The sequence below is a fragment of the Streptomyces sp. NPDC102274 genome (genome assembly GCF_044766385.1).
Classification (GTDB): domain Bacteria; phylum Actinomycetota; class Actinomycetes; order Streptomycetales; family Streptomycetaceae; genus Streptomyces.
The window spans coordinates 1-56,081 of sequence record NZ_JBIWLW010000004.1 but is presented as its reverse complement, the minus strand read 5'-3'; the positions used below and the strand labels follow the sequence as shown (position 1 = coordinate 56,081).

Below are 56,081 nucleotides of genomic sequence, written 5' to 3'. Positions count from 1 at the left end.
GGACCCCGAGCTGACGGCCCGGGTCGTCGCGTACGGCGTCCACTCCCTGGTCACGGCCCCGCTGCGCGCGCGGGGCGTGCTCCTCGGGCTCGTCATTTTCTGGCGTTCGGAGCGGCCGGAGCCCTTCGAGGAGGAGGACGTTTCGCTCGCCGAGGAGCTGGCCAACCACGCGGCGGTGTGCATCGACAACGCCCGCCGCTACACCCGCGAGCACACCATGGCGGAGACACTCCAGCGCAGTCTGCTCCCCCAGGTGCTCCCCGAGCAGAACGCCCTCGATGTCGCCTACCGGTATCTGCCCGCGGAGTCGGGGGTGGGCGGCGACTGGTTCGACGTCATCCCGCTGCCCGGTGCCCGAGTGGCCCTGGTCGTGGGGGATGTCGTCGGACACGGTCTGCTCGCGGCGGCGACGATGGGCCGGCTGCGTACGGCGGTCCACAACTTCTCGACGCTCGACCTGCCGCCCGACGAGATCCTCTCCCATCTGGACGATCTGATCACCCGCATCGACCACGACGAGGGCATCGCGGGCGGCGGCGCCGTGATCACGGGCGCGACCTGTCTCTACGCGATCTACGATCCGGTGACCCGGCTCTGTTCCATGGCCCGCGCCGGCCATCCCCCGCCCGCGCTGGTCGGCATCGACGGCAGCGTGGAGTTCCTCGATCTGCCGGCCGGGACTCCGCTGGGGCTGGGCGGGCTGCCATTCGAGACAGTGGAACTGCGGCTGCCCGAGTCCAGCCATCTGGTGCTGTACACCGACGGGCTCATCGAGGACCGCGACCGGGAGATCGACGTAGGGCTCCGTATGCTGCGCGCCGCGCTGTCCCACCCGGACCGGGACCCGGAGGAGACCTGCTCCGCGGTGCTCGACGCGCTGCTGCCCGACCGCCCGAGCGATGACATCGCGCTCATCGTCGCCCGTACCCGCGTGCTCGACCCCGACCGGATCGCGGAGTGGGAGGTGCCTTCCCATCCCTCGGAGGTGGCCCGGGTGCGCGCCTCCGTGGCCCGGCAACTGGAGGACTGGGGACTGGACGAGGTGGCGTACTCCACCGAGCTGATCCTCAGCGAACTGATCACCAACTCCATCCGCTACGCCCTCGGCCCGATCAAAGTGCGGCTCCTCCGCGACCGCACCCTGATCTGCGAGGTCTCGGACTTCAGCAGCACCTCGCCGCATCTGCGATACGCGAAGGCCACCGACGAGGGAGGCCGGGGTCTGTTCCTCGTCGCGCAGTTCACCGAACGCTGGGGCACCCGCTACACCGCCGAGGGCAAGGTCATCTGGGCCGAGCAGGCACTGCCGGACGCCGAACCCGTCGCGGACAGCTGACGCCACGGACGCGCCACGGACGGGCCACGCTGCCGACGGGGCCACGGACGGGCCACGCACGCACTGCCGACGCGCTACGGACGGGCCCCGGACACGGCTGCCGACACGCTACGGGCGGCTCCAGCCCGGGTCCCGTCCCGTCGCTGCCAGCAGCGCCTCGAACGGACCCGCGTCCTCGGCCACCGGCACGGGCTCCCCGAACACGCCCATCTTCCGCGCCGTCGGGGCCAGCGCCCCGAACTCCGCCCCGAGCATCCCGACGAGCGCCGCGTCCGGCTCGTACGGCTGCCCCGTGGCCCGCGCCAGATCCCACCCGTGGACGGCGAGATCGCCGACCACCATCGCGCCCACCGTTCTGGCCGGCATGCCCATCGCCCCCGAGGTGCCCTCCTCGGCGCCCGGCGCGTCCCAGGCCGCGATGAGCCGTACGGTCTCGTCGGCGAACCGGTCGCGCCACGCACCCGTCAGATGCTCGGGGGCGGCGCCGAAATCGGAGTCCTTCTTGGCGGCCAGCGCCTGGAAGTTCACGATGACCTGGAAGAGATGATCGACGAGGGCCTGTACGTCGTACTGCGCGCACGGCGTCGGGGCGGTGAGCTGTTCGTCGGTGATGTTCCGGACAACGGTGACGGTGCGGTCGGCCGCCACTTCGAGCAGTTTGCTGATGGTGTCGTTCATGGCCGTGACCGTAGGAAACGGCGCTCCCCGGCGTCTTGAAGAAACGCGACATAGGATCCGGACATGGCAGGACCACGGCGTGACACCCGGGGCATCGTCGACGCCCCCGGCCTCTTCGCGCGGGTACGGTTCCGGCGCCGCGAGCCCGCTCCGGCCCTGCGGCCGTATCTGGAGCACTACTGGCTGATCGACTGGGATCTCGAACAGCCCTACGCCTCCCATGTCGTGCCGCACCCCTCGGTCAATGTCGTGTTCCAGCGGTTCGGCCCCGGACCGGACAGCCCGGCCTTCGCCGAGGTCGCGGGCATCGGCCTGGAGCTGTTCACTCAGAAGCTGGAAGGGCGCGGCCGGGTGTGCGGGGTGCAGTTCAGACCCGGCGGCTTCCGGCCGTTCGCACCGCGGTGGCCCGTATCGGAGTGGACGGGGCGGCGCGTGCCGATCGCCGAGGTCGTGCCGGCGACGACGGACGCGGACATCGCGACGGTCCTCGGCCCGCCCGACGCCCCGGAGGACGCGCGGGTGGCCGCGCTCGACGCGTATCTGCTGGGCATCGGCCCGCGGCCCGACCCACAGGCGGCGCGCGCCATGGCGCTGGCCGACCGGATCCGTACCGACCGCACCATCCGGCGCGTGGCCCCGCTCGCCGAGGCGGAAGGGGTGTCGGTGCGCTCGCTGCAACGGCTCTTCGCCACGTATGTAGGGGTCGGTCCGAAGTGGGTGATCCTGCGCTACCGCATCCACGAGGCGCTGGAGCGCGCGGAGTCGGATGCGAGTACGGGCCCCGGCGCGGACCGGGAGGTGGACTGGGCGGAGCTGGCCGCCGAGCTCGGCTACAGCGATCAGGCCCATCTCGTACGGGCCTTCACGGCGACGGTCGGAGTGCCGCCGACGGTGTTCGCCAGACCCCCATCGGCCAGACCTTCAGCGGCCGGACCCTCAGCAGCCGGATCCCCAGCGGACAGGCCTCCAGCGGCCGGACCTCCGCAAGCCGGACCGCCGGCGGTCGGCCCCCGGGAGCCGGACCGCCAGAAGCCGGACGCCCCGATGTCAGACCCCCGCCCTACAGTGCCCGGCATGGAGAGCGAAGCACCGCGGGTACGGCTGGATCCATGGTCCGAGGGCGATCTCGGCCTGCTCCGCGCCATGAACGCGCCGGAGCTGATGAGCCATCTGGGCGGCCCCGAGACCGAGAAGCAGCTGCTCACGCGGCACAGACGGTACGTCGACCTGAGCGCGGACCGGACGGGCCGGGGCCGCATGTTCCGGATCGTACTGCTGCCGGCCGACGAGGCCGTCGGCACGATCGGGTTCTGGGAGCAGACCTGGCAGGGACAGCGGGTGTACGAGACGGGCTGGGGGGTGCTCACCGCTCATCAGGGGCGCGGCATCGCGGCGGCGGCAGCGGCGGCCGTCGTGGAGAAGGCGCGCGCCGAGCACGCGTACCGCTATGTGCACGCCTTCCCGTCCGTCGACAACCGCTCGTCGAACGCGCTGTGCCGCCGGGTGGGGTTCTCGCTCCGCGGCGAGTGCGAGGTCGAGTTCCCGAAGGGGCGTCTGATGCGCGCCAACGACTGGCGGCTGGATCTGACACCCGGCGCGGACGGCCAGGAATGTCCTGGCCCGGCCCCCGCGTCCGGTGGCATCCTGACGACGTGAACGGACCGGAGATCCAGATCGTTTTCGCCGCTGAGCTGCGCCTTTTCGTCCCCGCCGAGCGGCGTCAGGGACGTACGTCCCTTCTCACCGACGGTGCGTCCACGCTCGGTCACACCGTCGAATCGCTCGGTGTCCCGCTCACCGAGGCCGGTCCGCTGCTCGTGGACGGCCGCGAGGTGCCCGTCTCACACATCCCCGCCGCGGGCGAATCCGTCGAGGTACGGGCCGTGAGCCGCCCCCAGCGGGTGCCGGGTGCTCCCCTGCGCTTCCTGCTCGACGTCCATCTCGGCACGCTCGCGCGACGGCTGCGGCTGCTCGGCATCGACGCGGCGTACGAGAACGAGGACCTCGGGGACCCGGCCCTGGCCACCCTCTCCGCCGCCGAGCGCCGGGTGATGCTGTCCCGGGATCGCGGGCTGCTGCGGCGCCGCGAGATCTGGGCCGGGGCGTATATCTACAGCGACCGCCCGGAGGACCAGCTCCGGGACGTCCTGGAACGCTTCGCGCCCGCCCTCGCTCCCTGGACCCGCTGTACCGCCTGCAACGGCGGCCTGGGCCCCGCGGACAAGGAGTCCGTCCAGGAGCGGCTGGAGCACGGCACCCAACGTTCGTACGACGTGTTCGCCCAGTGCACGGCCTGCGGCCGGGTGTACTGGCGCGGCGCGCACCACGCGAGGCTGGCGGCGATCGTCGAGGACGCGGTACGGGAATTCGGCGACGCCGCCGCGTAGGGCCTTTCCGGCAGCTCGTCGCGCGCGGTGGGCCGGTCAGAAGACGTACGGGTCCCCGGTGGCCGGGGCCAGCACCCGGTGCCGGTGATTCCCGGGGTTCGGGTCGCTCGCCCCGCCGTTCCACGCGGTGTCGATCTGTACGACCGCCTCGACGGGCCGCCCCACCGTCTTCAGGTCGAGCACGGTCTCCTGGCTCCGCCCGACCGCCCGGAGCGGACCCGTATGGCACAGCACCACCCGGTCATCGCCCCGCAGACAGTTGGACGGCAGGCTCTGACCGGCCGCGAGAGCGACCGAGAAGGTCAGCTGTACGGTCGCGTCCGCCAGCCCGGACGGGCCGTGGTTCTCGGACTCGAGGCGGACCGTCAGCTGCTCGCTCCACAGCGACACATACCCGTGGTGCGAGAGATCGGCCTCCGGCACGACAGCCCCCCGAACACCGTCGGCACGGGCCCCCGCACCGGCACCGGAACCGGCACCGACGCCCGTTCCCGCGCCCATCACCACCGCGGTGACGGCCGACACCGCCACCAGCAACGCCTTGCGCTTGACACCCATGCCGGGAACATACCGATCATCACACCGCGAATCGGGCCACCCGGACGCCCGGCGCGCCCCCGGTCACCCACATGACACGCTGTCCCCACGCCTCGCACACCCTGCCTATGCTGGCAGTGTCGACATCGATCACCGATCGCACGCGCGAGGAGTACGTCATGACCGCCCCGGGGACCCCCATCGCCGTCATCACCGGAGCGAGCGGCGGCATCGGCGCCGCCACCGCACGCCAACTCGCGTCCGCCGGATACCACGTCGTCGTCACGGCCCGCCGCAAGGACCGTATCGAGGCGCTCGCCGCCGAACTGACCGCCGCCGGGCAGCGCGCCACCGCGTACGCCCTCGACGTCACCGACCGCGTCGCCGTCGACGCCTTCGCCGCCGAGCTGGGCCGCTTCCCCTCCGTGAACGTCCTGATCAACAACGCCGGGGGCGCCCTGGGCGCCGACCCGGTGGCCACCGGCGACCCCATGGACTGGCGCCGGATGTACGAGACGAACGTCCTCGGCACACTCAACGTCACCCAGGCGCTGCTCCCCGCCCTCACCGCGAGCGGCGACGGCACGGTCCTGGTCGTCTCCTCCACGGCCGGCCACGGCACGTACGAGGGCGGCGCGGGCTATGTCGCGGCCAAGCACGGCTCCCATGTCCTCGCCGAGACCCTCCGCCTGGAGATCGTCGGCACACCGGTCCGGGTGATCGAGATCGCCCCCGGCATGGTCAAGACCGAAGAGTTCTCCACCACCCGCTTCCACGGCGACACCGAGAAGGCGGCGAAGGTCTACGCGGGCGTCGCCGAACCGCTCACGGCCGACGATGTCGCCGACACGATCACCTGGGCGGTCACCCGCCCGAGCCATGTCAACATCGACCTCCTGGTGGTACGCCCCCGCGCCCAGGCGTCCAACGCCAAGGTCCACCGCGAGCTGTGACGTCGCGGCCCTGGCCCGCTCAGCCCTTCACGCAGACGACCTGCCTCAGCTTCGCCACCACCTGCACCAGATCCCGCTGCTGCTCGATGACCTGCTCGATCGGTTTGTAAGCGGCCGGGATCTCGTCGACCACGCCGGCGTCCTTACGGCACTCCACGCCCCGCGTCTGCTCCTCCAGGTCCCGTGTCGAGAACCTGCGCTTGGCGGCGTTACGGCTCATCTTCCGGCCCGCGCCGTGCGAGGCCGAGTTGAACGACGCCTCGTTCCCCAGGCCCTTCACGATGTACGAACCCGTGCCCATGGAGCCCGGAATGATGCCGAAGTCGCCGCTGCCCGCACGGATCGCGCCCTTACGCGTGACCAGCAGGTCCATGCCCTCGTACCGCTCCTCCGCCACATAGTTGTGGTGGCAGGAGATGACCTGGTCGAAAGTCACCCGGGCTTTCTTGAACTCCTTGCGGACCACGTCCTGGAAGAGCCCCATCATGATCGCGCGGTTGTACTTCGCGTACCCCTGCGCCCAGAAGAGATCGTTCCGGTACGCCGCCATCTGCGGAGTGTCCGCGATGAAGACGGCCAGGTCCCGATCGATCAGCCCCTGGTTGTGCGGCAGCTTCTGGGCCTCGCCGATGTGGTGGTCGGCCAGTTCCTTGCCGATGTTCCGTGATCCGGAGTGGAGCATCAGCCAGACCGAATCCGACTCATCCAGACAGAATTCGATGAAGTGGTTGCCCGATCCGAGCGTTCCCATCTGCTTTATGGCACGTTCCTGACGGAATTTGACCGAATCGGCGACTCCGTCGAACCGCTCCCAGAAATCCGCCCACCCCGCCGTCGCGAATCCGTGTATCCGCCCCGGATCCACCGCCTCGTCGTGCATGCCACGCCCCACCGGGATCGCCTGCTCGATCTTGGAGCGCAGCCGGGACAGATCGCCGGGCAGATCGTTCGCCGTCAGGGACGTCTTCACCGCCGACATCCCGCACCCGATGTCCACCCCCACCGCCGCCGGGCAGACCGCACCGTGCATCGCGATCACCGAACCGACCGTCGCGCCCTTGCCGTAATGCACGTCCGGCATCACGGCGAGGCCCTTGATCCAAGGCAGGGTGGCAACATTCCGGAGCTGCTGCATGGCGCCCTCGTCGACGGCCGCGGGATCCGCCCACATCCGGATCGGCACCTTCGCGCCCGGCATCTCTACATACGACATAACTCCTCGATTCCCCCGAAAGTCTCATAACGCAAAAGCCGGAACCAGGGCCGTCAAAAGAGACAGCCGACCAGCATCGACGGCGTTGCGTGCGATAGACATTGTGTCCATCGACCGTCATCCGGCGGCAAGCAGTTTTCGCGCGGAGCCCCGCGCGGAACCCCGTACAGAAGGGAGCCCGGGACCGTGCAGCCAAAGGCGCGCAAGGCGTACGTACCCGGCCTGGCGGCGCTCCTCGTGGTGGTGGTCGCCGGCTGCTCGGGGGGCAGCGGCGCGGACGGCGCCGTCGCCGACGCCAAGCCGGGCGGCCCCACCACCGCCACCGCCGCTCAGCCCGGCAAGTACCGCACGCTCCGTGAGCCCTGCGGCTCCGTGCCGCGCTCCATGCTCAAGGATCTGCTGCCCGGCGCCGCCTCGCTCCCCGAGGACCAGCAGGCGAAGGTGTACGAGGGCACGGCCGCCGTGACGTACGACACCGACCGCCGCGTCGGGTGCAGCTGGAAGGCCGTCTCCCCCGAGGCGTCGAACCAACTGATGATCGACCTCGAACGCGTCGTGTCGTACGACCCCGCCGTGAGCGACGCCGACCGGGCGCAGGAGGTCTACGCGAAGAAGGAGACGGCCGCGGACCTGCCCGCGTCCACGCCTTCCGGGACGCCGGGCGGTCTGCCCTCCGCCACGGGTTCGGGCGCGGGTACGGGGATGGACACGGCCTCCGGTACGAACACACAGACCGGCTCCCCCTCCGGCTCCCCGACGGGCGCTCCCTCCGGTTCCGGGGCGCCCTCCGACGGCACGACCCCCGACGGGCTCGAACCGCGCGTCCTGGAGAGCCTCGGTGACGCCGCCTTCCTCGACGATGTCCTCGCCCGCCCCGGCGCGGCCGCTCAGCAGCGCACGGTGAGCGTGGTGTTCCGCACATCGAATGTGATCGTGACCGTCCGGTACACCGAGCAGCCCGCCCACCCCACCGTGGTCCCCGACAGCAAAGAACTGCAGGACAGGGCGCGGGAACTGGCCCGGACGCTCAACGAGCAGCTCAACGAGTAGCCGTCCCCGTACCCGCCGCCCGCCCCGGGCGCGCGGGGCACGGACTCCCGCTCCGGGAGCCCGCGGACCCGGCTCGGCGGTTACCGTGGCCGATCGGACCGTACGACAACCGACCGACTGAAGGAACCATGCACCGTTCAGCCTCGCGACTCACCCGCATACTCGCCTGCGCAGCCGTTCCGGTGATGCTCGTCGTCGCCGGCTGCTCGTCCGACTCCGGCGGCAAGAGCGACGCCGACGGCTCCTCGTCGAGCCCGAGCACCTCGCCGACCCCGACCGTCGTGCCGGCCAAGTACAGCGGGCTCCCCGACGCCTGCGACACGATCGGCGCGAAGACGGTCGAGTCGCTCGTTCCCAAGGTCAAGACCAAGGGCGGTACGTCCGGCAAGTCCAGCGACATCGACACCCGCGGCAGCTGCTCCTGGAACGGTCTGGACGACAACGGCGTCAAGGGCTCGCAGTACCGCTGGCTCGATGTCTCCCTCATGCGGTACGACTCCGACGCCACGCTCGGCAGCGGCGCCGAGCGCGCCGGCGAGTACTACGCGAAGGAGGTCGCCGGGGCCCAGGGCACGGCGGGCGCCAAGAGCGTCAAGTCGGTCGCCACGGCCGGCGTCGGCGACCAGGCGACGCTGGTCACGTACACCCTCCAGCAGACCGACGAGGACTTCGCGTACGCCGCGGTCGTGGCCCGCACGGAGAATGTCGTCATCACCCTCACCTACAACGGCGCGGGTTACGCGGGCGCCAAGTCGCCCGGCTCCGCCGATCTGACGAAGAACGCGGAGAAGGCGGCCAAGGAGGCCGTGGCGGCGATCGCCGCCGGCCCCGGGGACGCGCCGGGCACCGGGGAGAGCCCGAAGGCCGAGTCCAAGGCCCCGTCGGCGTCGGCGTCGACCAAGGCCGGCTGAGAGGGCTCGCACCGGGCAGGGCGGGGCGGGGCGAGCCGGTCCCGGCCGCCCGGAAACGCCCGCCGGGCCCGCGTCTTCACTCCCCGCGCCACGCCGTCCGCACGCATGTGCCAGGCTGTGCCCGCCGGGTGTCGGGGCGTCGAATGGTTGTTGTCGAGTACCTGACGCCCCATACAGGCCGAATACGGGAGGAGATCGCGGGTGGCCGCGATGCAGCTGACACGCACGCACCGGATTCTCATCGGGATCGTGGTGTTCGGAGCGGTGATCATCGCCGCGATCGGATTCGCGGGGTCCTACGCCGCCGTGCGCGAACTCGCCGAGGCCAAGGGCTTCGGGCGGTTCTCCCTGGTCTTCCCGATCGGTATCGACGCGGGCATCTGCGTCCTGCTGGCGCTGGACCTCCTCCTGACCTGGATGCGGATCCCGTTCCCGCTGCTGCGCCAGTCGGCGTGGCTGCTGACGGCCGCGACGATCGCCTTCAACGGCGCCGCCGCCTGGCCGGACCCGCTGGGCGTCGGGATGCACGCGGTGATCCCGCTCCTCTTCATCGTCTCCGTCGAGGCGGCGCGCCACGCGGTCGGCCGGATCGCGGACATCACCGCCGACAAGCACATGGAGGGCGTACGGCTCACCCGCTGGCTGCTCTCGCCCGTGCCCACCTTCAAGCTGTGGCGCCGGATGAAGCTGTGGGAGCTGCGCTCGTACGAGCAGGTCATCAAGCTCGAACAGGACCGGCTCATCTACCAGTCGCGCCTTCAGGCGCGGTTCGGCCGCAACTGGCGCCGCAAGGCGCCCATCGACGCGCTGATGCCGCTCCGGCTCGCGAAGTACGGCGTACCGCTCGCCGACACCGCGCCGTCGGGGCTGGCCGCCGCCGGTATCGAGCCGGTGCTGCTGCCGCCCGCGCCTCCGGTGGCCGAACTCCCGCAGGGCCGGGGCGAGATATCCGCCGCGGGCTCGTCCCCGTCGCCGTCGCCGTCCACGTCCCCGGAGCAGACGGAACACCAGCAGCAACCCCAGCCCCAGCAGCAGCCGATACCACCGCAGCCGCAGATGCAGGAGCCACAGCCCGAGCCCGAGCAGCAACACCAGCAGCCCCAGCCCGAGACCAGCCCCTGGTTCGCGGCCCCGCATGTGCAGGAGGCAGCGTACGAGGGCGCGTACAACCCCGCGTACGCCGAGAGGCCGTACGCCGAGGGCCCGGACCCCGCGCCGGTGATGATCCCCGCCGGTCCCGGCCGCAGCCGTCCGCTCGGCGGCGTGCCCGGTCAGCGCGTGGAAGGCTCGTACCCGTCCCCCGAGCCGGAACAGATCCCCGAACAGGCCCAGGAGCAGCGGCAGTACCCCGAGCCGGTCCCCGGCCAGGACCAGCCCGAGGAACTGCCCGTCCCCGCCCTCCCCGACGATCTCTCCCGCGAGGAGGCGTACTTCAGCGCCTTCCGTAAGTACATCAGCGAGCACGGCGACTTCCCCAACGGCCGGCAGTTCGGGCTGTACTTGGTCGATCTGTACGGGATCACCGGCCGTACCGGCGGCCCGCTGAGCGAGAGTTCGCTCCGCCCGTACCTGAAGGACTTCCGCTTCCGCTATCAGTCGGAGCTGGACGAGCACATCGCGTAGCCGGACCGCGTACGTCAACCGCCGGGAGTGCCCCGACGGCCAGGACGCGGACATGACGAAGGGCCCTCACCCACCCACCGGGCGAGGGCCCTCCCGCGTCTTCGGCCGTAACCGGGCCTCAGCCGACGCCGAGCAGCTTCCTCACCCGGTCCGCGCCCACCGCCAGCAGCAGCGTGGGCAGCCTCGGCCCGGTGTCCCGGCCGACCAGCAGCCGGTAGAGCAGCGCGAAGAACGACCGCTGGGCGGTCTTCAGTTCGGCGGTGGGCTTGGCGTCGGGGGCCAGCCCCTCCAGGACCTTGGGCACGCCGTAGACGAGCGTGGTCAGCCCGTCCAGCGACCAGTGGCTGTCCAGGCCCTCCAGCAGCAGCCGCAGCGACTCCTGACCCCGCGCGTCGAGCGAGTCCAGCAGTTCCCGGTCCGGGTCGGAGCGCACGATCGTCCGCGCCTCGGCCGGCACCTGGCTGGTGATCCAGTTCTGTGCGCGGTCCAGCCGGGGACGCGCCTCGTCCAGCGAGGCCAGCGGACGGGCCGGGTCCAGCTCGCTGAGGATCCGCAGGGTCTGCTCCTCGGCGCCGGCCGTGATGTCCACGACCGAGGCCAGCGTGCGGTACGGCAGCGGACGCGGCGTACGCGGCAGCTCACCGGACGCGGTGCTCGTGGCGCGGGAGTACGCGGCGGCGTCGGCCGGCAGGACGGAGCCGTCGGCGACCTTACGCTCCAGCGCGTCCCACTCGTCGTAGAGCCGCTGGATCTCCTGGTCGAAGGCGATCTTGAACGACTGGTTGGGCCTGCGCCGCGCGTAGAGCCAGCGCAGCAGCGGCGCCTCCATGATCTTCAGCGCGTCGGCCGGGGTCGGTACGCCGCCCTTGCTGGACGACATCTTCGCCATCCCGGAGATCCCGACGAAGGCGTACATCGGGCCGATCGGCTGGACGCCGTCGAAGATCTCGCGCACGATCTGCCCGCCGACGACGAACGAGGACCCCGGCGAGGAGTGGTCGACCCCGGACGGCTCGAAGATCACGCCCTCGTACGCCCAGCGCATCGGCCAGTCGACCTTCCAGACCAGCTTGCCGCGGTTGAACTCGCTCAGCAGGACGGTCTCGGAGAAGCCGCACTCCGTGCAGGTGTACGTGAGCGCGGTCGTCTCGTCGTCGTACGCGGTGACGGTGGTCAGGTCCTTGCCGCAGCCGCCGCAGAAGGGCTTGTACGGGAAGTAGCCGGCGGCCCCGCCGCTGCCGTCGTCCTCGGCCGCCGCGCCCGAGCCCTCGGCGGCCTCCAACTCGGCGTCCTCGGGCTGCTTCTGCCCCTGCTTCTGGCCCTGCTTCTGGCCTTGAGGAGCCTTCTGAGGAGAATCCTTGGCCTTGTCCTTCGTCCGGTAACGGTCGAGGATCGCGTCGATCTCCGCGCGGTGCTTCATCGCGTGCAGGATCTGCGCGCGGTACGCCCCGGCGGTGTACCGCTCGGTCTGGCTGATGCCGTCGTACTCGACGCCCAGCTCGGCCAGCGCCTCGGTCATCGCCGCCTTGAAGTGCTCGGCCCAGTTCGGGTACGCCGACCCCGCCGGGGCGGGCACGGACGTCAGCGGCTTGCCGATGTGCTCGGCCCAGGACGGGTCCGTACCGGGAACGCCGGCCGGAACCTTGCGATAGCGGTCGTAGTCGTCCCAGGAGATCAGATGCCTGACCTCGTAGCCGCGCCTGCGGATCTCGTCCGCGACCAGGTGCGGGGTCATGACCTCGCGGAGGTTCCCCAGGTGGATGGGGCCGGAAGGGGAGAGTCCGGACGCGATGACGATCCCCGGAGCGGTAGCGAGAGAATGTTTCGTGCCAGGCGCACGTCGCTCCGACTCGGCGATGACATCGTCCGCGAAACGGGAGACCCAGTCGGTCTCGGTGCTCTGAGCCACGATCGGCACGTCCTTCTTCTTTCTCGTATCGCCCAAACATTCCGGCGGCTGCCATTCTCCCAGGTCCCTCCGGGAGAGCGAAAACGGCTTGTTACACCATGGGATACTGGGCAGGACTTCCCTCCGCACCCAACAGGAACGGCACCCGCCCATGGCCTCGGTCACTTCCCTCGCTTCGACAGTCGATCAGCGCATCGCGGACGCCCTCTCGTCAGCCCTGCCGGAGGCCGGTCCCGCGAGCCCGCTGCTGCGACGAAGCGACCGGGCCGATTTCCAGGCCAATGGGCTCCTGGCGCTCGCCAAGCAGCTCAAGGGCAACCCGCGCGAGCTGGCGACGCGGGTCGTGGCGTCGCTCCCCGCCGAGGGCGTGATCAAGGACATCGAGGTCTCCGGCCCCGGCTTCCTCAACATCACGGTCACGGACCGGGCGATCATCGAGACCCTCGGGGCCCGCGCGGCGGACACCCGGCTCGGCGTTCCGTACGGGTCGGCCCCCGGCACGACCGTCATCGACTACGCGCAGCCGAACGTGGCCAAGGAGATGCACGTCGGGCATCTGCGCTCCGCCGTGATCGGCGCGGCGATGGTGGAGATCCTGGAGTTCACCGGCGAGAAGGTGGTCCGGCGCCATCACATCGGCGACTGGGGCACCCAGTTCGGCATGCTCATCCAGTATCTGATCGAGCACCCGCACGAGCTGGACCACAAGGGCGCCGCCACCTCCGGCGAGGAGGCGATGTCCTCCCTCAACCGGCTCTACAAGGCGTCGCGGACGCTCTTCGACTCCGACGAGGAGTTCAAGGCGCGCGCGCGGGACCGGGTGGTGGACCTCCAGGCCGGTGACAAGGAGACGCTGGCCCTGTGGCAGCGGTTCGTGGACGAGTCGAAGATCTACTTCTACTCGGTCTTCAACCAGCTGGACATGGAGATCCGCGACCCCGACATCGTCGGCGAGTCCGGCTACAACGACATGCTGGAGGAGACCTGCCGGATCCTGGAGGAGTCCGGGGTCGCGGTCCGCTCCGAGGGCGCGCTCTGTGTGTTCTTCGACGATGTGAAGGGCCCGGACGGCAACAAGGTCCCGCTCATCGTCAAGAAGTCCAACGGCGGCTACGGCTACGCGGCCACCGACCTCTCCGCGATCCGCGACCGGGTGCGGAACCTGTCGGCGACGACCCTGCTGTACGTCGTCGACGCGCGCCAGTCGCTGCACTTCAAGATGGTCTTCGAGACCGCCCGCCGGGCCGGCTGGCTGAACGACGAGGTGCACGCCGTCCAGCTGGCGTTCGGCACGGTCCTCGGCAAGGACGGCAAGCCGTTCAAGACCCGTGAGGGCGAGACCGTACGGCTGGTGGACCTGCTGGAGGAGGCGGTCGAGCGGGCGACGGCGGTCGTACGGGAAAAGGCGAAGGACCTCAGCGAGGAGGAGATCGCCGAGCGCGGCAGGCAGGTGGGCATCGGCGCGGTGAAGTACGCCGACCTGTCCACGTCCGCCGCCCGGGACTACAAGTTCGACCTGGACCAGATGGTCTCGCTGCACGGCGACACGTCCGTCTACATCCAGTACGCGTACGCCCGTATCCAGTCGATCCTGCGCCGGGCGGGCGACGCGAAGCCGGTGGCCCACCCGGAGCTGGCACTGGCCCCGGCCGAGCGGGCGCTGGGTCTGCACGTGGACCAGTTCGGCGAGGTGCTGGCGGAGGTCGCGTCGGCGTACGAACCGCACAAGCTCGCCGCGTACCTGTACCAACTGGCGTCGCACTTCACGACGTTCTACGACCAGTGCCACGTACTGAGCGACGAGAACCCGGCGGAGCTGGTCGAGAACCGTCTCTTCCTGTGCGACGTCACGGCCCGCACGCTCCAGCAGGGCCTGGCGCTCCTGGGCATCCGCGCCCCCGAGCGCCTGTAACGCTCAGCAGGCACCGGTTCGTCTCCCAGCGTCGTCCGGGCTTGATCCTCAAGCCCGGACCGACGCTGCCCGGGTCGAGGGCGCCATGGAAGCGGCGCCTTCAGAACCGCTCGACCTTCTGGCCCTCCGGCACCTGGTAGCAGCCGGAGACGACCATCAGGCTCAGCTTCGGCGGGTTGTTCTTCGCGCGATGGACGACACTCACGCTGTACTTCTTCTTGTCGTTGTCGGCCGTGAGGCTGAGGTTCTTGTTCTTGCTCGTGTCGGGCCCGTACTCCACTACCTTCCAGCCGTGCTTGGGCAGTTCCTCCTTGAGCCGCTCCATCACACCACTGAGCTGGTCGGCCGATTCGGGTACGAAGCTCCACGGGTGAAAGATCTGGAAGTACTTCTCCGGATCCTTGCCGCTGCACTCGCTGACGCCCGCTCCGGTGTTGGACGCCTTTCCCTTGATGCCGATCAGGTCGTAGATCTCGCTGGAGACCTTCTTTGCCACAGCGGCAGCGTCCTCCGAATTGCTGGTGCCCGCGGCGGGAAGGGCGGAGTCCTTGGCGTCAGTCATGCTGCATCCGGTGAGGGTCGTAAGGGCGATGGACACGAGGAGCGCGGATGCGCCCAGCTTGATCTTCAAGTCGAAGAGCCTCAATGGGTCGGACCGGGACAGGAGTCGGTCGATTCGTCTGACGTTCACTGGATCGGTCATCAGGGCGTCTCATGGGCGTCCTTTCGTAGGCGGGCCACTACTTCAGCGTCACTTCATCGCCGCGCCCTGCGACAACCAGGCCCTGATTCCGCAGGCTCTGGGTGTTCTCTTTCCAGTAGTCGCTGTGGCCTTCGGTGTCCGTGGCCATCTGGTTGGCGCCGAAGCGCTCGTCGCTGGGAATCGTCCATGCGCCGTCCCAGTCGGTTCCGCCGTGCCCGAAACGACCGATGTCCGGGACGAAATCCCCGTCGGCCTCCTGGTTCCAAACATGCCCTTCGGGGACATCCATCTGATCGGCGTTGCTCACCTGCACGCCGGGGCTGCCGGCGAGGATCACGTCGTCCACGTTCAGGTCACCCTGCCGGGCCGCCGACCCTATGAGGGTCGTGCCGTAGGAGTGGCCGATCGCCGTGCGGTGCGGGTCCGAATCAGCCGTACGTGACGCGTCGAGGCCGTCGAGGAAGCGGTTGTAGGCCGGGGCGCCGTCATTCGCGTAGTGGCTGAACGGCGAGTCCTTGACGATGTTCTGCGGGGCGTCGTACCCGAGCCAGGTGATCGTGGACACCGAGCCGCCGTCGGCCTCGTCGTCGGCCACGCGCCACACATTCACCATGCGGTTGATGTCGCCGCCGACGCTGCCCAGATTCGATGTCGTACCCGGCACATAGACCGCCTGGTGATCTGCCGTGTCCGGATTCCCGTTCGCGACGATGGCCCGGCCGTTGCCCTCCGCGCTGAAACCGAGCAGGTACGCCTCGGGCAGACCTTCCTCTCCGGTCTTGTCGAAGCGTTCCTGGATGCTCTTCATGCCGTTGAGGGACTTGTTGAGCTGCTCGTACCGGTCCCCGTACTTGTTGTGCCACTCCATCCACTCGTCGGTGTGCACCTTGGACGGGTACATACCTGCGGTGATCCACGTCCACTCGTTGGCAGGCGGCTTCGGGATGGAGTCCAGCTCCATCTGGAGCTGCCCCCGCTTCTCCTCGAAGACCACACGATTCGCCTCGTCCCGGACCGTGGTCGGCAGCCCGTCGAGCGCCCCTACGGCATCGGGCCGAAGGGAGATCCACGCCGCCTGCTCCTCGGGACTGAGCCCCTGCCACCACGAGGCGTTGTCCTTCGGGCCGCCGTCCTTCGGGGGCTGCGGCAGGGAATCGAGGTAGCTCTTGCCCGCCTCGCCAACCCCGCCCATGTCCGACCGCGCGTCGGCCCAGTCCCGTTGGGAGACCGTCAGATCGTCGTCGGCCTTCAGCGCACGCAGCTTCGGCGCCCACTTCGCGTCCGCGTCGGTGGCTTCCTTCAACGCGTCGGCGATCCGGCCGGCGTATCCCATCGCCCTGCCGTAGTTCGGGTTCGGATGGATGTTCGCCGCCTGGCGCTCCAGGGCATCGGACGTGGGGCTGCCTCCGGCGCTCCCCATGACGGTGCCACCCTCGGCGATCTTCTCGTCGCCGGGCTTCCTGCCTGCCGGATAGGTGACCGAGCCGTCCGGGTTCACCGTGCACGTGTCGGCGCGAGCGTCCTCGATCGCCGCCTCCAGCTTTCGCTTGGCCACCGCCATGTCGAAGGCGAAGCCATTCAGCGCGGTGCTGGCCAGACCGCACTCGGTCTGCACGTAGTGGAAGTTCTTCGACAACTCCTGGAGCTCCCGTAAGGCGGCCGTGGCGGTCTCGCCCTTGAGCTGATTGCGCACCCCCGCGCAGATCTGGTTGTCGATGGTGTCCTTGGCCGCACTGGCCATGTCACCGGTCGCCCGGTAGCCGGCCCCGGATTCCTCGTACTCCGACGGCTTGAGGGCTTTCAGCGTCGCGAGATCCATGACCGCGGATCACTTCTCCTTCGCCTGGCCGCCGACGGCCTCGGTGTCCTGATACTTCAGCTTGAGCGCGTCCAGCTCCGCCTTGAGCCCCTGGTCGGGCTTCGACAGATCGTGACCCGACCTTTCCAGAAGCCCGCCCAACTCGTCGCAGCGGCTGCTCACATCACCGACGTACTTCTTCCAGGAGTCGTACAACTCCTTCTGCGCCGCCGCGCTCTGACACCCGCCGTCGCCACCCAGCCCCGCCTGCCCGTCGGCCAGCTTCGTCAACGCCTTGCCGATGCCGTCCTTCAAGCCTTTTACGCCCTCACCAGCCGTTACCCACGCCTTCTTGTCCGACTTCAGATCCTCCGAAGCCGCGCCCGGCGAAGTCCCGCCACCCTGATCGGCCGGAGCCTGGTTCAACCGCATCTGTGTGGAACCGCGCGCCGCCGCACCGGCCTTGAGCGCCTCCCACTCGTCCCACGTCATCCGCGAAACCTCCCGTTTCCCCGTTTCCCCGTCAGCCGTCTCGCTGTCTCCCCGTTCCCGGACAGCCTCAGGCACCCCCATGATCCCCGGCTCCGAGAGGCGAAATCAATCGCTCATCCCCAACGCGGTTGTCAATGCGCTGTTTATCCGGCACCGCACGCGCTACGGGGCGCCCACCGCGAACAGCGGTGCGCCCTTCCTCCGCCCCTGGCGCTCCGGTAGCTTCCGATCACAGAACGTCATGTCATCGCGCGAAGGAGACACCGATGGGCGGCAGCCACAGCGGGAAGCCCGACCCGGCCGAGAGTGACGGACACAAACCCGACAAGCCCATTCCACCGGCCGATCCGAAACGACCCGAAACACCGAAGAAGTGAGCAGAGAAAGCTCTCGGGTCGGCCTCGTCGAGGAGCTGACCCGAGGAGGCTACCTCTCCCCCGCGTGGCGCGAGGCCTTCACGCGGGTCGACCGCGAGCGGTTCATCCCGGACCGCATCTGGATCCGGGGCGACGACGGCTACCACCCGCTCAACCGCACCACGGACCCCGACCGCTGGCACGCCCTCGTCCACGACGATCGGGCGCTCGTCACTCAGGTCGAGGACCAAGTCGAGGACAACGGCCGCGACACGGCGCTCATCCCTTCCAGCTCGGCGAGCATGCCGCGCGTCGTCGCCACCATGCTTGACGCCCTCGCCGTGACCGACGGGCAGACGGCGCTGGAGATCGGCACCGGCACCGGCTACAACGCCGCTCTCCTCAGCGAACGGCTCGGCGACCGGCAGGTGGTCTCCATCGAGGTGGACCCCCGCATCGCGGACACCGCCCGCGCGAGCCTGAAGGCCGCCGGCTACGCCCCCACGGTCGTCACCGGCGACGGCGGCCTCGGCTGTCCCGAGTACGCGCCGTACGACCGTGTCATCGTCACCTGCGCCCTCCACACCGTGCCGTACCCCCTGGTGGAGCAGACCGCTCCCGGCGGGGCAATCGTGCTGCCCTGGGGAACCGGCCTGTACAACGGTGTCCTCCTGCGCCTCACCGCGGGCGGGGACGGCACCGCGAGCGGCCCCGTCATCGGCGACTCCGCCTTCATGTGGAACAGGGGTGAGACCCCCCACCGGAATGTCATGGCCACCGTCAAGGAACAGGACCGGGCCACGGCCACGCGCACCCGCCTCGACCCCCGGCTCGTACTCGGCGACGAGAACGCCGCCTTCACCGCGGGAATCCTGGTCCCCGACTGCCGGTACAGCGTCGGGCACGGCCCGGACGGTGAGTTCACGCTCTGGCTCGCCGACCATGCCACCGGCTCCTGGGCCAGTGTCGACTACATCCCCGATGCGGCGGAGCACGACAGTCGGCAGTACGGTCCCCGCACGCTCTGGAGTGAGGTGGAGACCGCCTACGCCTGGTGGCGGAGCGCCGGATCACCGGACCGCACCCGGTACGGCCTCACCGTGAACGCCGCCGGTCAGCACCTCTGGCTCGACAGTCCGGACACTCCGGTACCGGAGAGAGGCTAGGGACACCCGCACCCGCAGCGGCAGCGGCAGCGGCAGCGGCAGCGGCAGACAGCGGCAGACACACCGTTCCCGTTCACGAGGGAGGCCGCGTGAACGGGAACGGGTGTCAGCTACTGCTCCCAGCGGTTCCGTCAGAGCGCGACGATGCCTTCGCCGCCGACTCCGTCGGGGACCTTGGTGGTGCTGATCTTGGTCAGCGAACCGTCCCGGTGGATGCGGAAGGCGTCGACAGCGCCCGCGCCGCCGGTCTGGACGTAGAGGAAGTGGCCGTCGGGGGTGATGGACGAGTCCACCGTGCCCGTGCCCGTGCGGGTGTTGCCCAGACGTTCGAGGCGGGCCTCGCGGTCCTGGTGGAAGCGGGTGACGGTGTTGCTGCCCGCGTTGGAGGCGAAGAAGTGGTCGCCGGTGCGGGAGACCCAGCAGGTGGCCTGCTGGCCGGTCGGCGCGTCGTCGACAAGGGTGGTACGGCCGTCCTTGTGGATACGGAACGTCAGGAGGCTGTTCTCCACGCCGTCGGCGACGACGAGCCGGTTCTTCGCGTCGAAGGTCAGTCCGAACGGCTGCGCGCCCGGCTTGCTGTCCACAACAGGCTTGTGCGACAGCGCGCCCTCACGGTCGAGGTGGAAGATCTCGATGCTGTTGCCACCCAGTTTGGTGGTGACGACGAGCTGCGATCCGTCGGGGGTGAAGGCCACCTGGCCCGGGGTGTGGGTGAACTCGGGCGCGGCGCCGGTGTTCAGGTGCAGCGCACGGTGCCAGGCCTCGACCCGGTGCAGCTTGCCTTCCTTCAGCCGGAAGCCCTGAATGGAGCCGCCCTCGCGCGCGTTGAGTACGAAGACACGGTCCCCGTGCGTGGTGACGCTGACCGGGAACACGCCGCCGGAGGTGATGATCTGCTTACGGTGGAGCCGGTCGCCCTCGACCGCGAACACGGTGACCGTGTTGCTGCCGGCGTTGACCGCGTACAGCAGCTTGTGGTGGGGGTCGTACGTCAGCGATCCCTGCGAGGCGAGGTGGTCGACGACAGAGCCGCCGAGAACGCCGCCCTTGCCGCCGGTGCCGTACACCGTATGCCGGTGCAGGGAGCCGTCGGCGTCCCGGCTGTAGGCGATCACCTGGTTGCCCACGACACGGTCGTTCTGGACGAACACCACCTTGCCGTGGTGGTCGGCGGACGGAGCGGGTGTGGTGGCGGTGGTGGTGGGAGCGGTTGCTGTGGCGGTGGCTGTGGCGGGCACAGCGAAGGCGGCCGTCGAGAGGGCCACGGTCACGGCGGCCCGGACGACACGGGGGAACCTGCGGGTAGTTGTCGGCATCTGCCTTTTCCTGAGTCGGGCCGGCCGGACGACTCCCGTGATGAAGGCGTACACCGCAGCCGGCGCAGAGCGTCATTCCGCCGACATATTGATGGAGGGGCGACTCGGGCCGACGGACCACCGCCGATCGGGTAACTCTTCCGGATGGATCAAGAGTGGCGAACGGTCGCACACGGGGCGGGCTCCGGCCGCCTCCACCCGCCTCCGATATCGCGTCCAGGGGCGATGCGGGGGGAACGACGTCAGACAGAACGGTTCTCCGCGCTGACCATCCAGGCGTGCTTCTCCAGGGAGTCGATGATCGCGTGCAGCAGGTCCGCCGTGGAGGGATCCTCGTTGTCGACCTGGTCATGGAGGGTGCGCAGCGTATCGACGGTGGCACGCAGTCGCGCGGTGACAAGGTCGACAACGGCGCTCACACTCTGCTCGCCCTGCGGGAACGCGGGGAGAGTGGTGGTCGCCCCTACGGTGTCGGAGCGGCCGTCCGGCCAGGCCTCCAGAGCGCGCATGCGTTCGGCGATGGTGTCGGCCGACTCTCGGGCATCGTCGACAACCTGATCCAGTTGCAGGTGCAGATCCCGGAAGTTGTGGCCGACCACGTTCCAGTGGGCCTGCTTCCCCTGGAGATGCAGTTCGACGAGATCCACCACGATCTGCTGCAACGCTCGGGCAAGCTGCGGCGAGGCCGTGAATCCTGTGACATCGGCCTCCGAACGTCGGGAACCCCCGGGGGCAGAGGAAGCGGCCATGAAGTATCTCCTTCTGAGAGCACCGGAGGGCAGACCTCTGGAACAGGAACAGGACGCCTGTTGATCTACGTCGCCAAGCCTACGAAGGTCCCTGTCCGCCGCCACCGGGCGTTAGTCCGTCTGGTCGGGGCCCGGTGGGCGGCGGAGGAGGCCCGCCGGGCCCGTGGGACCCCAGGGCCCCTGCCGGAAACCTACGGTCGGGTCAGCAGAAGACCGAGCCAGCCCTCGGCGTGGTGTGTGACCGCCGGGGGCGTCGTCTCCTCGGCTTCCCGCCGCCGCACCTCGAACTCGCACCACACCACTTTGCCGGGATTCCGCTCCCCCACGCCCCACCTGTCGGCGAAGGCCGCGACGAGGAGCAGCCCGCGCCCGCCCTCGCCGTCCGCCGAATCGGTGATCCGCGGGACGCCGGGGCCACTGTCGTGCACCTCGATACGGAGTACGTCGCCGTCGTACGCCAGATTCAGCCGGAACCCCCGGCCGGGCGGCACCCCGTGCAGCAGCGCATTGGTCGCGAGCTCGCTCACGCACAGCAATACGTCGTCGGCGCGGAAGCCTTCGGTGAGATCCCAGTCGATGAGGGCTTGGTGGGTGAACTTCCTGGCTGCGGGGACGGACCGGCGATCGCGGCGGAAGAAGCGCTCCCGGAGGACGGAGTGGCGAGTTGTCGCATTCATGGAGCGATCGTCGCGGAGAGTAACTAACGTGGAACAGTGCGCGAGCCTGTACAGATCGCTTGTACAGGTTTGCATGGATCAAGTACCGGCTGGCTTGGGGAGTTGGATGACATGGATCCCCGGAAGCGTCCCAACAGGAAGAGTTCATCCGCGATGAAGATGCTGGGCGCCCAAGTAGCGGCGTTCCGCCGGGCGGCGGGCTATACCCAGCGCTCACTTGCCGAGCGCGTCATCCTCGATGAGGAGACCATCCGGTCGATCGAGCGGGGTAGGCGACCGCTTAAGGAGGATCTGGCAGAAACGCTGGACGAACTGTTGGACGCCAAGGGCGCGTTGTCGGTCGGGCTCGCCAATATGCCGGAGATCGATCTGTATCCACTGTGGTCCGAGCAGTACATGGACCATGAGCGCGAGGCGATCGCACTGTCCTCGTACCAGAATCAAGTAGTGACCGGACTGCTCCAGATCGAGCCCTACGCACGAGCGCTGTTCCGCGGACGCATCCCCGCGTTCAACGAGGACGAGATCGAAACCAAGACTGCCGCCCGTATCGAACGCCAGGAGATCCTTCACCGTAAGGACCCGCCGACGCTCAGCTTCGTCATCTGGGAGCCGGTCCTACGGTTCCCCCTGGGGGGCGGAAAGGTCCACCTCGACCAACTGGAACATCTGCGCGCATGCGCCGAACTGCCCAGTCTCTCGCTCCAGTTCCTGCCGCTCAACCGCACAACCCACGCGGCGGTCAGCGGCCCCTTCTGCCTGATGGAAACGCCCGATCACCAACAACTCGCTTATGCAGAGTCCCAACGCGGCAGCCATTGGGTCTCCGACCCCAACGGAGTGTCCATCATGTCCTGCAAATATGCGATGCTGCGAGCACAGGCCCTCACCCCTGAGGACTCCATGGGAATGTTGGACCGTCTACTGGGAGAGCTATGAACACTGCACTCAAGTGGTTCAAGTCAGGTTTCAGTGACGATGAAGGCGGAGAGTGTGTCGAAGTCGCCTACGACTGGCGCAAGTCCAGCCACAGCACCGAACAGGGAGGCGACTGCCTCGAAGTAGTCTCCTGCCCCCACGCCGTCCACATCCGCGACTCCAAGAACCCCACCGGCCCCACCCTCACTCTCGACCCCACATCTTGGGCCGCCTTCACCACCTTCGCGGCCCACTAAGCGGATACGGCATGCCGGACTGCGGTCACCAGCAGCGTGTCGGCAGTGCGCGGCCCCTCGGCCATCGCCGGTAGTACGTCGACGCTGATCTGGTCGCACCACTGCTGTCCCCATGGCCCCATGTCCAGCGTGAAGCGGTGACCCACGACGGGGCGCACATCACCGGCGGCCCACCACCGCGCGTGCAGTTCGGGATCGGTCAGCGCCCGCCAGACCGCCGCGGGCGGATGGGCGATGAACTGGTCGCAGCGGATGACCTTCGGGTCGGTGGTGCTCATGGGTTCTCCTCGTCGATCAGGTCACGCAGCGCCCCCATCCGGGCGCGCCAGTAGTGCTCGAAGGGATGCAGCCACTCGCCCACTTCGGCCAGTGGGGCCGCCTCAAGGTGGTAGTAGCGATGCCGCCCGCGCGGCTCCTCACGTACCAGTCGGACGTTCTTGAGCACGGTCAGGTGCTCGGAGACCGCGGACCTGCTCAGCGCGAACTCGCCGGCGAGATCGCCGGCCGCGCGTGGCCCGTTCCGCAACGCCTCCAGCAGCTTGCGCCGTACTGGATTGGCCAGGGCACTGAACACATCGACTGCCGCCATGCCCACCACTATGCGTCGGAGAGTTCCGACACGTCAACTTTCTCCGACGCGTTACGCACCATGCGCGGCGGGCGGGCCGCGTCACAGGGTGACGGGGCGGAGCTCCACTTCGGCGGTTGCCGCGAGGTGGCGGCGGCGGGTCGGCAGCAGCAGAGTCGGGTGGGAGATGCACCAGGCCGCGCCCGAGCAGATGAACTCCTTGATACGGGCGCCGGTCCGGCCCGTGATGACGGTGGACGTGACCTCATCCGCGTACGTCACGCGTTGCACGATCCCGTCGCGGCGTCCGAGGCTGACGCACTGGGTGGCGTAGCCGATCGTGGTCTGGCGGACCTTGCGACCGGTCAGGCGCGCGGCGAGGGCGTCGGCGGCCTGCCACGCCATCGGGGTGGACGCGGAGCAGGACATCCGCAGCGTCTTGCCGCCCGCCCCTTCGGCGAGTGCGGCGTCGCCGACGGCGTACACATCGGGGTGGGAGACCGAGCGCATGGTGCCGTCGACGACGATCCGCCCGGTGTCGGACACCTCCAGGGTGGTGGCGGCCGCGATCGGGTGCGCGGTGAAGCCCGCGGTCCATACGGTCACGTGGGCCGGGATCTCCCCGGCCGCACGGGTGACCACGCTGTTCGCTTCGACGCGCGTGATGTCGGCGTGCTCGTGGACCGTGATGCCGAGCCGGTCGAAGACGCCGCACAGGTGGCGCTGGGCCTTGTCGCTGAGCCAGTCGCCGACGCCGCCGCGGGTGGCGATGGTGACCTTGAGACCCGGGTGTGCCTCGGCGATCTCGGCGGCTGCTTCGATACCGGTCAGGCCACCGCCCGCGACCAGCACGGTCCCGCCCGGCTCCAACTCGCTCAGACGCGCCCGCAGCCGCAGCGCGTCCTGCTTCCCGGCGACGTGGTGGGCGTACTCGGCGACACCGGGGACGCCGTGGTCGGCGACGGTGCTCCCCAGGGCGTACACGAGGGTGTCGTAGTCGAGAGTGTCGTGGTCGCGGGTGTCGAAGTCGCGGGTGTCGAAGTCGCGGGTGTCGGCGCCGTGCTCGCCGGCGAGTTCGACGGTCTTGCGGTCCACATCGACAGCGGTGACCCACGCCGACCGGACCCGCACGCCGGTGCCCGCGTAGACGTCGCGCAGCGGGCGACACGGCAGATCCTGCCCGCTCGCGAGCTGGTGCAGCCGCACCCGTTCGACGAACTCGGGGTCGCCATTGACCAGGGTGATCTCGACGTCGTCGCGGTGCAGCCGCCTGGCGAGGCGACCGGCGGCGATGGCTCCGGCGTACCCGGCTCCCAGGACGGCAATGCGATGCTTCATGGCGCGCTCCTATCCGGTTGGACTCGCCTCCTGAACCGGACAGCCGCTCAATCCCTGACAGGAAACGATGGTGACGTGGGTCACCACATCTCCGCGAGAGGACGATGAGAGCCGGTGGCCGCCCACTGGCGCGTGACGCGTTCCAGTTTGTCGGGGTTGACCTGGAGATGGACCGCCCCGATGCCGTCGGGGGTCACGTCGAGGCAGATGACGCCGACAACCCGCTCGCCGACCGCGACCAGCACGGCAGGACCGCCGTTGACGACGGTGGCATGGAGGGCAGCACTACCACCGACAAGGGCTCGCTTGGTATCGGTCGACCGGAACAGACCACGCAGGTATCGCGCGATGCCGAGCGCACCGATGATCGGGGACCTGCGGGCCGGAATCCGGGCACCGCCGTCGGACACGCCGACCGCGTCGTCGGTGAGCAGCCGGATCAGCGGCTCGGTGTCGCCGCTGAGGGCGGCGGCGAGAAATCCCTCGACGACCTTCGCCGCGGCGTCCGCGTCGACCTGGACGCGGGGCCGGTCGGTGGTGACGTGCTGCTTGGCACGCCGGTAGATCTGCTGGCAGTTCGACTCGGTGAGGCCGAGCATCTCCGCGATCTCGCGGTGCGGGTACCCGAATGCCTCGCGCAGCACGTACACCACGCGCTCATTGGGCGACAGCCGCTCCATGAGGATGAGCATCGCGACGGAGACCGACTCGCGCTGCTCGACGGTGTCGGCCGGACCGAGCACCGGGTCTCCGGCCAGGACCGGTTCCGGGAGCCACTGCCCCACATAGGATTCCCGCCTGGCCCGCGCCGAGGTGAGCTGGTTGAGGCAGAGGTTGGTGAGCACCTTCGTCAGCCACGCCTCGGGCGTCTCGATCCGTTCCCGGTCCGCCGCATGCCACCGCAGAAACGCGTCCTGCACCGCGTCTTCGGCATCACTGGCCGACCCCAGCAGCCGGTAGGCGATCGCCTCCAAGCGGCCCCTGAAGCTGTCGAACAGATCGGCCTCGTGCGCACGGAGCGGTATCACGCCATGATTGGCCATGTGCGCGGGCCGCGTCCACCCGCCGTTACCGAGACACGCTCTAGCCGTATTGATTGGTACCGCGCACGCGGACGTCGTAGAAGTCCAGCATCATCACGGTGCGCGCCCGGGTGCGGTCCTTCATGGAGGGCCAGGCGGCCTCCAGCAGGCCGTCGGCGTTCAGGAGCTGTTCGAGCACCTCGAAGTACACGGCGCCGCTGACATGTTCCGAGGAGTGGGACACGATGCGTTCCACGAAGTCCCAGCAGCGCTCCAGCACATCCGTATCCGGGCTCGCACTCTCCAACTGCGGCATGAGCACCGGTGTCGTGAAGCACTCGGTCAGCAGCTCGTACAGATCGAGGAGCGCGTCCCGGGTCAGAACGGCCGCTTCCGCGGGTTCGTCGTACTTCTCGGCGATGAACCCTGCGGATTCCGGGATCACGCGCAGCAGCAGCGGGGGAATCTCCTGGACAGGGATCTCCTGAGCGGGAATCTCCTGAGCGGGGACGTCGCTCATGTTTCCTGCCCGGTGTGCGGTGGTCGTCGTGCGTGCCTTTCAAACCCCGTTCTCGGCAGGTCGGTTGCGACCAGTCCGGCGGCGCGCACAGGGCTGCCGTCCGCGCGTGCGAGCAATGCCTCGACGTCGTAGCCCGACGATCCGAAGGTGGCGCCGAGGCCGAGGGACAGGCCCCCGTCGAAGCGCTCCATATGGACGGCGGCGTCCAGGTCGGGGCGGAGCCGGTGGAGTGTGGACACCAGCTCCCAGGCGGAGGCGTCCAGTTGAGCCCGCCGCACCGGGTCGCAGGCGTTCACGGCAGCGGTGACCCCGGCCCCGTCGGGCTCATACTCCAGCAGGGCCGGCAGCAGTTCGGGGACGCCCATGATCCGCGCCGCGCTGAACGTGAGGACGTGCGCGCCGTCAGGGTCGTCGAGCAGCTCCGCCAACAGCGGGACGACGCGCGGGTCATGCCGCCGGGCAAGGCCGCGGATGCCTTCTTCCCGGGTATCGGGATTCTCGTCGGTCGTCCGCTCCCACAGCGCGGTCCGGATCGCGGGGCTGTCGACCTCGGCCTGGAAGCCCAGCGTGAACGTCGCCCAGGTGCGGACCCGCGGGTCCTCGTCGCGGGTCAGTGTGATGAGTGCGTGGATGTCCGGTCCGTCCGGCGGGCCGGTGACGACCCCCGCGAAGGAGCCGGCCACCCGCCGGCGGACCTCGGCGTCGGGATGCCCGGCGAGGGCGACGAGGACGGGGACGGCGCGCTGGTCGTACGTTCTCTCGATCGCTTGCGCCAGGGACCGCAGCACGCGGCTTTCGGTCTCCTGCTCCGCGAGGGCGACCAGTGCGGTCGCCGTCTCGGCGCGGACCGCCTCGTTCTGATCGCTCGCGTGGCCCAGCAGGTCACAGCCGGTCTCGCGCACGGTCGGATCCTGCGAACCGATCAGTTCCAGGCCGAGCGGCAGCGACGCCGCCCCGTCGGCGGCCGCCTGCCACAGCAGCGTCCCGTACTCGTCGGAGTCATCCGTTCCGACGGCGGCGCGCGCCGCCGTCAATGCCCGCTCGACCAGCTCCGCCGCCGTGCCCGTTTCCATCCGGGCATTCTGGTGCACGAACTGCGAATACGCGTGGGAATTGTCCAGCGCGTGGATGCCGCCCCGTTCCACCTCGATCGCGAGGGCGCAAGGGAGAGCTACCGAACCGACACCGTACGCGGACGCTCGCACTGGCACTCGCACTCGCACTCGCACTCGGCGGGAGCCCCCTCGCCCGACCCGCAACGGACCAGCTCACGCCGAGCCCGAACGGCGCGCCGCGCTCACCCAGGGCCTCTCGTCTGGATCATGCCGGGCTCGCGAAGCAAGGCCGCCGTGCGCGCGTCCGCGGGAAAGAACGTCTCGATGGCGATCTCGTCCAGGGTCACGTCGCGCGGCGACCCGAACACCGTCGTGGTGTACAGCAGGGCGAGTTCGCCGTGCTCTGTCGACAGCCTCAACGGAACGACCAGGTCGTCCGGGAAGACCACGGTTTCCGAGGAGGCCCCTGCGGCCCTGTCCCCGGCCCCGGCCCCATCCCTGTACCCGTCACCGTTCCCGTTTCCGTTCCCGGGCTCCCGGGACTCTTCCGCGTCCTTGTCGGGGAGCGGGTAGCTCTCCAGCTCCGCCAGCAGCTCGGCCAGGCCGGACGCGGAGGTGCGGTCCAGCTGGCGGCGGACCCGGCGCAGCACATGCGCACGCCACTGCGCGAGATTCCGGATCCGTCCCGCCATGCCGTCAGGGTGCAGGGTCGCCTTGAGTACGTTGAACGGCTGCCGCGACGGCTCTCCGCCCACGTCACCGAGAAACACCCCCATGGCGCGGTTCGCGGCCAGCAACTCCCAGCGCACGTTGACGGCGAGGGCGGGATTCGGCTCGTGCCCGGTCAGTACGGCCTCCACCGCGTCCCGTGCCGCGCCGAGATCGGCGAAGGGCCGCTCGGAATGCACCGGGGCGAAGCCCGCGCCCAGATAGAACGCGTTGCGTTCCCGCAGCGGCACGTCGAGTTCGTCGCACAGCCGCCTGATCATGTCCCGGCTCGGATTGGCCCGACCGGTCTCGATGCAGCTGAGGTGCCGGGTGGACAACTCGGCGGCGAGCGACACGTCGAGCTGCGAGCGACGGCGATGCTCGCGCCAACGCCGTAAGAGCACCCCGACCGGTTCCGTGGTCGTCGTCATGTGCCCAGGCTGCACGGGCGTGCGGGCGACGGCAATGACCCGGCAGGTCATCGACAGTGCGCGCCGACGGAGCCAGAGTCGGGCAGGAGAACGGTTCGTACCAGCTCGATTCATGTGACGAAGGGACCCACCGCCATGACCGGGACGACAGCACAGGCCGAGCAGCATGCCGAAACCGCCCTTGAGCGATACCTGCGGTTCTGGAACGCTGCCACGGAGCCGGAGCAGCGCCGCCTTGCGGCTTCGACCTTCACCGACGGCATCGAATACCGCGCTGAGATCGGAGTCCTCAGCGGCGCCCAGGCGTTGATGGACTTCCGGAACCAGTTCGTCGCTCACGTCGGCACCGCGTCCCTCCGCCACCGCGAGCGGCCGCAGATCCACCACGACCGCGCCAGGCTGAAGTGGGAGATCCTGACCGGCGACGGCGAAGGCACGTCCTTCGCCATGGGGACCGATGTGATCGTGCTCGACGAGGACGGCCGGATCAGCTCCGTCACCGCGTTCCTCGACCGGGCGCCCGAGGGCTTCGACCCCGCCGCACATCACTGAGGCGTCTTGCGAAAGTCCCGCCTGCCCGGGAACGCCAGGCACCGCGTCAGGGCCCGCACACTCCGGCAGGGTCCGGCGCTGCCCGGCGTCCGGGCTCCTGGACGCCTTCGGCTCGCCCCCGTACGACTTCGGGGAGCAGCGTGGCCAGGCCGGCCACCGCCAGCACCGCGCCCAGCCACAGCGGTGCCCGCAGCCCGAAGCCCGTGATAGCGAGTCCGCCAACGGACGAGCCGATGATCACGCCGAGGGTGATGAAGGACGTGTGGACGGTGTTCACCAGAGCGCGCGTGTTTCCCGTGCGCTGGACGCGGGTGACCATCGCGGAGTTCATGGTGACGCCGACCAGCCCAATGCCCAGCATGCAGCCGACAGCGGGCACCGGCACGTCCGCGAGTAGCGCGAACCCGGCGAGGAATGCCAGGTTCAGAGCAAGTCCGCCGACCAGCACGCGCAGCGTGTAGCGGTCGGCGAGACGGCCGACGACGGTGTTGCCGACGACGGTCGCCGCGCCGTACGCGATGAGCAGCAGCGGCACGGTCCCGGTGGAGAAGCCGGTGATCTCCGTCAGGATCGGGTTGAGATAGCTGAACGCGGCGAAGGTCGCACCGATGATCATCGTGCTGGTGGAGAGCACCAGCCACAGTCGGCGCTTCTTGAAGACCGCGAGTTCCTCGCGGAAGTTCCCTGTTCCTTCGGCACGGCCCAGGGACGGCACCCCGGCGATCGTGCAGAGCGCGGCGAGGACGGTCAGCGCGGAGATGGTCCAGAAGGCGGCCCGCCAGCCGAATCGTTCACCTATCAGGGTGGACATCGGCAGTCCGAGCAGCGTGCCCAGCATCAGTCCGTTCATGACCGCCGCGATGGCTCGTCCCGGTATCTCGGGGCGGGTGAGCTGGACACAGATCGAGAGGGCCACTCCGAAGAACGCCTGTGAGGCAACGCCGGTGATCAGCCGCGCCGCCACCATCACGCCGTAACCGGTGGCGGTGGCGGCCAGCACATTGCCCGCCAAAAAGACGGCGAACAGGATCATCAGCGCGGTCTTCTGACGTGTCCTCAGCAGCGCGACGGTGAGGAACGGCCCTCCGAAGGCCATGGCCGCCGCGAAGGCGGTGATCAGGTAGCCGATCTGCGGGACGGTCGCGTCCAGCCCTTCGGCCAGTTGGGGCATGAGTCCGGCGACGACGAACTCGCTGGTCACCATGGCGAAGATGCCCAGGGCGAGGACATATACAGCGCGAGGCATGGCAGGTGGCTCCCGTGATCGTGACAGTTATGGATCGATCAGTTCAAAATTTGGCCATGCACAAACACGTCATAAGCGGATCACATGCGCGGCGGATCACATGTGCGGCGGGTCAGCGCCGGAGCGCGTCCACGGCGATCGACGCGATGGACTCCAGCGTGGCGCGGTCCGCGCCCCCCTGGGCGGAGACCCGCATGCCGCCGATCACCGCGTTGAGGAACCGGGCCAGTGCGCCCGCGTCCCGCGAGGAGCCGATCTCACCCGCGCGCTGACCGGCTTCCAGTACCGCCCGTAGCGAGGCGAGGCGAAGCGTCAGATCGCGGTCCAGCATGGCGTCCGCGTCCGGGTCGCGTCCGGCGAGTTCCACGGTCGTATTGACCGTCAGACATCCCAGACTCCGACCGCCGCCCTCGCCACCGCCCTCACCACCGGCCCCCGCACGGACCTCGAACTCGCCCTCGACGATGGTGTCGAACAGTGCCTGGATCCGCTCCACCGCCGGCCGCTCCTGATCCTCCAGGATGTGGATCTGCCGCATGGTCATGGTGTCGATGTAGCGCGCCAGGGATCGCTGGAACAGGTCGCGCTTGCTGTGGAAGGTGTTGTAGATGCTGCTGCGTCCCAGCCCGGTGGCCTCGCACAGGTCCTGGGTCGAGGTGCCCTCATAGCCGTTCGCCCAGAACGTGCGCATCGCCGCGTCCAGGGCACGGTCCTCGTCGAACGTCCTCGGTCTGGCCATGACCGGCACGCTACAGGTTTTGGAACGTGCGATGCAATACCTGCGGTTCCATCCACTGCGGCCCACGCGAGCGTGATTTTATGACGCAATGGATCAGCGAGAGACCTCCTCCGTCACGACCGCGACCACTCCCACGGCCGTTCAACTGCCCCTCATGCGCTGGGGACGGCCGGACGCGTCCCGGCACGCCTTGTTCCTCCACGGACTGACGTCGGCGGCGGCCTGCTGGTGGCTCGTGGCGGACGAACTGGCCGAAGCCGGCTGGTCGGTCACCGCCCCCGATCTGCGCGGCCATGGTCTCGCGCCCCGTACGCGGCGCTACGACATCGAGGGGTTCGCCGCCGACGTACTCCCCCTCACCCCGGACGGCGGCGGTGCGTGGGATCTGGTCGTCGGCCACTCCCTCGGCGGCGTCGTGGCGACCGCGGCGGCGAGCGCCGAGCCCGGCTGGGCATCGCGCCTCCTCCTGCTCGACCCCGTCATCACGGTCTCGGACGGGGTCGAGGAGGTCGTACGCGGAATACTCACCGAGCTGAACGCGACCCCGGAATCGCTGCTCCGCGACCACCCGGAGTGGCACCCCGAGGACGTGTTCCTCAAGGTCCAGGCAGCGCGCCGGACCAGTCCGTACGTCGTCGAGAGCTTCCTGCGGAAAAACGCGCCGTGGTCGTACGAGAAGGAACTGACGGAGTACGCCCGTCCCGTGACCGTGCTCGCCGCCGATCCCCGACGCGACCCGGTCTTCACCGCCGACGACGGCCGCCGCATCGGCAGCGCGAAGGCGGATTTCCGGTGGACGGCGGTGGAGGGAGCGGGCCATTCGGTCTACCGCGACAACCCGGCGGCCGTGATCGCGGCTGCGCTGGACGAGCCCGAGCCGGACAGGACCGAACGGCAGCGGTAACAGTAGCGCCGCGCGTACATCCGTCAGCCGGTCGCGGCCTTCCCCCACTCCGACCCGTTCGGCGGGTAGTCGTACGACGGACGCCCCGCCGCCCCGCTTGTACGGAAGGGCTTCCCGTTGTCGTCCACGCGGATCGTGCCCTGCCGCTCACCGCTGGACCACTCCAGCTCCAGGTACCAGCTGACGTCCCGCGTCTTCGAACTGGCGGAGATGTAGAAGACCTCGGGGTCCGACTCGCTGACCTTGTACGGGAAGTCCCGCTGTCCGGCCTTAGGAACGGAACTGGGCCGGCCCGCGTCCAGGTTGACGGCGAAGGACTTCGTGGAAACGCCGCCGCCGCAGCCGACGCCCATCGCGTAGTCGGTCCAGGCGAGCGGGGCGTCGCTCTTCACGATCTGCACGCGCAGCGCTTGCAGGACGACCGTGTCGCCGGTCGTGCCCTGCATGGTCAGTTCGATGAACTGACCGTCGCTCGCGACCCCGCCGAGCGCGCCGACCCAGCCGGGCGCGTCCTGCTCGGTGGGCGGCGGAGGGACCTGCTCCGGCGGGCTGTCGATGAGGTAGTGCTGACTGCAGGGGTCCTCGAAGGCGTACGGCCGGGTTTTCACCGACACCGGCACCGCGCCACCGGAGGTCCGGCCGGGCGGCGTGGACTTCGTACTCGCGCCGGGTTCGGCGGACGGGCTCGCGCTCCGGGAGGCGGAGGTGGAGGTGGACGGCGAGGCGGACGGCGTTTCCTTGTCCTTGCCGTCCGGCGAGACGGAGGGTGACGCGGTCTCCTCCGACTCCCGGCTCGGGGCATCCGACACCCCTGTGGCGACGGAATGGTCATCGGTCCGCGTGGCCCCGCTGCCGTAGGCGATGGCGGGAACGGCGACCGCTACGACCGCCACGGCGGCGAGAACAAGACGCAGGCGTTTGGTACGGGGCAGACGAATGACACGGGACCCGGCGACGGGCCCGTGCCCCAGCTCGGGTCCACGCTCCAACTCGGGCTCGGATCCGCCCTTGAGCTCGCGTCCGCGCTCCAACTCGGGGGCAACCTCACCCGGAGCCTCGGCCTGACCTTGAGGCGCAGCCGTCCCCGAGTCGGGCGCCAGGGAATCGGCCGCCGGGGAGACGGACGTCGGGGAGTCGGACGCCGGAGCGACGGACGCTGCCGAGGCCGACGGAGCTGACCGGGCCCGCCGTCTCGCCTCGTCCGCGAGGATCCACCGCCGGTGCAGCTCGACCAGTTCCTCGGCGTTGGCCCCGCACAGCCGCGCGAGCCGCTCCACCGACGCGTAGTCGGTCGGCACGGCGTCTCCGTTGCAGTAGCGGTGCAGCGTGGACGTACTGACATGGAGTTTCCCGGCGAGGACGCCGTAACTCCGCCCCGAGCGGTCCTTCAGGCCCCTGATGAGTTCCGCGAAAGCCTCGGCCTCGGTGGTCGCCACTCGCTGTGCCCCCTTCTCGTCCCTGCTGGTACGTCCCGGGAACGCGTTCCAGGGAAACCACGTCCCCCCAGGTCAGGGACGTGTGAGCATTCCAGCTTCCCCCATTCTCCCTTGCCGATTGCGGCGGCTTCCGGCCGCCCCGCAAGGTGAGTGCAGCACCAGCCGAACGGGGAGCAGCAATCAGAATCCGACTCCGTATCAGCGTGGTCGACGCGTTGGCCGTCGTCGTACTGATCGCCTCCACCGCGGTCGTGCTCACGATCATCAACCGGCACTGACCACACCACCAACCGCATCACTCGACACCTCACCGAAACGGGGCTCCACCATCATGCGTACCATCCGTAACCGCGCCGCCGCCGCTGCCGTCACCGCTCTCGTCGCCTCCCTCGCCCTCACCGCCTGCGGAACCGGCGACACCTCCGCCGCCTCTGCCGGCGCCGTGAAGGACTCCGTAGGGACCGTCGCGTCCTCCAGCACGCCGCCGGCCGAGCAGCAGGCGCCCACGGACAACAAGCAGCAGCCCGCCGACCAGATCAGCAGCAACGGCAGCAACAGCGGCACCAGCAACGGCACAGGCACCACCTCCGGCGGCACGGCCAAGCCCGGCTCCAACACCGGCAACAGCAAGAGCGGCAACAGCAAGAGCGGCACCGCCACCAAGGACACCACCTGCACGGGTGCCAACACCAAGGTCAAGGTCAGCGAGGTGACCCGGCCGATCAACCACCTTCTCCTGACGGTCACCAACACCGGCAGCACGAACTGCAACGCCTACTACGCCCCCCTCCTCCGCTTCGACGAAGCCCAGGCCGCCACGCAGATCAACGAGGACAGCCAGCCGCAGGCCGTCGTCACCCTCGCCCCCGGAGACTCCGCCTACGCCTCGATCACCCTGGGCGGCGCCGACGGAGCCCCCACCACCCCGGCGGACAACCTGACCGTCCACTTCCCCGGACGCGACAACCAGGGCTCGGAGGGCTCCCCCGCCGGCCCCATCTCGCTCCCCGCGGGAACGTCGATCGCCGACAGCGCGTCCGTGACGTACTGGCAGGCGGACATGGCGGACGCCCTCACCTGGTGACGCCCCTGACCGGACGGGGCCCTGCCGGAACGGCGGCCAGGGCCCTGCCGGAGGGACCCCTGTCCGGCGGACGCTACGGCGAATGGCGTAACGGTCGCTGGGACGCGCGGGCCATGATCAATAACCTGGCGCCCGGCGCGTGACCTCGCGTCTGTCGGACACAGAAGGCGAGCGGCCCCCATGAACCTCCCGATGTCGCGGCGTACGGCCTGGCTCACCGCGTCCACCGCGCTGATGACCGCGCTGATGACGGTGCTCGGCACCGTCCCAGCCGGTGCGGACAGCGAATGGCAGAAAGTGGGCAGCGACGCCCGCAGCGGTGTCAGCGGCCTGGCGTTCGAAGGCCGTACCGGAGACGGAGCGGGGGCGCACGTGCTGGTCGTGCACGACAACAAGCGGACCGGGCAGCAGCGTCTGTCCCGGATCACCCGCGGGGAGGGTGCCGACGCGATCTCCCCGATTACCTGGGACGGGCCGGAACCGGTCGACCTGGAGGCCATCGAGGCCATCCCCGGGATGCCGAGGGAGTATCTGGCTCTCACCAGCCGCGGCATCGTCTACCGCCTGAAGGTCACCGGCTCCACGGCGACGGTCGTCGACTACACACCGCTGCCGGCGATCGGCGAGGGCGACGACTTCGAGAGCCTCGCGCTCGTCGCCCAGAACGGGAAACTCGGGGCCCTGTGGGCGGACCGGGGAGCCGGCGCGGATCGACCCGCCACGCTGTACGCGGCGCCCCTCTCGTTCGCCCCCTGGGGCCAGCCGCAGTTCGGCGCCGTGACACGCCGGGCCTACCGGGCGGCGTACCCGACCGACGACGGCACGCGGCACATCTCCGACATCTCGGTGACCCGCTCCGGCCGGATCATCGCGAGTTCGGCGGCGGACGCCGGTGACGACGGACCGTTCGACTCCGCGGTGAGCGACGCGGGCCGGGTGACCGTGTCGGCCGCGGGCCGGGTACGGGTCACGCTCGCGGCGTCCCCGGCCCTTCTCGGGACGTTCCCGCAGTACAAGATCGAGGGGGTGGAGTGTCTGCCCGGGTCCGCCGATGCACTGTTGGGCACCGACGACGAGAACCTCGGCGGATACCTGCGGACCATGCCGTTCTGCGAAGCCTGACCCCGGTCGCCGTACGCGACTCGGCCCCCGAACTCCGCTGTCCCGAACCGGAACCAGCACTCCGCGGCACTTCGCCCGCCGGTCACACGACCGGCGGGGCGAAGCGGCGAGCGAGACCCCGAATTCACCAACAGAGTCCCGGCGGTACGAGCGCAGTACGGGCGCTCCCGGCCGTCCAGGCGGTACGGGCGCCCGTCAGGCCGCGACCGTACCCCGTACCTCCGGGTACTCCACCTCGTCCGGCAGCCGGTAGCCGAGGGCGGTCAGCCGCGACGCGACGTCCGCCGGGCTTCTCCCCGTCAGACTCGCGCTGCGCAGGACATGCTCAAGGTGGACGTTGTCCAGGAACGAGCGGTCGACCGTCTCCAGCAGCCGGATGTCCTCCACATCCGCGACCGCGGGCACCTTCGCGTTGGCGTGCAGCCAATGCCCCAGCGTGGCCAGCCTCTCGGTGATCTCCGCCGGGGTCCGTCCCGTCGCGAGGGAGGCGCGCAGGATGTGCCGCAACTGCACCCCGACGACACCGTTCACCCACAACCAGGGCGCGCGGCCGTCGAGTTCCTGGCTGAGGAGAAAGAGATCGTCCTCCTCCGGGGCGTCCGGTGCGGGCGCGTCCGTGCGGCAGCCCAGCTCCGCCAGCCGGTCGACGATGGCCGCCTGCGGCCGGCCCGTCTCCCGTGCGACATCGAGGACGTGCCCGCTGGGCACCGACGAGTACCGGGACGGCCAGGCCCTGTGGCCGACCCCGTACCTGAGAATCCGCTCGTCCCCGGGTTCAGGGGTGTACGGCAGCCGGAAGCCGAGCCCGACCAGACGGTTGGCGGCGGCGTGCGGGCTGTACCCGAGCTCCGCCGCGGCGCTGAGCACATGGTGCGCGGGCACCTCCGCGCCCCGGTCCAGCCAATCTCCATTGCCCCTGGGCTGCGCGCGGATCAGCACGATGTCCCGGGTGTCCGGGGACTCGGGCAGCGGATGGCCGGCCGGGACCGCGTAGCCGAAGGCGGTCAGCCGACGTGCGGCATGGGCGGGGCTCCGCCCCACCCGCCCCGCCGCGGCGAGTATGTGCCGCAGCGACACGGGCTTGCCGAGTTCGAGCCACGACAGGTTGTACGCCTCCTCCTTGATCAGCAGAGCGTCGTCCCGGTCGACCGTGAGAGGCAGCGGGATGTCGGGAAGCTCGATGTCGGCGTATCCCAGTGCGGTCAGCCTCGACACGATGGCGGCGGGTGAGCACTCCAACGAGGCCGCGGCGTACAGAACATGCCCGAACCTCACCGGCCGGTCGGGCTTCACGAAGGAGGTCTCACGCCTCACCCGGAGGCGGGTGATCCGGAGGTCCTCCGGGTCCTGCGATTCAGAGCTGTTCGACATCGTGAACCTTTCGGGAGCGGTGCGGGTGCGCGGGGCGAGTACGGCGGGAATCAGGCGTGTTGATCACTCGGCCACCGCGATGTAACGGCCGCCGTCCCCGGACTCCTCGTCGTCGTCCGCCCAGCTGTCGTGCTCCCGGTCGTTCCGCCCGTAGAGGTTCACCCGAACCCCCGCGGGCTCCAGCGCCGTCCATATCCGCAGCATCATGGCCTCGCTGAGGAAGTGGTGCGAAAGGTCGAGTTCCTTGAGATGGGTGAGCGGCTGCCCGTGGAGCAGCGCCTCCGCGCCCTCGTCGGAGAGCGTGCCCATGGACAGGCTCAACGAGTTGAGCCGCGGCACGACCGGCGCGGAGGCGATCGCGGCGGCCAGCTCGTCCTGGATGGGGCTGTTCTGTAGGCCCAAGTGACGCAGTGCGGGCTTGCGTTCACCCGCGAGGAGCGGGGCGAGTTGCTCGACCGTGGTGCCGCCCCCGTAGTCCTCGTCGCCCAGCCACAGCTCAAGCCGCTCCAGCGAGGGCAGGTCGGCGGCGGCGATGTGCTCGGCCGCCTCGGGAGGCAGCCCACCGGACTCGATACGCAGCACCCGCAGCCCCGCGTGCCCTGCCACGGGAAAGGCCAGCCCCTCCCCTCCGCGGACGGCGAGCTCCCGCAGACCGGGGAACGCCTCCAGGAGCGGTGCGAGATTCGACTGGCCGATCGAGGAGATCATCTCTTCCTCGTCCTCCAGGTCGCTGAGGAAGAGCGCTTCGAGCCCGACCAGCCGGGAGTTGAGGTCGATGAGCATCCCGTCGGACATGTAGTGCGCGCCATGGCCGAGGACGAGCGCCCGTACCTTCTCCAGTTCCACCGTGCTGGTGAAGCGGTCCCAGTAATCCTCGTAGTCCTCGTCGGACGAGTACGGCCCGGTCTGAAGACGCCAGGCGACGGAGGCCGCGTCGGGCAGATCCGTGGCGGGTGTGTACGGCGGCACGGTCAGTACGGGAAGTCCGTGGAAATGCTCGACGTGTTGCACGTAGGACAAGGGGGGCTCCCGAGATTCTTGGGTCCGACGTCGGTGCGCCCTGTTCTACCAGCAGCCTCTGACATCAGAGCTTCCGCGCCACCTCCGTCGCCCAGTACGTCAGGATCATGTTCGCGCCCGCGCGCTTGACCCCGGTCAGGGTCTCCAGGATCGCGGCGTCGCGGTCGATCCAGCCCTTCTCCGCCGCCGCCTCGACCATCGCGTACTCGCCGGAGATCTGGTAGGCCGCGATCGGCACGTCCACCTCCGCCGCGATGCGCGCCAGGATGTCCAGATACGGCAGCGCCGGCTTGACCATCACCATGTCGGCGCCCTCTTCGAGGTCGAGCGCCAGCTCGCGCAGGGACTCCCGGGCGTTGGCCGGGTCCTGCTGGTAGGTCTTGCGGTCGCCCTTCAGCGAGGAGCCGACGGCCTCCCGGAACGGGCCGTAGAACGCGGAGGCGTACTTCGCGGTGTACGCGAGGATCGACACGTCCTCCCTGCCGATCGTGTCGAGCGCGTCGCGTGCGACGCCGACCTGACCGTCCATCATGCCGCTGGCGCCCACCACATGGGCGCCCGCGTCGGCCTGGACCTGGGCCATCTCGGCGTACCGCTCCAGGGTCGCGTCGTTGTCGACCCGCCCCTGGCCGTCCAGCACCCCGCAGTGGCCATGGTCGGTGAACTCGTCCAGGCACAGGTCGGACATGACGACCAGGTCGTCACCGAGCTCTTCCCGCACCGCGCGGATACCGGCCTGGAGGATCCCGTCCGGGTCCGTGCCCGCCGTACCCGTCGCGTCCTTCTTGTCCTCCTCGGGGATGCCGAAGAGCATGATCCCGGAGACACCGGCCGCGGCCGCCTCCACCGCCGTCTTGCGCAGCGTGTCCAGCGTGTGCTGGACGACGCCGGGCATCGCGGAGATGGGAACGGGCCGGCTGATGCCCTCGCGTACGAACGCGGGAAGGATGAGATCCGCCGGGTGCAGCCGGGTCTCGGCCACCATCCGCCGCATCACCGGGTTCACCCGCAACCGCCGGGGCCGCGAGCCGGGGAACGATCCGTGAACAGTCATCGTCAGTCGCCTCTTGGGTCTGCTGGTTCGTCGGGGCCCGGCCGGCCGTCGGGCCACCTTCGACCATAAACCCGGCATCCCCGCCCCTTTACCGACACCACGACCGGGAAAACCGGCGGCGGGACCGGGAAACCGCCGGTGGGATCGGGAAACCGGCGGCGGGATCGGGAAACCGGCGGCGGGGCCGCGCCCGGAAACGACCGCGGGGCCCGGCCGCCTCGGCGACCCGGCCCCACATCGTTCCACGCACCCGCCCGCCCGGAGGTCAGGTCGTACGGCGTCTGCGGCTGCCCGGCCTGCGCTCGCTCGGCCGCGTGACCGTTTCGCCCGCCTCCTTCGCCGACTCGCGGCGCTGCGTGCCGAACGCCGCGAGCGCCTCGGCCAGCTTGTGCACCGACGGCTCCGGCGAGAGGACGTCGACACGCAGCCCGTGCTCCTCGGCGGTCTTCGCCGTCGCCGGGCCGATGCACGCGATCACCGTCACGTTGTGCGGCTTGCCCGCGATACCGACCAGGTTCCGCACGGTCGAGGACGAGGTGAAGAGCACGGCGTCGAAGCCGCCGCCCTTGATCGCCTCGCGGGTCTCGGCCGGCGGCGGCGAGGCGCGCACCGTGCGGTACGCGGTGACGTCGTCGACCTCCCAGCCCAGCTCGATCAGCCCCGCCACCAGCGTCTCGGTGGCGATGTCGGCGCGCGGCAGGAAGACGCGGTCGATCGGGTCGAAGACCGGGTCGTACGGCGGCCAGTCCTCCAGCAGCCCGGCCGCCGACTGCTCGCCGGACGGCACCAGATCGGGCTTCACCCCGAAGTCCACGAGCGACGCGGCAGTCTGCTCGCCCACCGCGGCGACCTTGATCCCGGCGAAGGCACGGGCGTCGAGCCCGTACTCCTCGAACTTCTCCCGTACCGCCTTCACCGCGTTGACGGAGGTGAACGCGATCCACTCGTACCGGCCGGTGACCAGGCCCTTGACCGCGCGCTCCATCTGCTGGGGCGTGCGCGGCGGCTCGACCGCGATGGTCGGGACCTCGTGCGGGACCGCGCCGTAGGACCTGAGCTGGTCGGAGAGCGACGCGGCCTGCTCCTTCGTGCGCGGAACGAGCACCTTCCAGCCGAACAGGGGCTTGGACTCGAACCACGCGAGCTGGTCGCGCTGCGCGGCGGCACTGCGCTCACCGACCACGGCTATGACCGGCTGGTGTCCCTCCGGGGAGGGCAGCACCTTCGCCTGCTTCAGCACCTGCGCGATGGTGCCGAGCGTGGCGTTCCAGGTGCGCTGACGGGTCGTCGTACCGGCGACGGTGACGGTCATCGGGGTGTCCGGCTTGCGGCCGGCCGCGACCAGCTCACCGGCGGCGCCCGCGACCGTCTCCAGGGTGGCGGAGACGACGGCCGTGCCGTCGCTCGCGCCGAGTTCGGTCCAGCACCGCTCGCCGGCGGTCCTGGCGTCCACGAGCCGTACGTCCGTGCCCTGCGCATCGCGCAGCGGCACCCCGGCGTACGCCGGCACACCGACCGCGGCGGCGATGCCGGGGACGACTTCGAAGGGAATGCCCGCGGTGGCACAGGCGAGCATCTCCGTGCCCGCGTCGCCGTCCAGCCCCGGGTCACCGGAGACCGCACGTACGACCCGCTTGCCGCCCCGCGCGGCCTCCATGACAAGATTGGCCGCATCCCGGATCGCGGGGATCCCGGCGGCTGCTGACACATCGTCGACAACCGTCAGCGCAGGCGTGTGCACACCCGCCCTGGCATGGCCGCGTACGACTTCGAGCACATCAGGCTCGGCAATCAGTACGTCCGCTCCCGCGAGCGCCTCGACGGCGCGGAGTGTCAGCAGACCCGGATCTCCGGGTCCGGCACCGAGGAAGGTGACGTGCCCCGATGCGGAGCAGGCTGGAAGGTCAGAGGTGGTGGGGCTCAAAGTGCTCGCTCCCCCATAAGACCGGCCGCACCCTTGGCGAGCATCTCGGACGCGAGTTCGCGACCGAGCGCCATGGCGTCGCCGTGCGACGTGGGTACGGGACCGGTGGTGGACAGCTGCACCAGCGTCGAGCCGTCGGTCGTGCCGACGACGCCGCGCAGGCGCATTTCGTTGACAACCTGTCCGTCGTCCAGCAGGTCGGCCAACGCACCCACGGGTGCGCTGCAGCCGGCCTCCAGGGCGGCGAGCAGGGAACGCTCGGCGGTCACGGCGGCCCGGGTGTACGGGTCGTCGAGCTCGGCGAGCACTGCGGCGAGGTCCACGTTGACCGCGGCGCACTCGACAGCAAGGGCCCCCTGGCCGGGGGCGGGCAGGACCGTGTCGACTGACAGGAACTCGGTCACCTCGTCGATCCGGCCGATGCGATGAAGCCCGGCGGCGGCGAGCACGACGGCGTCGAACTCCCCGCTGCTGACATAGCCGATCCGCGTGTCGATGTTCCCGCGGATCGGTACGGTTTCGATGGTGCGGCCGTGGTTGCGCGCGTACGCGTTGAGCTGCGCCATCCGGCGCGGCGACCCCGTACCGATCCGGGCGCCCGCGGGCAGCTCCTCGAAGGCCAGCCCGTCACGCGCGATCAGCACGTCCCGGGGGTCCTCGCGGCGCGGCACGGCGGCCAGCGTCAGATCGTCGGGCTGGGTCGTCGGCAGATCCTTGAGGGAGTGCACGGCGAAGTCGACCTCGCCCGCCAGCAGCGCGTCGCGCAGCGCGGTGACGAAGACGCCCGTGCCGCCGATCTGCGCGAGATGCTCGCGGGAGGTGTCGCCGTACGTGGTGATCTCGACCAGCTCCACCGGCCGTCCGGTCAGCTCACGCACGGCGTCCGCCACGTGGCCGGACTGTGCCATGGCGAGCTTGCTGCGCCTGGTTCCGAGCCTCAGCGGCTTCTCGGGCCTCAGTGCCTTCTCGGTCATACTCGCCCTCTGCCTACACCGTCGGTGTCATTCAGGTCGGCCCGGCTGACGGCGGCGACCGTCTGCGGGTCGAGGTCGAAGAGTTCGCGCAGCGCGTCCGCGTACCCGGCGCCGCCGGGCTCGCCTGCCAGCTGCTTGACCCGCACGGTGGGCGCGTGCAGGAGTTTGTCGACGACGCGGCGCACGGTCCTGGTGATCTCGGCGCGCTGCTTGTCGTCCAGCCCGGGGAGCCTGCCTTCGAGGCGCGCGACCTCGCTGCTCACCACGTCGGCGGCCATGGCGCGCAGCGCGACCACGGTCGGCGTGATGTGAGCGGCACGCTGGGCGGCGCCGAAGGCCGCCACCTCGTCGGAGACGATGGTGCGTACCTGATCGACATCGGTGGCCATGGGGGCGTCGGCGGACGCCTCGGCCAGCGACTCGATGTCCACGAACCGGACCCCGCCGAGCCGGTGCACGGCGCCGTCGATGTCCCGGGGCATGGCGAGGTCGAGCAGGGCCAGCCGGGTCGTACGGCTGTGCAGCGCCGCCTCGACCGCGGCGGCGGTCAGCACCAGACCGGTCGCGCCCGTGCAGGACACGACCACATCGGCGCGGGTCAGCTCGTCGGCGAGGGCGCTCATGTCCACCGCACGCGCGAGGACGCCCGTCGAGCCGGGCTCCGTCAGGATCTGTACGAGCCGGTCGGCGCGCGCGGCCGTGCGGTTGGCGATGACTATCTCGTCGACGCCGACGCGCGCGAGCGTCGCGGCGGCCAGCGAGGACATCGAGCCCGCGCCGATCACCAGCGCGCGCTTCTTCTTGGCCCAGGCGTCCACGGCGGTGCCGGCGGCGAGCTGCTCCAGACCGAAGGTGACCAGCGACTGCCCGGCCCGGTCGATCCCGGTCTCGCTGTGGGCGCGCTTGCCGACCCGCAGGGCCTGCTGGAAGAGATCGTTGAGCAGCCGGCCCGCGGTGTGCAGCTCCTGCCCGAGTGCCAGCGCGTCCTTGATCTGCCCGAGGATCTGGCCCTCGCCGACGACCATCGAGTCAAGCCCGCAGGCCACCGAGAAGAGATGGTGGACGGCCCGGTCCTCGTAGTGCACATAGAGATACGGAGTGAGCTCCTCCAGGCCGACGCCGCTGTGCTGGGCGAGGAGCGTGGACAGCTCGGCGACCCCGGCGTGGAACTTGTCGACGTCGGCGTACAGCTCGATGCGGTTGCAGGTGGCGAGGACCGCGGCCTCGGTCGCGGGCTCCGCGGCGAGCGAGTCCTGCAACAGCTTGATCTGTGTGTCGGTGGCAAGGGAGGCCCGCTCCAGCACACTCACGGGTGCGCTGCGGTGGCTCACTCCGACGACCAGGAGACTCATGCCGGCATCACCGCGGGAACGTCCCCGTCGGGTCCCTTCCGGCTCGCGGCGGCGCTGTCCGCCTCCGGAGCGTCCGCATCCACATCCGTGGCGTTCACCTCTGCGGCGTCCACCGCGCTCCCGCGCTCGGCGGCCGGCGCCGCTTCCGCGGCGGCCCCCTCACCAGCCTTGCGCTGCTCGTGGAAGGCGAGGATCTGGAGCTCGATGGAGAGGTCGACCTTGCGTACGTCCACACCGTCCGGCACGGAGAGCACGGTCGGCGCGAAGTTGAGGATCGAGGTCACACCGGCGGCGACCAGCCGCTCGCAGACCTGCTGGGCGGCGCCTGCGGGGGTCGCGATGACTCCGATCGAGACGCCGTTGTCGGTGATGATCCTCTCCAGCTCGTCCGCGTGCTGGACCGGCATCCCGGCGACCGGCTTGCCGGCCATCGCGGGGTCGGCGTCTATCAGCGCGGCCACCCGGAACCCACGGGAGGCGAACCCGCCGTAGTTGGCGAGCGCGGCGCCGAGGTTACCGATACCGACGATGACGACCGGCCAGTCCTGCGTCAGCCCCAGCTCGCGGGAGATCTGGTAGACGAGGTACTCGACGTCGTAGCCCACACCCCGGGTCCCGTAGGAGCCGAGATAGGAGAAGTCCTTCCGCAACTTGGCGGAGTTGACCCCGGCCGCGGTCGCGAGCTCTTCGGAGGAGACCGTGGGTACGGAACGCTCGGACAGAGCGGTCAGCGCCCGCAGATACAGCGGAAGCCTGGCGACGGTGGCCTCGGGGATTCCTCGGCTACGGGTCGCCGGTCGGTGAGTTCGGCCAGTTGCCACGGTGCTCCTGCGGGATGAGCGAGGCTGCAGGCGGCCGTATGTTCCTGGACCGCCCCGTCGAATGCAGGTTATGTCTTTGTGAACGCGTGCACAAAGATTGTGTCCGCTTTGTCCGAGCAAAGTGACCGGGGTCACGCGCGCCGATCCCGCGACAGTGGAACCGAAGACCACGTCCACCCGTTGCACACACATAGGGGGCAAAATCGCACACACTCCTTACGAATACGCCCCCGAGTCCGCTCCCCCTGTCCTCCCGGGACCGATCCCCGGACGCCCGGTGGCACCTCGGGACCGCCCTCGCGGCCCGGTCCATGATCACCAGGGAAAACCCTGCAAAGCGCCCACGATGGTAACCGCCTTTCCCTTCAGCCCCCCAGTTCGCGACGGAGTCGATCGGCATCGACCCGCCAGAATGTGTGCTGCTCCCCGTCCACCAGGACCACTGGAATCTGCTCCCAGTACGCGCGATGCAGCATCTCGTCCTGGGTAATATCCTTTTCCTCCCATGATGCTCCGGTTTCCGCGCACACCGTTTCGATCACGGAGCGAGCATCGTCACAGAGATGACATCCTGGCTTCGAGACGAGCGTCACCATCCGCTCGCCCGCCTTCTTCTTTGTCGTACGTCGCAGCAGAGGACTCATGCGGCCATTCTCCGCCCACCACGCCCGCGGCGGTGCGGGTCATCCACAGCTGGGACGGGATCACACGATCAGCGGATTAACGCACCGGCCGTGGAGAGTTCACTCCACGGCATCCCCACACGTCAGGAAGTACCGAACAGACTGGCTATGCTCACGATATGGCCGCACTGGGATGGCTCACCCCCCGTAGGCGCTCCGCCACCGCACGGAGCGTGCTCGCAGGCGAGGCCGCAGCCGAGGCAGGACTCAGGTCCACACAGGAGTCACAGGCGGCGTCGGAGGCCGAGGCCGCCGCCAAGGCCGAGAAGGTGCCCGACTTCCCCGTCTTCGGCGACAACCGCGCCGCCGCCTTCTTCGATCTCGACAACACCGTGATGCAGGGCGCCGCGATCTTCCATCTGGGCCGCGGCCTGTACAAGCGGAAGTTCTTCCAGCGCCGCGAACTCGCCCGGTTCGCCTGGCAGCAGGCGTGGTTCCGGCTGGCCGGGGTCGAGGACCCCGAGCACATGCAGGACGCCCGCGACAGCGCGCTGTCCATCGTCAAGGGCCACCGGGTCTCCGAGCTGATGTCCATCGGCGAGGAGGTCTACGACGAGTACATGGCCGACCGGATCTGGCCCGGCACCCGCGCCCTCGCCCAGGCCCACCTGGACGCGGGCCAGCAGGTCTGGCTGGTGACCGCGGCGCCCGTCGAGACCGCGACGATCATCGCCCGGCGGCTCGGCCTGACCGGCGCCCTCGGCACGGTCGCCGAATCGATCGACGGCGTCTACACCGGCAAGCTCGTCGGCGAACCGCTGCACGGCCCCGCGAAAGCCGAGGCCGTCCGCGCCCTGGCCGCCGCCGAGGGCTTCGACCTGGACCGCTGCGCGGCGTACAGCGACTCGCACAACGACATCCCGATGCTCTCGCTGGTCGGACATCCGTACGCCATCAACCCGGACACCAAGCTCCGCAAGCACGCGCGCCGGCTGGACTGGCGGCTGCGCGACTACCGGACCGGCCGCAAGGCGGCCAAGCTCGGCATCCCGGCGGCGGCCGGAGTGGGCGCCCTCGCGGGCGGCACGGCGGCCGCGGTCGCCCTGCACCGCCGCCGCCGCTGACTCTCACCGCCGCCGACCCGCCGACCCGCCGTCGCCGACTCCGCCTCGCCGACGGACGGCCGCTGACTCTGTGTCGCCGGCCCGGCCGCAACGAGGGACACGCCGTGGAGACACGCCGCCGGGAGACAAATCGACACGTACGGCCCTGCGGAAGTCCCCGCAGGGCCGTACGTACATCTGTCACTCAGGCACAACCCATCACGAGAGCAGGCAGATCGTGACGCAATCCGATCAATAAATGGTCACGATGTGCGACTAGATACGCCGCATAGGCGTCATGGAAGCGACGTAATCGATGATTTGAGCAACCGGGTGTAGCACTGCCTGTACGAAGCGTTATTCTCCTCAGACGCATACCGGACCCCACACGTCGCCACGACGAGTGAATGGTCCCGCACTGCACGTGATGGAAGCTCTGCCTCTGGGAGTCCCGTGTACCCACACGTCGGGGTTGACGCCTCGGGCCTGGCTACGCTGCGCGCAACGGTCCTCGACCACTTGCGCGGCTTCGTCCCCACCGCGTACGCCGTCCCCGCCTTCGCCGCACCGGCCCCTGCCGTGAGCGGCCCTATCGGTCCTTGTTATGCCCTGGCGAGCGGTGGTGCGGCGGTCGGCAGACGGGGGAGCCGAAGCAGCACCGCCGCCTCGACCACCGCCCGTCGGCCCACCGCCGACAGCGACAGCGCCCGCATGATGGAACTCGTCGAGCGCGCCCAGGCCGGTGAGGCCGAGGCCTTCGGCCGGCTGTACGACCAGTACAGCGACACCGTCTACCGTTATATCTACTACCGCGTGGGCGGGAAGGCGACCGCGGAGGATCTCACCAGCGAGACGTTCCTGCGCGCCCTGCGCCGGATCTCCACTTTCACCTGGCAGGGGCGCGACTTCGGCGCCTGGCTGGTCACGATCGCCCGGAACCTGGTCGCGGACCATTTCAAATCGAGCCGTTTCCGACTCGAAGTCACCACGGGCGAAATGCTCGACGCCAACGAGGTGGAGCGCAGCCCGGAGGACTCCGTCCTGGAGTCCCTCTCGAACGCGGCACTGCTCGAAGCCGTACGCAAACTCAACCCGCAGCAGCAGGAGTGCGTCACACTGCGCTTCCTGCAAGGTCTCTCGGTCGCCGAGACGGCCCGCGTCATGGGCAAGAACGAAGGAGCGATCAAAACTTTGCAGTACCGAGCCGTACGAACACTGGCCCGGCTCCTGCCCGAAGACGCCCGCTGACCGCCGCTGTCCCCCCACTCACCCCCACCTTCCACCAGTCGGCCGTTCACCCCCCGCCGGCCCCCACCTCGGACCCAACTCACCGTCGGTGACGCCTCGATGACGCGCTGGTCCGATCATCCTTCGCGCGTAACCCATGTGCCGCGCCGCTCGTTGTGCGGGATGCAGGCTCCCTGCGGTCACGCCATGCCCGCAGCCACTCACTCAATCGTGTGGATGTGCTCAAGGCGTGCAACCTTCCGGACCCCCAGGGGAGTCGATCGTCATGACGAGAGGAGGTGCCGCCAGTGATCGCGAACGTTTCGGCACACCGGCGGGCGAACGCCTTCGCCCAGGCCCTGGAAGACCAGACGGTCCAGGGCGCGGCGGCCGAACAGCCCGCCGAGTCGGCCGAACCGGCCGAACAGGGGCGGCTGTTGGCCCTGGCGAGTGGTCTCGGCGAACTGCCGAAACCAACGCTGGACCCCGAGGTCAAAATGGTGCAACGGGCCCAGCTCGTGGCAGCCATGGAGGCCATGCTGCTGGAGGGCACAGCTGCCGGGGGGGCGACTCCGGGCCCTACGGTGCCGGAGCAGCGCAAGACCGGACGGGGCGCCCACCGGGCCTCCCGCCTCCGGAGATTGCGCCCCAAATCCCGCTGGTCCAAAGGCCTTGCGGCGGGCGGGCTCACGGTCGGAGTGGCGGCGGGCGCCTTCGGCGGTGTCGCCGCCGCCAGCTCCGACGCGCTGCCCGGTGACTCGCTGTACGGACTGAAACGAGGAATGGAGGACTTCAAGCTCAATCTGGCGGACGACGAGTCCGACCGCGGCGAGCTGTATCTGGACCACGCCTCGACCCGGCTCAGCGAGACCCGCCGGCTGATGGAGCGAGGCCGCTCCGGCCGGCTCGACCATGAATCCATGGCCGAGATCCGGCGCACGCTGAGCGGGATGAAGCACGACGCCACCGAGGGCCACCGCCTGCTCCATCAGGCATACGAACGGGACGGCTCACTCGGCCCGATCGCCACCCTCTCGTCGTTCTCCGCCTCGCACCGCCAGGCCTGGAACGGGCTGCGCGAACGGCTGCCCGCCCAGCTGACGGACGTCGGCAACGAAGTCAGTTCGGTCTTCGACGCCATAGACCAAGAGGTCGCTCCGCTGCAGTCACTGCTGCCACGCCCGCCGGAGAAACACGCGGGAACCATCCGCCCCGGCTCCACGCCCCACCCCACCGGCCCCGGCCATCAGAGCGTTCCCTCGCCCTCCGCACCGAGCGAGGGCGGCGGAAGCGGCTCGCACGCCAGTGACCGGCCCGACCCGTCGGGACCGGACCCGGACAGCGCGTCCGAGGAGGGCCTGCTCGGCGGCAGCACGGGCGGCCTGCTCGACCCGCCGCAGAGCAGCGTCACCCCGTCGCCGTCCGAGAACCAGGACAGCTCCGACCGTCCCGGACCGGATGTCACGATCCCGCCGCTGCTGCCGGATCTGCTGCCCGGACTCGGCTTCAAGGCCGAGGACGCGGATCAGTAACCGCGGATCAGTAACCGCGGATCAGATACCGCGGGTCGGCTACCGCGGATCAGTTACGCGTGAGGGGTGGTGCTCCATCGGAGCACCACCCCTCGTGCGTGCACACGCACAGGACGCTCGGCAGGAAGCTCAGAAGAACACCGACCGCCGCTGCACCAGCAATTTGTAGAGCGAGTGCTGGATCTGCTCGCGGACCTGATCCGTCAGATTGAACATCAGCATCGGATCCTCCGCCGCCTCCGGCGGATAGCCGTCCGTCGGGATCGGCTCACCGAACTGGATCGTCCATTTCGTCGGCAGCGGCAGCATGCCCAGCGGCCCCAGCCACGGGAACGTCGGCGTGATCGGGAAGTACGGCACACCCAGCAGCCGCGCCAGCGTCCGCGAGTTGCCGATCATCGGATAGATCTCCTCGGCGCCCACGATCGAGCACGGCACGATCGGCGCCCCCGCACGCAGCGCCGTCGACACGAACCCGCCCCGGCCGAACCGCTGCAGCCTGTACCGGTCGCCGAACGGCTTGCCGAGCCCCTTGAAGCCCTCCGGCATCACCCCGACGACCTCGCCGCGCTGAAGCAGTATCTCGGCGTCCTCCGCGCATGCCAGGGTGTGCCCGGCCTTCCGCGCCAACTCGTTGACCACGGGCAGCATAAAGACCAGATCGGCCGCCAGCAGCCGCAGATGCCGGTCCGCCGGATGGTTGTCGCGGACGGCGACCTGCATCATCAGCCCGTCCAGCGGCAGCGTCCCCGAGTGATTGGCCACCACGAGCGCCCCGCCGTCCGACGGGATGTTCTCGATACCCTTCACCTCGACCCGGAAGTAGTTCTCGTACAGCGGCCGGATCAACGACATCAGGACCTGGTCGGTGAGCTCCTTGTCGTACCCGAACTCGTCGATGTCGTACTCGCCGGTGACCCGTCGGCGCAGAAACGCCAGCCCGCCCGCGAGCCGCCGCTCCCAGCCGCTCGCGGGGACCGGTTCCGGCTGCGGTTCCGGTACGGGTGCCAGCGGTCCCGGCGTACGTACCGGGCCCGACCCCGCCCCCGGCCCCTGCGAGCGCTTCGGGGCACCGTCCTTGGCGTGCTGCCGCCGGCCGCCGGCGGATCCACGCCTCGACCTCGGTTCATCACCGAAGGGGATGACCTTGGCATCAGCCATGTCAGATGCGCTCCTTGCTGACGAGAGTGGAGAGCCGGTCGACGGTACGGGCCACCGCCTCGGGCGGCAGCAGCCCGGCGCCCTGGCCGCGCGCGAAGTCCGCGAAGGCCTCCGCGGTCGTGTACCGGGGCACAAAGCCCAGTGTCTCGCTCAGTTGGTCCGTGCTGACCACCCGGCCGTGGGTCAACAGCCTGATCTGTTCCGGCGCGAAGTCCGTCATCCCGACCGTACGCAGCGCCGTACCGACCCAGGTCACGGCGGGCAGCGGAACGGGCACCGTGGGCCGCCCCAGTCGGCGTGAGCACTGCGAGAGCAGCAGCACACCCTCGCCGGCGACATTGAAGGTCCCGCTGTTGAGCGTCCCGCGCCGCGGCTCGCCGGAGGCGATCAGCAGGACGTCGTCCACGTCGTCCTCGTGGACGAACTGGAGCCGCGGGTCATAACCGAAGACCGTCGGCAGCACGGGCAGCGACAGATATTCGGCGAGCGGTGTGTCCGCCGCGGGCCCCAGGATATTCGCGAAGCGCAGCACACAGACCGCCACATCGGGTCTGCGGCGCGCGAAACCGCGCACGTATCCCTCGACCTCCACCGCGTCCTTGGCGAAGCCGCCGCTCGGCAGCGATTTGGGCGGCGTGCTCTCCGTGAAGATCGCCGGATCGCGGGGCGCGGAACCGTACACACTCGTACTGGACTTGACCACCAGCCGCTTCACCGTCGGCGATTTCTGGCAGGCGCCGAGCAACTGCATCGTGCCGATGACGTTGGTCTCCTTGACGGCGGTACGCCCGCCGGAGCCCAGTGGAGTGCCCGTCACATCCAGATGGACGACGGTGTCGACTCCGTGCTCGGCCAGGATCCGCGCGATAACCGGCTGCCGGATATCCGCGCGGACGAATTCCGCCCCGTCCAACTGATGCGCGGGCGGGACCGCGTCCACGGCGATGACCCGGTCCACCTCGGAATCGCGCTGAACGCGCCGTACGAAACGGCCTCCGAGCTGACGGGCCGCTCCTGTCACGAGCACGACCTTGCCCAAGATCAGCGCCTTCCCCTGAAAGTCTCCGTGGGCGCCACCGTATCGGCTCGGTATTGCGCCGTGGTGACCCTACGGCGCGCCGCACCATTTCTTTGACCGGCAAAGACCGCGGCCCTCCCACCGTGTCGGTGGAAGGGCCGCGAATACACGAACAGCTGCCGCTACTTCTTGTTGCGACGCTGAACGCGGGTGCGCTTGAGCAGCTTGCGGTGCTTCTTCTTGGCCATCCGCTTACGCCGCTTCTTGATAACAGAGCCCACGACTACCCTCGCTCACTTCTCTTCACTCGGTGCGGGGCGTCTGGGCCCACACGACCTACGTCGGCCTAGCCTACCCGCCGCCGAGTGAGGGACGTAATCCGAGGGACACCCGAGGTGATTCTCCCGGCGCCACGCACCCCGCCGCGACGTCCGCCGCGACGGGGAACGAGCCGTACCGGTCTCGGCATCACGCAGACTCGACCCCCACAAATGACTCGCGGAGGTACTCGTGAACCGCTTGCTCCGGAACCCGGAATGACCTGCCCACCCGGATCGCCGGCAGATGACCGCTGTGCACCAAGCGGTACACGGTCATCTTCGACACTCGCATCACTGAGGCGACTTCCGCCACGGTAAGGAACTTGACCTCGTTGAGAGGCCTCTCGCTGCCAGCAGCCATGACCCACCTGTACCTTCCGCACGCGACGGCCACCGGCTTCCCCTCCGGTAACTCTTCGTCGCTGTGCGCTCACTCACCAGACTAGGGGCGGGTGATGCGAGTGGGGAAGAGGAGCAGCCTTCGGCCGCCTACTGTGACAGACATGCTCGATTGAGTACATAGCGCGTAAGCGGCCGGTAGTAATCAGACCGCACGGCGTCATCAAGAGGAACGACCACGGACACCCGCCCCTCCGCCTCCCCGACGAACAGCGCGGGGTCGTCCGTATCGGCGAGACCGATGGCCTCAATGCCCAGCTGACCTGCCCCGCAGACCCATCCGTGGTCCCCCACGACGAGCTCGGGCAGCGGCCCCCCGGAGTCCGCCACACCTTCCAGAGCCACCCGGACCGGCAGGGGTGAATGGGTGTGCGCGCCGGTCTCACGCCCCGCGCATCCCACGCCTGGCTCCCGCATCAGCGCGACTCCCCGTACGTAGTCAAGGTTGTACGTACGTACCCCGAACCGGGTCGTTATGTCGACACATCGCCCCTGCGCGGGAGTGAGGACGAGACATCCCGCCGCCGACAAAGCGTCTGCCAGCTCTGCGTAGAAACCGAGCAGCCGATGCGGATGCCCCGTCCCGAACAGCACCGGAGCCCGCCGCTCCGCCACGGCGCCCAGCCGACCGGCGAACGCGTCCAGCGCGGTCAGCGTCCGCTCGGGATCGATGACATCCGGGCCCCACACATGATCGGAATCGCCGGAAACTCCACACGTGTCGGCCATGAGCCTGAGCAAGTCCTGCTCATTCCATGCCCATTCCGGATCGAGTCCGAGCATCACGCGTGGATCGCGTGCGGCGAAGAGACGGTAGCTGCGCAGGCTCGCCTCACGCGAGGTGGCCACGGGTCCGGCCAGCCTGGCCGCCAGCAGATGCGCCCGCAGCGCTCCAGTGGTCAACACGCGGACGATCCTGCCGCTTACGGCACTCCCGCGGGCTGGAACCCCGGATTCACCGCACAGTTGGCGTAACAGCGGACCGACGGACCAACGGACCGAAGAACCGACGCACCAGCGGAACAGCGGGCCGACACACCGGCGAACCGGGACGGCGAGCCAGGTCCGGGCCGCCGGCCGCTACGCCAGCAGCCCCCGCAGCGGGAACACCGCCTTGCGCGTCGCCAGCACCGCCTGGTCCAGCCGGTCCGCCGGATCGTATCCGGCCTCCCACGGCTGCCAGGCCGGCGTCCGCCCGTCCGTCATCCGCCCCGGACCCAGCTGCCGCGTCCGCGCGTACACCTCGTCCCGCCAGGACTCCGGCACCTCCGACAGCGGATCGATCGGCGCGTGCGCGGCGATCCCCACCAGATGGGTCCAGGACCGCGGCACCACATCGACGACCGCGTACCCGCCGCCGCCCAGCGCGACCCACCGCCCGCCGTCCACATACTCGTGCACCAGGTCATGGCAGGACGCCTGCACCGCACGCTGCGCGTCGAGGGACACCGCGAGATGCGCCAGCGGATCCTCGAAATGCGTATCCGCGCCGTGCTGTGTCACCAGCACCTGCGGCCGGAAGTCCGCCAGCAGCTCGGGCACCACCGAGTGGAACGCCCGCAGCCAGCCCTCGTCCCCCGTCCCGGCCGGCAGCGCCACATTCACCGCGCTGCCCTCGCCCGCGCCCCCGCCGGTCTCCTCCGCCCAGCCGGTCTGCGGGAAGAGCGTCCGAGGGTGCTCGTGCAGCGACACCGTCAGCACCCGGGGGTCCTCCCAGAACGCCGTCTGGACACCGTCTCCGTGATGCACGTCCACATCGATGTACGCGACCCGCTCCGCGCCCAGCTCCAGGAGCCGCGCGATCGCCAGAGACGCGTCGTTGTAAATACAGAACCCGGACGCCGCCCCGGGCATCGCGTGGTGCAGCCCGCCCGCGAAGTTCACGGCGTGCGCGGTCTCCCCGCGCCACACCGCCTCGGCCGCACCGACCGACTGCCCGGCGATCAACGCCGACGCCTCGTGCATCCCGGCGAAGGCCGGATCGTCCGGCGTGCCGAGACCGTACGAACCGTCGGCGGCCCGCGGATCCAGCGACACCCGCCGTACCGCGTCCACATACTCCTGCGCGTGGACAAGGCGCAGCGTCGAGTCCCCGGCGACCGGCGCGGCCACCACGTCCGCCGCCCGGTCCAGCCCGTACGCCCGCACCAACCCCATGGTCAGCACGAGCCGTACGGGATCCATCGGATGGCTGGGCCCGAAGTCGTATCCCGTTACTGCGTCATCCCACATCAACCGTGCGCGGCCGCTCATGCCCGCCACCGTATCGGTCCTGCGCCGTCCCGAACGAGCGGGCGTACAGAAGCGTCACCAAAACCATCACCATCGGTACGAGCATCGCGCCCCGGTAGCTCCACAGGTCCCCGACCGCCCCCACCAGCGGCGATCCAATCAGGAAGCCCACGTAGTTGAAGATATTGAGCCGGGCCACGGCCATGTCACTTGAGGCGGGAAACAGTCGTCCGGCCGCCGCGAAAGTCTGCGGAACGATCACACACAGCCCGAGTCCAAGCATCGTGAACCCGAGAATCCCCATCCAGGCGCCGGACGCCGGCGCCACCACCGCGAACCCGGCCCCCGCGAGCAGCGACCCGCACCGCACGACGGCCACCGGACCGAACCGCCGCACGCCGAGATCCCCGACCGCACGCCCCAGCAGCGTCGTGACCATATAGGCGTTGTATGGAACGGTCGCCAGCTCCTCCGAGCCGCCGAGGACGTCCTGGAGGTACTTGGCGCTCCAGTTCGACACGGTGGAGTCACCGATGTACGCGAAGGCCATGACGAGGCAGAGGGGCAGGAGCAGCTTGAACGCGACCGGCCTGCTCGCGGCCCCCGCCGCTCGCTCCGTGTCCGCTCGCTCCGTGTCCGTACGGTCGGCGCCGGCGTCCGCATCCGCGTCCGCGTACCAACGGCTGCCGATCAGCGCGGCCGGCAACAGCACGGCCACCACCGGGAGATACGACATCAGCAGCGACAGATCCCAGTGCGCGCCTGCCCAGGCGAGCGAGGCCCCGACGATTCCACCGAGGCTGTACGCGGCGTGGAAGCCGAGCATGATGCTCCGGCCGTACGCCCGTTGAAGACTCACCCCGAGCATGTTCATCGACGCGTCCAGCGCACCCACCGACAGCCCGAACGCCGCCAGCGCGATGCCGAGCTGCCACATCTCGCCACCGGCCCCGGCGCCGAGAAGCGCCAGCAGTACGACGGGCTGTGCCCAGCGCAACACCACCCCGGGCCGTACCCGCACGACCAGCTTCTCGGTGACGACACTGCCGACGCCGGCGAGGACCGGCACGGCGGCGAGGAAGGCGGGGAGGAGCGCGTCGGATACCCCGTACCGGTCCTGGATGGCGGGGATACGCGTCACGAGCAGGGCGAAGGTCACCCCCTGGACGAAGAAACTCAGCGCCAGGGAGAGCCGACCGTGCCGCAACCGCGCGTCCGTCATGGCCGGACAGCGTAGGACGCTCGTCTACCCATGGGTAGATAGATCACACGGCGGATCGGATCTGGGAACGGATCAGGCGAGCAGCTCCGGTAGTTCCGCCATCCTGCTGAAGTACCCGGTGGCGCCAGGGAGCTGGGCGGCGGGTGTCATGGCCGTGAACGCGAACACATCCATGCCCGCGGCCCTGGCTGCCCGGACCCCGAGGGGGCTGTCCTCCACGACCGCACAGCGGCCGGGCGCCACGCCCATGCGCTCGGCGGCATGAAGGAAGAGGTCGGGCGCCGGCTTGCCGCGCCCGACGTCCTGCGCGCTGAAGATGACGCTGTCGTCGAACCACCGGTTCAGCCCGGTCTTCCGGTGCCCGACGCGGATGCGCTCATGGCTCCCGGAGGAGGCGACACAGTAGGGCACCCCGTCACCGGCCAGCTTTTCCAACACCTCGGTCACGCCGTCGACGGGCTCCAACTCCCGCTCGAAGGCGGCGAAGACACGGGCGTGCAGGGTGTCGTCGAAGTCGGCGGGCAGGAGCTCACCGGTCCGCTCCTTCACCAGGTCATGGACGCGGTGAACAGCGGCTCCCATGTAGTCCCGAAGGGAGTCCTCGTAGGAGGTGGGATGGCCCAGTTCGGTGAGATAGGCGGCCAGGATGGTGTTGGAGAGGGGCTCGCTGTCGACAAGGACACCGTCGTTGTCGAAGATGATCAGTTCGTAGCGCATGTACTGAGCCTAATCCGGACCCGGAACGCAGAAATGCCCTGCACCAGAAGGTGCAGGGCATTCCCACAACAATTGTTCGGCAGCGTCCTACTCTCCCACAGGGTCCCCCCTGCAGTACCATCGGCGCTATGAGGCTTAGCTTCCGGGTTCGGAATGTAACCGGGCGTTTCCCTCACGCAATGACCACCGAAACACTATGAAGATATCGAACCGCCGGATAACAACACAGCCGTTCGTTGCTTCAGAACTAACACAGTGGACGCGAGCAACTGAGGACAAGCCCTCGGCCTATTAGTACCGGTCAACTCCACCAGTCACCTGGCTTCCATATCCGGCCTATCAACC

At 69.5% G+C, this 56,081-nt stretch carries 55 protein-coding genes, 1 rRNA gene and 1 pseudogene (1 of these 57 running past the window's edge); 20 read left to right on the top strand and 37 right to left on the bottom strand.

Annotation, left to right across the window (positions count from 1 at the left end):
• Positions 1-1,336 carry the 3' end of a SpoIIE family protein phosphatase gene (locus tag ACIRQP_RS06805; RefSeq protein WP_403884551.1) on the top strand. It extends 1,469 nt beyond the left edge of the window, so only the last 1,336 of its 2,805 coding nucleotides appear in the window; the start codon falls outside the window, past its left edge; its stop codon occupies positions 1,334-1,336.
• Between the two features lie 108 nt (positions 1,337-1,444).
• Here ACIRQP_RS06805 and ACIRQP_RS06800 read toward each other — a convergent pair whose 3' ends face one another.
• Positions 1,445-2,014, bottom strand: coding sequence for a TIGR03086 family metal-binding protein (locus ACIRQP_RS06800; RefSeq protein ID WP_403884548.1), 570 nt, complete (start codon positions 2,012-2,014; stop codon positions 1,445-1,447).
• A gap of 63 nt (positions 2,015-2,077) precedes the next feature.
• Here ACIRQP_RS06800 and ACIRQP_RS06795 point away from each other — a divergent pair.
• The 3 genes and pseudogenes from ACIRQP_RS06795 to ACIRQP_RS06785 form a co-directional block, all read left to right on the top strand.
• Positions 2,078-2,914: pseudogene (locus tag ACIRQP_RS06795) on the top strand (DUF6597 domain-containing transcriptional factor); the annotation flags it as partial.
• Positions 2,915-3,088: 174 nt separating this feature from the next.
• Positions 3,089-3,670 carry a GNAT family N-acetyltransferase gene (locus tag ACIRQP_RS06790; protein ID WP_403885341.1) on the top strand — a complete coding sequence of 194 codons (582 nt, stop codon included), beginning with the start codon at positions 3,089-3,091 and terminating at the stop codon, positions 3,668-3,670.
• Positions 3,667-4,401, top strand: coding sequence for a Mut7-C RNAse domain-containing protein (locus ACIRQP_RS06785; protein ID WP_403884545.1), 735 nt, complete (start codon positions 3,667-3,669; stop codon positions 4,399-4,401). The genes ACIRQP_RS06790 and ACIRQP_RS06785 overlap by 4 nt, the downstream gene beginning before the upstream one ends.
• Before the next feature lie 36 nt (positions 4,402-4,437).
• Here ACIRQP_RS06785 and ACIRQP_RS06780 read toward each other — a convergent pair whose 3' ends face one another.
• Positions 4,438-4,959: a hypothetical protein gene (locus ACIRQP_RS06780; RefSeq protein WP_403884542.1), complete on the bottom strand. Its 522-nt coding sequence runs from the start codon at positions 4,957-4,959 to the stop codon at positions 4,438-4,440.
• A 158-nt stretch (positions 4,960-5,117) separates the two neighbouring features.
• On the opposite strand from ACIRQP_RS06780, the gene ACIRQP_RS06775 reads away from it, so the two are divergent.
• Positions 5,118-5,891: an SDR family NAD(P)-dependent oxidoreductase gene (locus ACIRQP_RS06775; RefSeq protein ID WP_403884539.1), complete on the top strand. Its 774-nt coding sequence runs from the start codon at positions 5,118-5,120 to the stop codon at positions 5,889-5,891.
• A gap of 19 nt (positions 5,892-5,910) precedes the next feature.
• On the opposite strand, the gene ACIRQP_RS06770 is transcribed toward ACIRQP_RS06775, so the two are convergent.
• Complete coding sequence (locus ACIRQP_RS06770; RefSeq protein WP_403884536.1) at positions 5,911-7,104, bottom strand: RtcB family protein; 1,194 nt, start codon at positions 7,102-7,104, stop codon at positions 5,911-5,913.
• A 186-nt stretch (positions 7,105-7,290) separates the two neighbouring features.
• On the opposite strand from ACIRQP_RS06770, the gene ACIRQP_RS06765 reads away from it, so the two are divergent.
• The 3 genes from ACIRQP_RS06765 to ACIRQP_RS06755 all read left to right on the top strand — a co-directional run bounded on the left by ACIRQP_RS06765 (position 7,291) and on the right by ACIRQP_RS06755 (position 10,688).
• Complete coding sequence (locus tag ACIRQP_RS06765) at positions 7,291-8,154, top strand: DUF3558 domain-containing protein (protein WP_403884532.1); 864 nt, start codon at positions 7,291-7,293, stop codon at positions 8,152-8,154.
• A 128-nt stretch (positions 8,155-8,282) separates the two neighbouring features.
• Positions 8,283-9,065, top strand: a complete 783-nt coding sequence (locus ACIRQP_RS06760; protein WP_403884529.1) for a DUF3558 domain-containing protein — start codon at positions 8,283-8,285, stop codon at positions 9,063-9,065.
• Positions 9,066-9,266: 201 nt separating this feature from the next.
• Entirely contained in the window at positions 9,267-10,688 is a 1,422-nt protein-coding gene (locus tag ACIRQP_RS06755) for a DUF2637 domain-containing protein (RefSeq protein WP_403884526.1), read from the top strand.
• Between the two features lie 118 nt (positions 10,689-10,806).
• Here the strand turns inward: ACIRQP_RS06755 and lysS are convergent, their stop codons facing one another.
• On the bottom strand, positions 10,807-12,606 hold the full coding sequence (lysS, locus tag ACIRQP_RS06750; protein WP_403884523.1) for a lysine--tRNA ligase: 1,800 nt from the start codon (positions 12,604-12,606) through the stop codon (positions 10,807-10,809).
• 142 nt (positions 12,607-12,748) lie between these two features.
• On the opposite strand from lysS, the gene argS reads away from it, so the two are divergent.
• Complete coding sequence (gene argS, locus ACIRQP_RS06745) at positions 12,749-14,509, top strand: arginine--tRNA ligase (protein ID WP_403884520.1); 1,761 nt, start codon at positions 12,749-12,751, stop codon at positions 14,507-14,509.
• Positions 14,510-14,609: 100 nt separating this feature from the next.
• Here the strand turns inward: argS and ACIRQP_RS06740 are convergent, their stop codons facing one another.
• The 3 genes from ACIRQP_RS06740 to ACIRQP_RS06730 all read right to left on the bottom strand — a co-directional run bounded on the left by ACIRQP_RS06740 (position 14,610) and on the right by ACIRQP_RS06730 (position 17,502).
• The gene (locus ACIRQP_RS06740) at positions 14,610-15,140 is read right to left on the bottom strand and encodes a hypothetical protein (protein WP_403884517.1); all 531 of its coding nucleotides are present in this window, start codon (positions 15,138-15,140) and stop codon (positions 14,610-14,612) included.
• A 109-nt stretch (positions 15,141-15,249) separates the two neighbouring features.
• Entirely contained in the window at positions 15,250-17,031 is a 1,782-nt protein-coding gene (locus tag ACIRQP_RS06735; RefSeq protein ID WP_403884514.1) for an alpha/beta hydrolase, read from the bottom strand.
• 9 nt (positions 17,032-17,040) lie between these two features.
• Positions 17,041-17,502, bottom strand: a complete 462-nt coding sequence (locus ACIRQP_RS06730; protein WP_403884511.1) for a hypothetical protein — start codon at positions 17,500-17,502, stop codon at positions 17,041-17,043.
• Between the two features lie 373 nt (positions 17,503-17,875).
• Between ACIRQP_RS06730 and ACIRQP_RS06725 the strand changes: the two genes are divergently transcribed.
• Positions 17,876-19,024 (top strand): methyltransferase domain-containing protein, encoded by a 1,149-nt coding sequence (locus ACIRQP_RS06725; protein WP_403884508.1) that lies wholly within the window; start codon positions 17,876-17,878, stop codon positions 19,022-19,024.
• A gap of 131 nt (positions 19,025-19,155) precedes the next feature.
• Here ACIRQP_RS06725 and ACIRQP_RS06720 read toward each other — a convergent pair whose 3' ends face one another.
• From ACIRQP_RS06720 to ACIRQP_RS06710, 3 genes are all read right to left on the bottom strand, one after another.
• Positions 19,156-20,340: a lactonase family protein gene (locus ACIRQP_RS06720; protein ID WP_403884505.1), complete on the bottom strand. Its 1,185-nt coding sequence runs from the start codon at positions 20,338-20,340 to the stop codon at positions 19,156-19,158.
• A gap of 242 nt (positions 20,341-20,582) precedes the next feature.
• Complete coding sequence (locus ACIRQP_RS06715) at positions 20,583-21,089, bottom strand: Dps family protein (RefSeq protein ID WP_403884502.1); 507 nt, start codon at positions 21,087-21,089, stop codon at positions 20,583-20,585.
• A 191-nt stretch (positions 21,090-21,280) separates the two neighbouring features.
• Positions 21,281-21,766, bottom strand: a complete 486-nt coding sequence (locus ACIRQP_RS06710) for an ATP-binding protein (protein ID WP_403884499.1) — start codon at positions 21,764-21,766, stop codon at positions 21,281-21,283.
• 111 nt (positions 21,767-21,877) lie between these two features.
• Between ACIRQP_RS06710 and ACIRQP_RS06705 the strand changes: the two genes are divergently transcribed.
• Positions 21,878-22,705, top strand: coding sequence for a Scr1 family TA system antitoxin-like transcriptional regulator (locus ACIRQP_RS06705; RefSeq protein ID WP_403885339.1), 828 nt, complete (start codon positions 21,878-21,880; stop codon positions 22,703-22,705).
• Positions 22,702-22,941, top strand: coding sequence for a DUF397 domain-containing protein (locus ACIRQP_RS06700; protein ID WP_403884496.1), 240 nt, complete (start codon positions 22,702-22,704; stop codon positions 22,939-22,941). The genes ACIRQP_RS06705 and ACIRQP_RS06700 overlap by 4 nt, the downstream gene beginning before the upstream one ends.
• Here ACIRQP_RS06700 and ACIRQP_RS06695 read toward each other — a convergent pair.
• From ACIRQP_RS06695 to ACIRQP_RS06665, 7 genes are all read right to left on the bottom strand, one after another.
• Positions 22,938-23,219, bottom strand: a complete 282-nt coding sequence (locus ACIRQP_RS06695; protein WP_403884493.1) for an SRPBCC domain-containing protein — start codon at positions 23,217-23,219, stop codon at positions 22,938-22,940. The genes ACIRQP_RS06700 and ACIRQP_RS06695 overlap by 4 nt on opposite strands.
• Positions 23,216-23,530 carry an ArsR/SmtB family transcription factor gene (locus ACIRQP_RS06690; protein ID WP_384020830.1) on the bottom strand — a complete coding sequence of 105 codons (315 nt, stop codon included), beginning with the start codon at positions 23,528-23,530 and terminating at the stop codon, positions 23,216-23,218. Before ACIRQP_RS06690 ends, ACIRQP_RS06695 begins: the two co-directional genes overlap by 4 nt.
• Before the next feature lie 81 nt (positions 23,531-23,611).
• On the bottom strand, positions 23,612-24,847 hold the full coding sequence (locus tag ACIRQP_RS06685) for an NAD(P)/FAD-dependent oxidoreductase (protein ID WP_403884490.1): 1,236 nt from the start codon (positions 24,845-24,847) through the stop codon (positions 23,612-23,614).
• Positions 24,848-24,927: 80 nt separating this feature from the next.
• The gene (sigJ, locus tag ACIRQP_RS06680) at positions 24,928-25,872 is read right to left on the bottom strand and encodes an RNA polymerase sigma factor SigJ (protein WP_403885336.1); all 945 of its coding nucleotides are present in this window, start codon (positions 25,870-25,872) and stop codon (positions 24,928-24,930) included.
• Positions 25,873-25,930: 58 nt separating this feature from the next.
• Positions 25,931-26,389 (bottom strand): hypothetical protein, encoded by a 459-nt coding sequence (locus ACIRQP_RS06675; RefSeq protein WP_403884487.1) that lies wholly within the window; start codon positions 26,387-26,389, stop codon positions 25,931-25,933.
• A complete protein-coding gene (locus ACIRQP_RS06670; protein ID WP_403884484.1) occupies positions 26,386-27,462 on the bottom strand; it encodes a HEAT repeat domain-containing protein in 1,077 nt (358 codons plus the stop codon). Before ACIRQP_RS06670 ends, ACIRQP_RS06675 begins: the two co-directional genes overlap by 4 nt.
• Before the next feature lie 224 nt (positions 27,463-27,686).
• Positions 27,687-28,583: a helix-turn-helix domain-containing protein gene (locus ACIRQP_RS06665; RefSeq protein WP_403884481.1), complete on the bottom strand. Its 897-nt coding sequence runs from the start codon at positions 28,581-28,583 to the stop codon at positions 27,687-27,689.
• Positions 28,584-28,718: 135 nt separating this feature from the next.
• Between ACIRQP_RS06665 and ACIRQP_RS06660 the strand changes: the two genes are divergently transcribed.
• On the top strand, positions 28,719-29,135 hold the full coding sequence (locus ACIRQP_RS06660; protein WP_403884478.1) for an isomerase: 417 nt from the start codon (positions 28,719-28,721) through the stop codon (positions 29,133-29,135).
• A 46-nt stretch (positions 29,136-29,181) separates the two neighbouring features.
• On the opposite strand, the gene ACIRQP_RS06655 is transcribed toward ACIRQP_RS06660, so the two are convergent.
• Complete coding sequence (locus ACIRQP_RS06655) at positions 29,182-30,381, bottom strand: MFS transporter (protein ID WP_403884475.1); 1,200 nt, start codon at positions 30,379-30,381, stop codon at positions 29,182-29,184.
• Between the two features lie 112 nt (positions 30,382-30,493).
• Positions 30,494-31,120 carry a TetR/AcrR family transcriptional regulator gene (locus ACIRQP_RS06650; RefSeq protein ID WP_403884472.1) on the bottom strand — a complete coding sequence of 209 codons (627 nt, stop codon included), beginning with the start codon at positions 31,118-31,120 and terminating at the stop codon, positions 30,494-30,496.
• Between the two features lie 88 nt (positions 31,121-31,208).
• Here ACIRQP_RS06650 and ACIRQP_RS06645 point away from each other — a divergent pair, with 88 nt between their 5' ends.
• Positions 31,209-32,024, top strand: a complete 816-nt coding sequence (locus tag ACIRQP_RS06645; RefSeq protein ID WP_403884470.1) for an alpha/beta fold hydrolase — start codon at positions 31,209-31,211, stop codon at positions 32,022-32,024.
• A 23-nt stretch (positions 32,025-32,047) separates the two neighbouring features.
• Here ACIRQP_RS06645 and ACIRQP_RS06640 read toward each other — a convergent pair whose 3' ends face one another.
• Positions 32,048-33,460, bottom strand: coding sequence for a helix-turn-helix domain-containing protein (locus ACIRQP_RS06640; RefSeq protein ID WP_403884467.1), 1,413 nt, complete (start codon positions 33,458-33,460; stop codon positions 32,048-32,050).
• Positions 33,461-33,606: 146 nt separating this feature from the next.
• Here ACIRQP_RS06640 and ACIRQP_RS06635 point away from each other — a divergent pair, with 146 nt between their 5' ends.
• The 3 genes from ACIRQP_RS06635 (at position 33,607) to ACIRQP_RS06625 (ending at position 35,666) form a co-directional block, all read left to right on the top strand.
• The gene (locus tag ACIRQP_RS06635; protein ID WP_403884464.1) at positions 33,607-33,738 is read left to right on the top strand and encodes a hypothetical protein; all 132 of its coding nucleotides are present in this window, start codon (positions 33,607-33,609) and stop codon (positions 33,736-33,738) included.
• A 53-nt stretch (positions 33,739-33,791) separates the two neighbouring features.
• The gene (locus ACIRQP_RS06630) at positions 33,792-34,544 is read left to right on the top strand and encodes a DUF4232 domain-containing protein (protein ID WP_403884460.1); all 753 of its coding nucleotides are present in this window, start codon (positions 33,792-33,794) and stop codon (positions 34,542-34,544) included.
• A gap of 180 nt (positions 34,545-34,724) precedes the next feature.
• Complete coding sequence (locus ACIRQP_RS06625) at positions 34,725-35,666, top strand: hypothetical protein (protein WP_403884457.1); 942 nt, start codon at positions 34,725-34,727, stop codon at positions 35,664-35,666.
• A 195-nt stretch (positions 35,667-35,861) separates the two neighbouring features.
• On the opposite strand, the gene ACIRQP_RS06620 is transcribed toward ACIRQP_RS06625, so the two are convergent.
• From ACIRQP_RS06620 to ACIRQP_RS06585, 8 genes are all read right to left on the bottom strand, one after another.
• Positions 35,862-37,037, bottom strand: coding sequence for a hypothetical protein (locus ACIRQP_RS06620; RefSeq protein ID WP_403884454.1), 1,176 nt, complete (start codon positions 37,035-37,037; stop codon positions 35,862-35,864).
• 63 nt (positions 37,038-37,100) lie between these two features.
• Positions 37,101-38,048, bottom strand: a complete 948-nt coding sequence (locus tag ACIRQP_RS06615; protein WP_403885332.1) for an STM4015 family protein — start codon at positions 38,046-38,048, stop codon at positions 37,101-37,103.
• A gap of 73 nt (positions 38,049-38,121) precedes the next feature.
• Positions 38,122-39,111 (bottom strand): porphobilinogen synthase, encoded by a 990-nt coding sequence (hemB, locus tag ACIRQP_RS06610; protein WP_403884451.1) that lies wholly within the window; start codon positions 39,109-39,111, stop codon positions 38,122-38,124.
• Between the two features lie 265 nt (positions 39,112-39,376).
• A complete protein-coding gene (locus tag ACIRQP_RS06605) occupies positions 39,377-41,035 on the bottom strand; it encodes a uroporphyrinogen-III synthase (RefSeq protein WP_403884448.1) in 1,659 nt (552 codons plus the stop codon).
• Complete coding sequence (gene hemC / locus ACIRQP_RS06600) at positions 41,032-42,009, bottom strand: hydroxymethylbilane synthase (protein ID WP_403884445.1); 978 nt, start codon at positions 42,007-42,009, stop codon at positions 41,032-41,034. The genes ACIRQP_RS06605 and hemC overlap by 4 nt, the downstream gene beginning before the upstream one ends.
• Positions 42,006-43,361, bottom strand: coding sequence for a glutamyl-tRNA reductase (locus ACIRQP_RS06595; protein ID WP_403884442.1), 1,356 nt, complete (start codon positions 43,359-43,361; stop codon positions 42,006-42,008). The genes hemC and ACIRQP_RS06595 overlap by 4 nt, the downstream gene beginning before the upstream one ends.
• Positions 43,358-44,182 (bottom strand): redox-sensing transcriptional repressor Rex, encoded by an 825-nt coding sequence (locus tag ACIRQP_RS06590; protein ID WP_403884439.1) that lies wholly within the window; start codon positions 44,180-44,182, stop codon positions 43,358-43,360. Before ACIRQP_RS06590 ends, ACIRQP_RS06595 begins: the two co-directional genes overlap by 4 nt.
• A gap of 365 nt (positions 44,183-44,547) precedes the next feature.
• Positions 44,548-44,826, bottom strand: coding sequence for a glutaredoxin family protein (locus ACIRQP_RS06585; RefSeq protein WP_403884436.1), 279 nt, complete (start codon positions 44,824-44,826; stop codon positions 44,548-44,550).
• A 158-nt stretch (positions 44,827-44,984) separates the two neighbouring features.
• On the opposite strand from ACIRQP_RS06585, the gene ACIRQP_RS06580 reads away from it, so the two are divergent.
• The 3 genes from ACIRQP_RS06580 (at position 44,985) to ACIRQP_RS06570 (ending at position 48,667) form a co-directional block, all read left to right on the top strand.
• Positions 44,985-45,929, top strand: a complete 945-nt coding sequence (locus ACIRQP_RS06580) for an HAD family hydrolase (RefSeq protein WP_403884433.1) — start codon at positions 44,985-44,987, stop codon at positions 45,927-45,929.
• Between the two features lie 432 nt (positions 45,930-46,361).
• Positions 46,362-47,156, top strand: coding sequence for an ECF subfamily RNA polymerase sigma factor, BldN family (locus ACIRQP_RS06575; RefSeq protein ID WP_129773328.1), 795 nt, complete (start codon positions 46,362-46,364; stop codon positions 47,154-47,156).
• Positions 47,157-47,443: 287 nt separating this feature from the next.
• On the top strand, positions 47,444-48,667 hold the full coding sequence (locus ACIRQP_RS06570) for a DUF5667 domain-containing protein (RefSeq protein ID WP_403884430.1): 1,224 nt from the start codon (positions 47,444-47,446) through the stop codon (positions 48,665-48,667).
• Between the two features lie 129 nt (positions 48,668-48,796).
• On the opposite strand, the gene ACIRQP_RS06565 is transcribed toward ACIRQP_RS06570, so the two are convergent.
• From ACIRQP_RS06565 to rrf, 9 genes are all read right to left on the bottom strand, one after another.
• Positions 48,797-49,828, bottom strand: coding sequence for a lysophospholipid acyltransferase family protein (locus ACIRQP_RS06565; protein WP_403884427.1), 1,032 nt, complete (start codon positions 49,826-49,828; stop codon positions 48,797-48,799).
• Position 49,829: 1 nt separating this feature from the next.
• On the bottom strand, positions 49,830-50,867 hold the full coding sequence (locus tag ACIRQP_RS06560) for an NAD-dependent epimerase/dehydratase family protein (RefSeq protein ID WP_403884424.1): 1,038 nt from the start codon (positions 50,865-50,867) through the stop codon (positions 49,830-49,832).
• 161 nt (positions 50,868-51,028) lie between these two features.
• The gene (locus tag ACIRQP_RS06555; RefSeq protein WP_003948845.1) at positions 51,029-51,127 is read right to left on the bottom strand and encodes a 30S ribosomal protein bS22; all 99 of its coding nucleotides are present in this window, start codon (positions 51,125-51,127) and stop codon (positions 51,029-51,031) included.
• A gap of 187 nt (positions 51,128-51,314) precedes the next feature.
• A complete protein-coding gene (locus ACIRQP_RS06550; RefSeq protein ID WP_014046653.1) occupies positions 51,315-51,527 on the bottom strand; it encodes a helix-turn-helix domain-containing protein in 213 nt (70 codons plus the stop codon).
• A gap of 128 nt (positions 51,528-51,655) precedes the next feature.
• Positions 51,656-52,471, bottom strand: a complete 816-nt coding sequence (locus ACIRQP_RS06545; RefSeq protein ID WP_403884421.1) for a phosphatase — start codon at positions 52,469-52,471, stop codon at positions 51,656-51,658.
• Positions 52,472-52,645: 174 nt separating this feature from the next.
• On the bottom strand, positions 52,646-53,818 hold the full coding sequence (locus ACIRQP_RS06540) for an acetoin utilization protein AcuC (RefSeq protein ID WP_403884418.1): 1,173 nt from the start codon (positions 53,816-53,818) through the stop codon (positions 52,646-52,648).
• Positions 53,787-55,019 (bottom strand): MFS transporter, encoded by a 1,233-nt coding sequence (locus ACIRQP_RS06535; protein ID WP_403884415.1) that lies wholly within the window; start codon positions 55,017-55,019, stop codon positions 53,787-53,789. Before ACIRQP_RS06535 ends, ACIRQP_RS06540 begins: the two co-directional genes overlap by 32 nt.
• Positions 55,020-55,091: 72 nt before the next feature.
• Positions 55,092-55,736 (bottom strand): HAD family hydrolase, encoded by a 645-nt coding sequence (locus ACIRQP_RS06530; protein WP_403884412.1) that lies wholly within the window; start codon positions 55,734-55,736, stop codon positions 55,092-55,094.
• Between the two features lie 74 nt (positions 55,737-55,810).
• Positions 55,811-55,927: ribosomal RNA gene (rrf, locus tag ACIRQP_RS06525) — 5S ribosomal RNA — on the bottom strand.
• Positions 55,928-56,081 lie beyond the last annotated feature (154 nt).

Bases quoted from the DNA above. Each gene is read 5' to 3' on its own strand.
- ACIRQP_RS06660 (WP_403884478.1), top strand. From the start codon at position 28,719: ATGACCGGGACGACAGCACAGGCCGAGCAGCATGCCGAAACCGCCCTT.
- hemC (WP_403884445.1), bottom strand. From the start codon at position 42,009: ATGACCGAGAAGGCACTGAGGCCCGAGAAGCCGCTGAGGCTCGGAACC.
- hemB (WP_403884451.1), bottom strand. From the start codon at position 39,111: ATGACTGTTCACGGATCGTTCCCCGGCTCGCGGCCCCGGCGGTTGCGG.
- ACIRQP_RS06535 (WP_403884415.1), bottom strand. From the start codon at position 55,019: ATGACGGACGCGCGGTTGCGGCACGGTCGGCTCTCCCTGGCGCTGAGT.
- ACIRQP_RS06675 (WP_403884487.1), bottom strand. From the start codon at position 26,389: ATGAGCGACGTCCCCGCTCAGGAGATTCCCGCTCAGGAGATCCCTGTC.
- ACIRQP_RS06770 (WP_403884536.1), bottom strand. From the start codon at position 7,104: ATGTCGTATGTAGAGATGCCGGGCGCGAAGGTGCCGATCCGGATGTGG.
- ACIRQP_RS06540 (WP_403884418.1), bottom strand. From the start codon at position 53,818: ATGAGCGGCCGCGCACGGTTGATGTGGGATGACGCAGTAACGGGATAC.
- ACIRQP_RS06715 (WP_403884502.1), bottom strand. From the start codon at position 21,089: ATGGCCGCTTCCTCTGCCCCCGGGGGTTCCCGACGTTCGGAGGCCGAT.
- ACIRQP_RS06580 (WP_403884433.1), top strand. From the start codon at position 44,985: ATGGCCGCACTGGGATGGCTCACCCCCCGTAGGCGCTCCGCCACCGCA.
- ACIRQP_RS06720 (WP_403884505.1), bottom strand. From the start codon at position 20,340: ATGCCGACAACTACCCGCAGGTTCCCCCGTGTCGTCCGGGCCGCCGTG.
- ACIRQP_RS06655 (WP_403884475.1), bottom strand. From the start codon at position 30,381: ATGCCTCGCGCTGTATATGTCCTCGCCCTGGGCATCTTCGCCATGGTG.
- ACIRQP_RS06730 (WP_403884511.1), bottom strand. From the start codon at position 17,502: ATGACGTGGGACGAGTGGGAGGCGCTCAAGGCCGGTGCGGCGGCGCGC.
- ACIRQP_RS06775 (WP_403884539.1), top strand. From the start codon at position 5,118: ATGACCGCCCCGGGGACCCCCATCGCCGTCATCACCGGAGCGAGCGGC.
- ACIRQP_RS06630 (WP_403884460.1), top strand. From the start codon at position 33,792: ATGCGTACCATCCGTAACCGCGCCGCCGCCGCTGCCGTCACCGCTCTC.
- ACIRQP_RS06650 (WP_403884472.1), bottom strand. From the start codon at position 31,120: ATGGCCAGACCGAGGACGTTCGACGAGGACCGTGCCCTGGACGCGGCG.
- ACIRQP_RS06595 (WP_403884442.1), bottom strand. From the start codon at position 43,361: ATGAGTCTCCTGGTCGTCGGAGTGAGCCACCGCAGCGCACCCGTGAGT.
- ACIRQP_RS06690 (WP_384020830.1), bottom strand. From the start codon at position 23,530: ATGGCGGCAGTCGATGTGTTCAGTGCCCTGGCCAATCCAGTACGGCGC.
- ACIRQP_RS06530 (WP_403884412.1), bottom strand. From the start codon at position 55,736: ATGCGCTACGAACTGATCATCTTCGACAACGACGGTGTCCTTGTCGAC.
- ACIRQP_RS06625 (WP_403884457.1), top strand. From the start codon at position 34,725: ATGAACCTCCCGATGTCGCGGCGTACGGCCTGGCTCACCGCGTCCACC.
- ACIRQP_RS06585 (WP_403884436.1), bottom strand. From the start codon at position 44,826: ATGAGTCCTCTGCTGCGACGTACGACAAAGAAGAAGGCGGGCGAGCGG.
- ACIRQP_RS06790 (WP_403885341.1), top strand. From the start codon at position 3,089: ATGGAGAGCGAAGCACCGCGGGTACGGCTGGATCCATGGTCCGAGGGC.
- ACIRQP_RS06670 (WP_403884484.1), bottom strand. From the start codon at position 27,462: ATGGAAACGGGCACGGCGGCGGAGCTGGTCGAGCGGGCATTGACGGCG.
- ACIRQP_RS06565 (WP_403884427.1), bottom strand. From the start codon at position 49,828: ATGGCTGATGCCAAGGTCATCCCCTTCGGTGATGAACCGAGGTCGAGG.
- ACIRQP_RS06735 (WP_403884514.1), bottom strand. From the start codon at position 17,031: ATGGATCTCGCGACGCTGAAAGCCCTCAAGCCGTCGGAGTACGAGGAA.
- ACIRQP_RS06760 (WP_403884529.1), top strand. From the start codon at position 8,283: ATGCACCGTTCAGCCTCGCGACTCACCCGCATACTCGCCTGCGCAGCC.
- ACIRQP_RS06695 (WP_403884493.1), bottom strand. From the start codon at position 23,219: ATGAGCACCACCGACCCGAAGGTCATCCGCTGCGACCAGTTCATCGCC.
- ACIRQP_RS06710 (WP_403884499.1), bottom strand. From the start codon at position 21,766: ATGAATGCGACAACTCGCCACTCCGTCCTCCGGGAGCGCTTCTTCCGC.
- ACIRQP_RS06665 (WP_403884481.1), bottom strand. From the start codon at position 28,583: ATGACGACGACCACGGAACCGGTCGGGGTGCTCTTACGGCGTTGGCGC.
- ACIRQP_RS06645 (WP_403884470.1), top strand. From the start codon at position 31,209: ATGGATCAGCGAGAGACCTCCTCCGTCACGACCGCGACCACTCCCACG.
- ACIRQP_RS06780 (WP_403884542.1), bottom strand. From the start codon at position 4,959: ATGGGTGTCAAGCGCAAGGCGTTGCTGGTGGCGGTGTCGGCCGTCACC.
- ACIRQP_RS06705 (WP_403885339.1), top strand. From the start codon at position 21,878: ATGGATCCCCGGAAGCGTCCCAACAGGAAGAGTTCATCCGCGATGAAG.
- ACIRQP_RS06685 (WP_403884490.1), bottom strand. From the start codon at position 24,847: ATGAAGCATCGCATTGCCGTCCTGGGAGCCGGGTACGCCGGAGCCATC.
- ACIRQP_RS06620 (WP_403884454.1), bottom strand. From the start codon at position 37,037: ATGTCGAACAGCTCTGAATCGCAGGACCCGGAGGACCTCCGGATCACC.
- ACIRQP_RS06700 (WP_403884496.1), top strand. From the start codon at position 22,702: ATGAACACTGCACTCAAGTGGTTCAAGTCAGGTTTCAGTGACGATGAA.
- ACIRQP_RS06550 (WP_014046653.1), bottom strand. From the start codon at position 51,527: ATGGCTGCTGGCAGCGAGAGGCCTCTCAACGAGGTCAAGTTCCTTACC.
- argS (WP_403884520.1), top strand. From the start codon at position 12,749: ATGGCCTCGGTCACTTCCCTCGCTTCGACAGTCGATCAGCGCATCGCG.
- ACIRQP_RS06800 (WP_403884548.1), bottom strand. From the start codon at position 2,014: ATGAACGACACCATCAGCAAACTGCTCGAAGTGGCGGCCGACCGCACC.